Here is a 55449-nt window from a genome sequence, read left to right as displayed (position 1 = left end):
TGCGGAAGCACAAGCGCGACGAGCCGAGCGGCGAAGGCTACGCCAAGCCGATCCCCGACATCCTGTCGCAGATCAAAGACTCCTACAGCGAGTTGCGACCAGCCGAGCGCCGCGTCGCCGACGTGGTGCTGGCCGATGTCACCTTCTCGGTCGACGCCTCGAACGCCGAGATTGCGAGGCGCGCCGAGGTGAGCGAGCCGACGGTCACCCGCTTCTGCCGGGCCATCGGCTGCGACGGCGTGCGCGACTTCAAGTTGAAGCTGGCGCAGAGCGTCGTGGTTGGGCGGCTCTATCTCTCGCCCGCCCCGCCGACTGAGCCGAGCGCCAATGCCTCACCGCTCTGGACCGAAGTGTTTGGCGAAGCGCGGAACGCGCTCAACATCGTCGAGCGGCAGATCGACCCGGTCGATATCATCGCGGCGGCCGAACTGGTGGCAAGTGCGCATCAGGTACTGGTTTTCGGGCTGGGCGGCAGCTCGACCGCGCTGGCGCAGGAAACGCAGAACCGGCTGTTCCGCTACGGCGTGGTGGTCACCGCCCATTCCGACCCGTACGTGATGAAGATGACGGCCTCGACGCTGAAGCCGAACGACCTGGTCATCGCAATCTCCGGCACCGGGCGCACCCGCGAAGTGGTGGAGGCGGTGCAGCTCGCCAAGCACTACCGTGCCAAGGCGCTCTGCATCACCGCGCCGGATACCGATCTCGCCGCCACCGCCGATGTGGCGCTCACCGTCGATATCCCGGAATTCCCCGACCCGCTGAAGCCCACCGCTTCACGCTACGCCTTCCTCGCCATCATCGACCTCGTTTCGAGCGCAGTCGGCACAAGGCTCGATCCCGATGCGCGCGAGACACTGCGCCGGATCAAGTACACCGTGCTGAACCACAGGAAAGGCAAGGTGCTGGAGCCGCTGGGCGACTGAGCGGGAGTGATGCCAGTACACGGTCCCCACTGTAAGAGGCCTGTTAACCGGCCCGGGCAAGCGACGGGAATATTGACCGCACGCGTGTTACTTTTGGCTGCCGCCAACGTTTGTGTGTCGGATGCCATGGAGATCGGAAATGAAACACCTGCTCCTCCTTGTGACCACCACTCTTACAATCCTGTCCGCCGTCCCGGTTGCAGCGCAGCCGATCAACATCATCGTGCGCGGCGGCACGCCCACCATCCTGCCTACGCTGCTGCCCAGTGGCGGCGACTACGTCTACGGCTTCCCGGCCAATACCAACTACCCGAACTTCGACCCGGCAGCGGCGGCCATCAACGCCGAACTGGCGATCCATCCGAGGTCGCGCCTGCGGCCGCCTAATCTGTGGCTGGCAACGCGGCTGGCGGTAACGTCCGGCTCCTGGGCCGAGCACCAGGAAGCCTGCCAGGCCGGTTTCGCCACCTACGACCCTGTCAGCGACACCTATCTGGCGGGCGGCCTGCCCCAGCGTTGCCCGCTCTAGGGTAGAGTGGAGCGGGGTCGCGACGGCGATCCCGCTGTCCTTAACCGGGTTATGCACAGCGAACTGGCCCCAGAGAGCTGCAGCGCTGCACCGCCATACAGTCGACTGCGCCTGATCCGCCAATGGCTTGGCTGTGCTGACACCAGATCGTCATCGAGGTGTCACGGCTCGTTCATCGCGCTGAAATCCAACCGTCGTGGTCTCCGACTAGGAGTGCGCCGCTCGAGAAATCGACCGGCATTCCCTTTCTTCGGAGACATTTGAGATGAAATCCAACTGGCTGCTCAGCGCGGCTCTGGCCGCGACCGCCCTGACCTTCGTAGCGTCGCCCGCCGCCGCTGCGACCAAGTTCGAGTTCTGGTATGGCCTGTCGGGCGACCTGTCCGAACGCATCCAGGACATGTGCAAGACGTTCAACGCGTCGCAGTCCGACTACGAGATCGTCTGCGTCAGCCAGGACAATTACGACAACAACCTGCAGAACACGATCGCCGCGTTCCGCGCCAACAAGCAGCCGACCGTCACCCAGATCTTCGACGCCGGCACGCTCGACCTGATGCTGTCGGACGCCTACGTCCCGGTGCGCCAGCTGATGGAAGAGAACGGCTACCAGATCGACTGGAAGAACTACTTCTCCGGCATTGCCTCGTACTATTCGACCTCGACGGGTGAGCTGCTGTCGATGCCGTTCAACTCCTCGACCGCGCAGATCTATTTCAACACCGATGCGCTGGCCAAGGTCGGCTTCACCGGCGTGCCGCAGACCTGGGAAGAAGTCGAAGACGTCGCCCGCAAGATGAAGACCGCCGGCTACGAGTGCCCGGTGGCGTTCGACCCGGCCGGTGCCTGGCAGTGGTTCGAGCAGTTCTCGGCCGTCCACAACCAGCCGATCGCCACCAAGGGCAACGGCTTCGAAGGCCTGGACGCCGAGATGGTCGTGTCGAAGGGCAAGTTCGTCGACCAGCTGACCTGGATCAAGAAGATGTATGACGAAGGTCTCTTCGTTCATAAGTCCAAGGACGCCGGCGAAACCGCCAACGACGCTTTCGTCAACGGCAAGTGCCAGATCACCTCGTCGTCGGTTGCCGATCACGGCACCTTCTCCAAGCAAGCCAAGGAAGGCGTGCACTGGACCAACGCGATGATCCCGGTCTGGGCCGGCACCGAGCGCACCAACAGCCTCGTGGGCGGCGCTTCGCTCTGGACCCTCAAGGGCAAGTCGCCCGAGGAGTACAAGGGCGCCGCGGCGTTCTTCGCCTTCCTCGCTACTCCCGAGCAGGCCGAATGGTGGTCGACGGTTACCGGCTACATCCCGGTCACCAACACCGGCTTTGAAGCCATGAAGGCCAAGGGCTTCTACGACGCCGCTCCGTACAAGGGCCGCGAGCTCGCCATCCAGTCGCTGACCTTCACCCCGCCGACCGAAAACACCCGCGGCATCCGCCTCGGCAACTACGCCTCGATCCGCGCCGAAATGGTCAAGACCATCCAGTCGGTGCTGTTCAACAACGTGCCGGCCAAGGAAGCCCTCGAGGCCTTCGATGCCAAGGGCAACGAAATCCTGCGCCGCTTCGAAGCGACCTACGCCGGCAAGAACCTGCTCTGATCTCTGCCTGACTTCAGCACGGGCGGCCCCGGCCGTCCGTGCATTCTATTTTGGTGGAAGGTCCCCATGGAACGCCGCGCCTATTACCGCAACGGATGGATGCCCTGGCTGCTGCTGTCGCCGCAGCTGATCCTCGTCCTCGTTTTCTTCTACTGGCCGACCACGCAGGCGCTCTACTGGGCGTTCTCGCTCGAGCAGCCTTGGGGCGGCGGTAACACCTGGGTCGGGTTCGACAACTTCCTCGCCATCTTCCGTGACCGCGAGTACTGGACCACGGTGCTACGCAGCGCGTTCTACGCCATCGTCTCCACCGGCCTCTCGATGGCCGTGGCGCTCACCCTCGCGGCGTTCGTCGATCGCTCGCTGAAGGGCACCCGCATCTTCCAGTCGATCTTCGTCTGGCCCTACGCCATCGCGGCCCCGGCGGCCGGCGTCGCCTTCCGCTTCATCTTCGCGCCAGAATCGGGGCTGATCGGCTCGATCAACCAGATCTGGCCGGGCATCTGGGATCCGGCGACCAATGGCTGGCATGCGCTGGCAATGGTCATCATCTGCCACGCCTGGCTCGGCATCGGCTACAACTTCATCTTCTTCCTTGCGGCGCTGCAGATGATCCCGCGCTCGATCTCGGAAGCCGGCGCCATGGATGGTGCGCGGCCGTTCCAGCGCCTCATCGACCTGCAGCTGCCGCTGATCGCCCCGACGGCATTCTTCCTGCTCATCATGAACCTGATCTCCAGCTTCACCGACAGCTTCGGGCTGATCGACGTGATGACCGAGGGCGGCCCGATCGGGCAGACCGAAGTCATGGTCTACAAGATCTATTTCGACGGGTTCAAAGGCCTCGACTACTCGGGTGCCGCGGCTCAGTCGATCGTCCTCATGCTGCTCGTCATCGGCCTCACGTTCGTCCAGTTCAAATGGGTCGAACGGCGCGTCCACTACAACTGAGGTGAAGCCGTGATCGAGCGTTCTCCCTTCTTCGATTTCATCACCTACGTCGCCATGGCGTTCGGTGCCCTCTTGGTGGTGATCCCGTTCTGGATCACCTTGGTGGCCGGCTCGCAGTCGCTGCAGGAAGTCAGCCAGGTGCCGATCAGCCTGCTGCCGTCGTCGCACCTGTTCGAGAACCTTGCGTCGGCGTGGACCCGTGGCGACCTCGGCCCCAAGCTGATCAACAGCCTGATCGTCGCCGTCGGCGTCACGGTGGGCAAGATCATCCTCGCCTCCCTCTCCGCCTTCGCCATCGTGTTCTTCAACTTCAAGGCGCGGATGCTCTGCTTCTGGCTGATCTTCATCACGCTGATGCTGCCGCTCGAAGTGCGCATCGTGCCGACCTACTCGATCGCCGCCAACGCGCTGCTGCCGTTCCAGGTGATCCTCGATACGCTCGGGATTACCGGGCTGGTGCAGGCGATGAGCGGGGTGCAGATCGCACTCAACTGGAACCTGCTCAACTCGTACACCGGCCTGATCCTGCCGCTGGTCGCCACCGCAACCGGCACCTTCCTCTATCGGCAGTTCTTCATGACCATCCCGGACGAGCTGGTGGAAGCCAGCAAGATGGACGGCGCGCATCCGCTCGAGTTCTTCTGGGATGTGCTCTTGCCGCTGAGCCGCACCAACATGCTGGCGCTTGCCACCATCATGTTCGTCTCGAGCTGGAACCAGTACCTCTGGCCGCTGCTGATCACCACCGACCGCGAGCATTTCGGCACTGTGGTGATGCAGCTCAAGGCGCTGATCCCGGCCCAGAACGGCACGCCCGACTGGAACGTCACCATGGCCGGCGCCCTCATCATCATGCTGCCGCCACTGCTGGTCGTTGCCTTCATGCAGCGCTGGTTCGTGCGTGGCCTCATTTCCCGCGACAAATGATTGGACAGAACATGGCTCAGATCACCATCAAGGGCGTGAAGAAGAACTACGCCAAGACCGCCGTGATCCACGGCGTCGACGTCAACATCGAAGCGGGCGAGTTCGTCGTTATCCTCGGGCCATCGGGCTGCGGCAAGTCCACGTTGCTGCGGATGATCGCGGGACTCGAGGAAATCACCGAGGGCGAGATCTCCATCGCCGGCACGGTCGTCAACAAGCTCGAGCCACGCGAGCGCGGCTGCGCCATGGTGTTCCAGAACTACGCGCTCTACCCGCACATGACGGTGCGCAAGAACATCGGCTACGCGCTGAAGGTGGCGAAGGTCCCCAAGGCCGAACGCGATGCACGGGTGATGAAGGTTGCCGAGTCCGTGTCGCTCGTGCCGTTCCTCGATCGCCGCCCGGGCGAACTCTCCGGTGGGCAGCGGCAGCGCGTCGCCATGGCGCGCGCCATGGTGCGAGAGCCCAAGGTGTTCCTGTTCGACGAGCCGTTCTCCAATCTCGATGCGAAGCTCCGCGTCGCCATGCGCTCGGAAGTGCGGCGCCTGCATCGCGATCTCGGCGTCACCTCGGTGTTCGTCACCCACGACCAGACCGAGGCCATGACGCTCGCTGACAAGCTGATCATCATGAATGCCGGCCGGGTCGAGCAGATCGGCAGGCCGACCGAGGTCTACAACAACCCCGCCAGCCGCTTCGTCGCCGACTTCATCGGTTCGCCCGCGATGAACCTGTTCGAAGGCGAGTTCGACGCCGAAGGGCATTTCGTGCATGGCAGCGGCGGGCGGCTCAACGTCAGCCAACTCAACGGCATCCGCGTGCCGGGCCGCAAGGTCGTGCTCGGCGTGCGCCCGGAAGGGGTGCGCCGCACCGGTGCTGAGACGCACGGCGCGATTTCGGCCGTCGTCGACTATGTTGAGGAACTCGGCGCGTCGCGCCTGATCCACGCCGATGCCAATGGCAGCCGCATCGTCGCGCTCGATACCGACAGCTCTGAGCTTCTGTCCGGCACGCCGGTGCATCTCAGCCTCGCCGACAGCGCCTTGCACCTGTTCTCGCTCGAGGACGGGCGCCGCATTCAGCACTGAACCATCCTGACCAACGGAGAAATTTATGAGCAACATCATTGCGACCGGCTTCAACGTCGGTTCGGACGACGGCGAGTTCGCCACCCTCGAAGCCGATATGCGCGCGCTGGCCGAGATGGGCGTCGATACCGTCGAGATCGGCGTCACCAGCCTCGACCTGGTCGCCGGTGGCCGGATCATTCGGGAGCGTCACGAGGCGCTGCTCGAACTCACCAAGCAGTTCGATTTCCGCTACACCGTGCACGGCCTCGTTTCGTCCAACTTCATGGACCCGGTGACGCAGCGCTACCAGATCGACGCCGCCAAGGCTTTGGTCGAGGTCTGCAATTCCATCGGCGCGGGCATCCTTGTGCAGCACGGCGGGAACCTCCGCGCTGAAGCCATTTCCGACTGGGCCGGTGCCGATGTGCGCGAGCGTGTAGCGCTGACCGAGCTCGCCGATTTCGCCCGCCCGCACGGCGTCCGCATCGCGCTCGAGAACATCTTCACCACCGAACTCGGTCAGTACCGCCAGACTCCGACAGAAGTCGCCGAGACGGTCAAAGCCGTTAACCACTCGAACGTCGTGGCGCTGATCGATTTCAGCCACGCCTATATCGAGTCGACGTTCAAGGGCCTCGATTTCCGCGCCGAGATCCGCGCCATGGCGCCTGTCGCCGGGCATCTCCACCTCCACGATTCCTTCGGCCGGCCGCAGGGCTTCTTCAAGCCGTTCCACCCGCAGGAAAACACCGCGATGGGCATTGGCGACCTGCACATGCCGCTCGGCTGGGGCGATATCGCCTGGGAAGAGATCTTCGCCGAACTCAGCTTCCTGCCCGATACCGTGGCAATGATGGAAATCGGCCGCCGTTATCGCCGCGAGCAGCCGGAGAGCCTCGCGCGCGCCAAGGCACTGTCGGGTCTGGACGACGCTCGAACTGCAGTCGCGGCGGAGTAATCCGTAAGCCGGTGCGTGGGGCCGCCCCCTCCACCGGCTCCGCCGGTCCCCCTCCCCGTTGCACGGGGGAGGATCCGCTGTGGCCCGATCTCTCCTTAATCCTCCCCCGCGTGGCGGGGGAGGGGGACCATGCGAAGCATGGTGGAGGGGACGGCCCAGCACACGGTCCTCGGCAACTTGCCTCGCCCTCGTCCGTTCGTGCACCATGACGCCAGCGGGCTGAGGAGCGACAGCATGGGTTTCGGCATTTCGGGCGTCTATTGCGCGGCGGTCACGCCCCTCAACGCCGACCTCAGTCCTGACCTGAAACGACTCGGCGCGCATTGCCTCAGCCTCCTCGCCGATGGCTGCCACGGCATCGCGCTGCTTGGCACCACGGGCGAGGCGAATTCGTTTTCGGTCAGTGAGCGCAAGGCCATCCTCGAAGCTGCGCTCAAGGCCGGCGTCACTCCTGACCAACTCGCACCCGGCGTCGGCGTCGCGGCCATCCCGGATACGGTGGACCTCACCCGCCACGCGCTGAGTCTCGGTATCACCCGCGTCGTGATGTTGCCTCCGTTCTACTACAAGGGCGTCAGCGACGACGGCATCTTCGCTGCCTATGCGCGGATCATCGAGGCGGTAGCCGATCCGCGGCTCAAGGTCATCCTCTACCACATCCCCCAGACCTCGGCGGTGCCGCTCAGCCGGCCGCTCGTCACGCGGCTGATCAAGGCGTTTCCGGGTACTGTCGTCGGTCTCAAAGACTCGTCGGGCGACTACGGCAACATGCAGGGGCTGGTCGAGGACAATCCCGGCTTCGCGGTGATGGTCGGCGCTGATCCGCTGCTACTGCCGTTCCTCAAGATCGGCGGCGCCGGCTGTATCACCGCCACCTGCAACCTCGTCGCCCCGGCACTGCGCACCATCTACGACCACCACGCCGACCCGGTCCGGGCAGTCGATGTCGATGCGGCGCAGGCGCGGATCGAGGCGGCGCGGGCGATGCTCAACAGCTACGGCCAGATTCCCACCATCAAGGCGATTCTCGCGGATCGTCCGGATGGTGAAGGCTGGAGCCGCGTCCGGCCGCCGCTCATGCCGTTCGCCGCGAATAAGCTCGGCGAGCTGCGCGAACGCGTGGCCGCCCTGCCCGGAGGCGCGTGACAACTGCCGAAACGGGCGAAAATCCCGTTCATCTGTTGCTCATCTTCGCCCAAACCGTCGGATTTCGAACGTCAGCCAGGCTGACGTATCAAGGCACAAAAGCAGGTCGCGGCCCGCTCGGACCGCGCTGAACTTTCCGGAAAACCAACCAGGTCGTCGCCCTTATCCCCGCCACTCGCCACCATGCGACACTGCCGGTCGTGCTCAGAAGCGAGGGGGAAAATAATGGTGCGCGCAGAACTGAACGAAACGCGTTCAAACCGTTCAAACGTGCACGGTTGCGCCGACGGTGGCGCCACCCTACCTCTGGGGCAATAACAGGACCCACCATGGACGCCGAAACCCTCGCCACTCCCAGCGCTCCGCCGACGGGCGTCGCCATCAAGACCGAGATCGTCGTCATCGGCGCGGGGCAGGCGGGGCTGTCATCGGCCTACAACCTCAAGCATCGGGGCCTCGACGTGGGCCGCGGCTTCGTCGTCCTCGACCAATCCCCGCAAGCCGGGGGTGCGTGGCAGTACCGCTGGCCGTCGCTGACGCTCAGCACCGTGAACCGGGTGCACGATTTGCCGGGCATGCAGTTCTCCGAGGCGGTCGATACCAGCAATGACTCGGTCGAGGCCGCCGTGGCGGTGCCGAGCTATTTCGCGGCCTACGAGCAGCGCTTCGGGCTCAACGTCTATCGTCCGGTCAAGGTGAAGGTGGTTTGCCAGCGCGGTGAGCGCTTCCGCATCGAGACGGATCGCGAGACCTTCTCGGCGCGCGGCATCATCAACGCCACAGGAACCTGGGAGACGCCGTTCATCCCGGACTATCCGGGGCGTGAGCGCTTCAAGGGGCGGCAGCTCCACACCCGCGATTATCGAACCGCTGCGGAATTCGCCGGCCAGCACGTGGTGATCGTCGGGGGTGGCATCTCCGCCATCCAGCTGCTCAACGAGATTTCGCTGGTCACCAGCACCACCTGGGTGACCCGGCGGCCGCTGCAGTTCCGCGAAGGCCCGTTCGATCAGGAAGCGGGCCGCGCCGCCGTGAAGCTGGTTGAAGACCGGGTGCGGCAGGGTCTGCCGCCCAACTCGGTGGTGTCGGTTACCGGCTTGCCGCGCACGCCGCTGATCGAGGCGATGGACGCCCGCGGCGCGCTGAACCGTCTGCCGATGTTCGCCGAGATCACCGAAACCGGGGTGCGCTGGGCCGACGGCACCGAGCAGCGGGCCGACGTGATCCTCTGGTGCACGGGCTTCCGCTCCTCGCTTGATCACCTCGCGCCGCTGATGCTGCGCGAGCCCTCCGGCGGCATCCTGATGGGCGGGCGGCTCGCCACCCAGGTGGTCAAGGAGCCGCGCATCCACCTCGTCGGCTACGGGCCGTCGGCCTCCACCATCGGCGCCAACCGCGCCGGCTCCGCAGCAGCCGCCGAGTTGTTGGCGACGCTGGATTTGTAGCGCGCCCGACCAAAGCAAAAGGGGCACGCCGAAGCGTGCCCCAATCGTCCGCCGTCTTTTGGCGTCACCTTACTTTGCGCAGATACCCGGATCTTCGAGCGTGCAGAGGTCGAGACCGGTGAACTTCGGATCCTCGACGGTCTCGCCCTTGATCAGGCTGATCAGGATATCGGGCGCCTCGTTGCCCATCTGGTACGGCCGCTGGCCGATCTGGAAGTGGCTGCGGCCCTCACGGAACGCCTGGGTCTGCGGCGGCAGCGTGTCGCCGGCGATGATCACCAGGTCCTTGGACTTCAGCCGATCCATGACCTGGTCGGTGTTCTGGGCGTAGGCCTGCGGCCCGAACTGAGCCCAGCCGCCGACGAGCACGAAGGCATCGAGATCCGGCTGTGCGGTGAACACGTCGGCCATCTGCTGGTTGGCCGTCGGGATGTCGTCGTTGGTATAGGTCGGGCAGCCCTCGGCCTCGGTCCAGCCGTTGGTGTTGTTGAGCTTTTCGGTGCCCTTGGCGCCGGCAATGGTGTCGCGGAAACCAGCGGCACGCTCGTTGATGTTGGCCGCGGCGACGTTGCCGAGCTGCAGGCACACGGTGCCGCCTTCCGGCTTGAGCTTCATCAGCTCCTTGGCCATGCCGACACCCATGTCGTAGTTGTTGGTGCCGAAATAGGTCTTGCGCAGGGCAGCGTCAGCCGGAAGCAGGTCGGCGTCCACGGTGATGATCGGCATGGTCGGCGCAGCGGCCTTCAGCATGTTGGCCATGGCCGGAGCGTTGGACGGCGAGATCGCGATGCCGGCGACGCCCTTGCTGATCAGATCCTGCACGATCTGCACTTCGCCGGCTTCGTCCGAGCTGAGCGCCGGGCCGGTGTAGAGGCAGGTGTATTCGCTGTCGGCATGCGCAGTGTTCCAATCGGCGCAGCCCTGGCCCATCACCGTGAAGAACGGATTGTCGAGGCCTTTGACGACCACGGCCAGGATCTTCTTATCCTGCGCCACGGCGCCGCCCGCGAGCGCAACGGCAATAGCCGCGCCGGCGAGCACAAACATAGTCTTACGCATAGTTCTCCTCCCTAGGGTTCAGTCCCGGCCCGCTTTATCGGGCCTCCCGATCAAGTGCGGTTGGAGCGTGAAGGTGCGGGTGGTCCCTAGCCGCCCGCTGCCGCTCCGAATCGCCTCGATGAGCTCCTCAGTCCCTCCACAGGCGTGCGGCCTGAGCCTCTGTCGGGCTCTGATGGGCCGCGGCGCACCGCATATCGGGGCGGATACTGGGGCGGCGTCGAACAATAGTCAATCGCGCTGATGCACGTGCACATTCAAGCCGTCCAAGTTGTCAGACATCTTGCAGAAGACGCCGGAAAGACTGGCCAAATAGCAAATCGAGGGGTGTCTTTGCCGTCGTCTGCGGCGATGCTCGAAGTCGATTGACGGTGGGCGCGCCATCGCTCATAGATTTGCCAACGACATCTGCGGGAGGGCAAAGCCTTCCAGCCTTGGGAGGGGCAACGATGGCGGTTCTCGAGCTGGCGAACATCGCCAAGCACTACGGTGCTATCACTGCGCTGACCGATATCTCGCTGACACTAAACGCCGGCGAAGTGGTTGGGCTGGTGGGCGATAACGGCGCCGGCAAGACCACTTTGGTCAAGATCATCGCCGGCAATTTCCATCCATCGGAAGGCAGCATCAGCCTCGATGGACACGTGGTGCAGTTGCACGGCCCGAAGGACGCGCGCTCCAAGGGCATCGAGATCGTCTACCAGGACCTGGCGCTCGCAGATAACCTCACCGCCGCCGCCAACATCTTCCTCGGCCGCGAGCTGACGACCATCTCGCGGACTCCGGCGGAGGCCGAACTGCCGTTCTGGCAGCGCCGCCGCGGCTGGCGGTTGTTCATGCCGGAAATCCTGGACTACCGCGGCATGTACAAGAAGGCCGGCGAGTTGTTCGCCGAGCTGAAGTCGGAAACCCGGCCGCGCGACCTGGTGCGCCGAATGTCGGGCGGCCAGCGGCAGGCGGTGGCCATCGCCCGCACGCGGCTCTCCAACCCCAAGATTGTCTTGATGGACGAGCCGACAGCAGCGATCAGCGTGCGGCAGGTGGCCGAGGTGCTGAACCTCATCCGCCGGCTCAAGGAGCAGGGCATCGCGGTGGTCCTGATCAGCCACCGTATTCCCGACGTCTTCGCCGTCTGCGATCGCTTGGTGGTGCTGCGGCGCGGCCGCAAGGTCGCCGACAAGCGGGTTGCCGATTCCTCGCCCGAGGAAGTGACCGGGTTGATCACCGGCGCGCTGCAGAGCGCTTGAGGAGCTTGCCGACATGACGACCGACACTTCCCTCAGGGACGCCATCGACCAGCAAACGCACCAGGGCTTCCTGCCCTGGCTCATCAGCCGGCAAATCTTCTGGATTCTGCTCGCGGTGGTCATCGCCATCATCGCCATGATGCTGCTGACCAAGACCTTCGCGACGCCGCAGAACCTGTTCAACGTCACCCGCAATTTTGCCTTCGTCGGCATTGTCGGGCTCGGCATGACCGCGGTGATCGTCACCGGAGGCATCGATTTGTCCGTCGGCGCCACGGTGCTGATCTCGGCCATGGTGACGACGCTGATCATGCACGCGGGCCTGCCGATCACTCTGGCATTGCCAGCGGCAATCGGGGCTTCGCTGCTGGTTGGCCTCATCAACGGCATGCTCATCGCGGTCGCCGGCATGCCAGCGTTCGTGGTGACGCTTGGCATGATGTCGGTCGCCCGCTCGATCGGCATGGTGATGTCGAACAATGCACTGATTTACGAGTTCGGCCCGGATCAACCGATTCTCTTCGCCATCGGCGGCGGCTCGGTGATCGTCGGTGGCTTGCCGATCCCGAACCCGCTCATCGTCATGGTCATCCTGGCCTTGATCACCGGCTTCGCGCTGCGCTGGACCCGCTGGGGCCGGCACCTCTACGCCATCGGCGGCAACGAGAAAGCCGCAGTCCTCACCGGTGTGCCGGTGAAGGCGGTGAAGGTCTCGGTCTACATGTTCGTCGCCTTCTGCGCCGGCATTACCGGCTTCCTCGAAACTGGCTGGCTGGGTTCGGTGACCACCGGGCTCGGCACCGGGCTCGAACTCACGGTCATTGCTGCGGCGGTCATCGGCGGCGCCAATCTCGCCGGCGGCTCCGGTACGGCGCTTGGCGCCGTGGTCGGCGCGGCGCTCATTGAAATCATCCGCAATTCGCTGACGCTGCTCGGCATCAGCACGTTCTGGCAGGGGACGTTCGTAGGGGCGTTCATTGTGCTCGCCGTCGCCTTCGACCGGCTGCGCAACAAGGAAATCGGGGAGTAACCCCGCGACACGGAATTCCCGCCGCCGGTCGCGGCGGCGGGATGGCACCGTCTCTCTTGGTGCCGGGTTGAGATACGTACCTCAGCTTCGACGGAAGCGGACACGACCCGGAACAGGGCCGGGGAGAGAGGGGTGCGAGACGAAGCCAATGGTGCCGCCGTCACGGCGGCCAGGGAGGAATGATGAAGAGCCTAGTCAGTATCGCGGCCATCGTTGCCGCTGGTTTCATGCTCGTCGGCGGCGCTGTCGCCCAAGAGAAGCAGCAGCTCGCCTTCGTCGTGAATGCCTCGTCGGACTTCTGGAAGCTGGCGGAAGCCGGCGTGAAGAAGGCGCAGGCGGAACTACCCAACTACGAACTGCAGTTCCGCTATCCCGCCCAGGGCACGGCGGCGTTGCAGAACGCGCTGATGGATGACCTCGTGGCCGCCGGCACCGATGCCATCATGATCTCGTCGGCCGATCCGAAGAACTCGATCGACGCGTTCAACCGCATCGCGGCGCAGGTGCCGCTGTTCACCACCGACTCCGATGCTCCGGCATCGAACCGCATCGCTTATCTCGGGTCGTCCAACACCCTGGCTGGCGTCCAGGCTGGCGAGGAAATGGTCAAGGCTATGGCCGGCAAGGAAGGCAAGTGCATGGGCTTTGTCGGCTTCCTCGGGGCCGATAATGCCGTCGAGCGCATCGCCGGTTTCCGCCAGGCGATCGAAGGCAAGGGCATCGAGCTGGTCGACGTACGCGGCGACGACGTGGACTTCACCAAGGCCCGCACCAATGTCGACGACGTGCTGGTGGCCAACCCCGAGATCAACTGCATGGTCGGGTTCTATTCGTATAACCCGCCCAAGATCTACGAGGCGCTGCAGGCCGCCGGCAAGCTCGGCGCGATCACCGTGGTGGCGTTTGACGAAGACCCGGTGACGCTGGGCGCAGTGAAGGAAGGCTCGTTCGCCGCCACCGTGGTGCAGCAGCCGTTCGAGTGGGGCTACCAGGGCATGAAGCTGATGGCCAAGTACCTCGAGGGCGACAAGTCGGGCATCCCGGCTGACGGCCTGATCATCGTGCCGACGGCCGTGATCAACAAGGACAATGTCGACGCGTTCTCGGCCGACCTGAAGGCCAAGATCGCCGGCTGATAGTAGACGGCACGGCGCGGGCGGCAGGGGGCTGTCGTCCGCGCCGCGCTATTGGTAGCGTTCGGGCGGGAACGCGCGGGGAGGTGCGATGCTCGATAGCCGCGATCATGAAGCGCCGGTGCGGCCCTTCCTGAAGCTCTCAGCCGTTCGCAAGACTTATCCGGGTGTCGTGGCGCTCAGCGGTTTCGACATGGTGGTCGCGCCGGGTGAAGTCATCGGCCTCGTCGGCGAGAACGGCGCCGGCAAATCGACGCTGATGAAGATCCTCGGCGGCGTCACCGCGCCGGATAGCGGTACCATCGAAATCGATGGCGCGCCCTATGCGGGCCTCAGCGTCGGCGGCTCGATGAAGGCGGGGATCGCCTTCGTCCACCAGGAACTCAACCTGTTCGACAATCTCGACGTCGCCGCCAACGTCTATATCGGGCGCGAACCGCGTCGCGGCGGGGTGCTGAACCTCGTCGACGAAAAGCAGATGCGCGCCGATGTGCTGCCCTATCTCAAGCGGCTCGGCGCGAACTTCTTGCCCAATACGCCGGTGGCAAAGCTGTCGTTGGCGCAGCAGCAAATGGTGGAGATCGCCAAGGCGCTGTCGGTCAACGCGCGCCTCGTCATCCTCGACGAGCCGACCTCGTCGCTGCCGCTGGCCGAAACCGACAAGCTGCTCGAGGTGATCGCCGGGCTCAAGGCCGAAGGCATCGCGGTGATCTTCATCTCGCACCGGCTGCACGAGATCGAACGCGCCTGCGATCGAGTGCTGGTGCTGCGCGATGGCGTGCTGGTGGGCGAGCTGCCGAAGGCCGAGATCGACCACGACCGCTTGGTCAAGCTGATGATCGGCCGCGACCTCAAGGTCGCCTACGCCGCTCCGAAGCTGGGCAAAGGCGATGTCGTGCTTGCCGCCCGCGGCATTCGCACCGCAACCTACCCAACCCACGAGATCAACATCGAACTGCATGCGGGGGAAATCCTCGGCCTCGCCGGTCTCGTCGGCTCCGGCCGCACCGAACTGGCGCGCGCGTTGTTCGGGGTGGATCATCGCTATGGCGGTGCCATCACCCTCAATGGCCAGCCGATCACGTTGCGGAACGCCTCGGACGCAGTGGCGCGCGGCATCTTCCTCATCCCCGAGGATCGCAAGGGCGAGGGCATCCTGCTCGACATGTCGATCGCCGAGAATATCAGCCTGCCCAACCTCACGGTCTATGCGCCCAGTGGACTGGTGTCTCCGGCGCTGGAGCGGGCGCAGGCTGAACTCAGCCGCACCGAACTCGGAATCAAGGCGCCGACGGTCACTACCCGCACAGGCAGCCTCTCCGGCGGCAACCAGCAGAAGGTGGTGCTGGCCAAGTGGCTGGCGATGCAGCCCAAGGTGCTGATCTTCGACGAGCCGACGCGCGGCATCGATGTCGGCGCCAAGGCGGAGATTTACCGGCTGATGCGCGGGCTCGCTGACGCCGGCGTCGCGGTGCTGATGATCTCGTCAGACATGGAAGAAGTGATCGGGGTGTCGGACCGGATCGCGGTGATGCATGAGGGCCGGATTTCCGGCCTCATCGACCGTGCCGATTTCAGCGAAGAGAACGTGTTGCGGCTCGCCGTCGGCAAGCCGTTGGCCAGGGCCGGGTGAGGACAAGCGCATGAACAAGAAGGATCTCGGTCTCCTGGTCCTCATCGTCGTCGTTGGACTCGGGGTCTATCTCAAGAACCCGCTGTTCCTGTCGCCGAACAACCTCGCCAACACCGCCAATCTGATCGGCCTCTTCGGCCTGTTCGCCATCGGGCAGGGCTTCGTCATCATCACCGGGGGCATCGAGCTGTCGGCCGGCTCGATGATCGCGCTGCTCGGCGTGCTGTTCGTCGATCTGGTCGGCGCCAAGGGCGTGCCCTGGCCCATCGCCGCGGCTATCGTGATCGTCCTCGGCCTGGCGCTGGGGCTGGCGCACGGGCTCCTCATCACCAAGCTGAAGATGCAGCCATTCGTGGTGACGCTCTGCGGCCTCCTGATCTACCGCGGCGTGGCGCGCGGCTATACCGCCGACGCCACTGCCGGCTTCCCGTTCGGCAGCGAGTATCCGGGCCTCGATTTCTTCGTCGCGCGCATCGGCGGCATTCCGGTTTCGGTCTACGTCCTCGCCGTCGTCGCGGTGATCGCCTGGTTCACGCTGCACCGCTCGGTGTTCGGACGCTACCTCTTCGCTATCGGAAAGAACGAGGAAGCGGCGCGCTTCTCGGGCATCCGCACCGATGTGGTGGTCACCTCGGCTTATGTGATCTGCGCCGGGCTGACGGCGCTCGCGGCGATCTTTTTCGCCATGTACACCCGCTCGGTGCAGCCCTCGTCGCAGGGCAATTTCTACGAGCTCTACGCCATCGCGGCGGCGGTGCTGGGCGGCTTCTCGCTGCGCGGCGGCGAGGGTTCGATCGTCGGGGTGATCCTCGGCACGATCCTGCTGCAGGAGTTGCAGAACCTCGTGAACCTCCTCGGAATTCCCTCGTCGCTCAACTTCGCGGTGATGGGCGGGGTGATCCTAATCGGCGTCCTGGTCGACCAGCAATGGGGCGCCTTCCGGGCGCGCCGGCGCATCGCCGAGGCGGCACGCAGCAGCGAGGAGTTGGCGGTCAAGCCCGGCGAGTGATCAGCCCTCGACCCGGGCCAGCAGGCCTTCCTGGCGGATATCGACATACTGCCCGGCGAGGTCGTCCGCCGCGCCGCTCGCCAGCCAGGCGATGACCTTGGCCGGCCGCTCCGGCGGCTGCAGGTTCTCGCGCGGCACGTCGGAGATCTGGTTGATCTTGGCCGCACGGATCGAGGCCTGCATGTCGGTGTCGACGAGGCCCGGTGCGAAGGCGAAACCACGGAGCCCGATATCGGCACCCTCGAGTTCGATCGACCGGGTCAGCATCAGCAGTGCCGACTTGCCTGCGCAGTACGCGGCCCAACCGGTCATGGCGTGGTTCGCCGCGCCGCTCACCACATTGATGACGCGAGCCCCCTTGAGCGATGGCCACAGTGCGGCGACCAGTGCTGCGGGGCCGCTGACGTTGATCGTAAGGGACTGGTCGAAGGCCAGCGGGTCGAGTTCGCTGAGCTTCGCCATTGGGGCGATAGTCGCGGCATTGTTGACGAGGATATCGATGCGGCCGTGCAGCGCGAGGGCTGCCGCGGCACGCGCGGGGATGGTGGCGAGGTCGGAAACGTCGAGCGCGAAGTCTGTCGCCGTGCCACCCTTGGCGATGACCGCTGCGACGACGTCGCCACAGTCGCCGGCCTTACGACCGGTGGCGATGATGGTTGCGCCGAGTTCTGCCAGCGCCAGCACCGAAGCAGCACCGAGCCCGGCGCGGGCACCGGTCACCAGCGCGACCTTGCCCTGCAGCGATCCGCTCATTTGGCTGGGCCTCGCTGTGCTGCATCGCGGACCGAGTCGGCGCTTGGCGTCGAGGCATAGGCCTGGAAACCGCCGGTGATGTTGATCAGTTCGCCGGTGACGAAGCTGGTGTCCGGCCCCATAAGCCAGGCGACGCCGCCGGCCACATCCTCGGGGGTGCACCAGCGATGCAGCGGGATGGTGGCGACTACGTCGGCCTCGAAATCGCCCCAGCTCTTGCCGAGCTTTTTGGCCTTGGCGCGGAACGCCTTCTCCATCCCGGTGCCGGGTCCGACATGGCCGGGCGCAATGGCGTTCACCCGCACGCCGCTCGAGGCCATCTCGATGGCGAGGCACTGGGTCAGGCCCCAGATGGCGTTCTTCGAGGCGAGATAGGCTGACGAGAACGGGTTGCCGAAGCCGAGCTTGGTGATGATGTTGACGATCTGGCCGCTCTGCTGCGCCGCCATGATCCGGGCCGCCTCGCGGCACATCAGGAAGGTGCCGCGGCTGTTGACCGAGAAGATCCGGTCCCAGTCCTCGACCGCGGTCTCCACCACCAGCGCCTGCATGTGGATGCCGGCATTGTTGACGACCCCGAACAGCCCGCCGTGGCGCTCGGCCACCGCCTTCACCCCGGCAACGACTGAAGCCTCGTCGCCGATATCGATGATCTCGATGTCGCAGCCGATCGCCCTGGCAGCGCTCTCGGCGATGGTGCCATCGCGGTCGGCGATGACCACCCGGTGGTGGTCTGCGACCAGTCGTTTGGCGATGGCCCGGCCGATGCCGCCGCCTCCGCCGGTGACGATAATGGCTCCAGCGCTCATCGGGCACTCCACGCGCGGAACAGGTCGCGCAGCTTCACGGTCTCGGTCAGCACGTCATCGTGCAGCGTATCGAAATAGCCCTGGTGCACGACCTCGGCGGCGATCCAACCATCGTAGCCGGCATCACGTAGTGTCGCGAACATGGCGGGGAAGTTGAGCGTACCCTGGTCGAGCTTCGCCTGCAGCGCACCCGGCCTCGCCTGTCGCAGATGGACGTGGCCGGCCCAGCGGGCGAGCGCATCGATCTCGTCCTGCCGGTAGCCGGCGACGGCGAAATGCGCGTAGTCGAGCGCCAGCTTCACCCCGACCGCGCGCTCGCACAGCTCGGCGGTGATGGCGGGGCTTTCGAGGTACGAGTGGACGTGCGGTTCGACGCAGACGGTCACGCCCGTCTTCGCCGCGAGATCGAGCAGCGGCTTCAGTGACTCGACGGTCTCGGTCAGTGCATGTGCCCGGCTCTGCGCACCATTGATCACGCCGGGCAGGATGAACACCGTGGGCGATCCAGCCGCTGCGCAGAACTTCAGCACGGCAGCAAAATCGGCAGTGTTCGCAGCGCGGTTCGCCGGGTCGGCGAGGTTGCGGTCGGCGACCGAGTTGCCGAACAGGTGGTAGAGGTTCGACACCGGTAGCGGCAGGCGCCTTCGCACCTCGTCGGCATAGGCCTCGGGCGCTGCTAGCAATCGCGTCCGGTCGAGCGCCGAGCGATAGAAGTAGCCGACATCGACGCCTTCGAGGCCGAGCACCCTCGCCAGCCCGCCGACCTCGTCCAGTGTCAGCTCGGGGAACGACCAGCTCGTGACGCTCAGCTTCACAGCACATCCTCCATGCGCCCCGATTTGGCCGAGCGGTACATGGCGTCGAGCAGCACGCTGGAGCGCATGCCGACGACACCGTCGGCCGGGTTCGGCACCTTCTCGCCGCGTGCCAGGTCGACCAGGAGGGTGATCGGCGCGACCTGCTCGTAGGCGCCGGCATCGGGGCCGAGGTCGGCGATGTGGGTCTTGCCGTCGTGGCGGATCACCTCGACACGGGCCCGTTCGATGTCGAACAGCATCATGCCTTCGGTGCCGAAGATGCGGATGTCGATCTGGTAGCCGCGCGACTTCGGCACCGTCGCCGACCCCGACAGCGCCATGGTCGCGCCGTTGGCGAATTCGACCACCGCTGCGTCGTAGAAATCGACGCCGGCCGGCGACAGCCCGGTCTTCGCGAACACCCGCGCCGGATCGAGATCGACGATGCGGAACAGCGCGCCGAGGCCGTGGGTCAGCTGGCCCCAGCCATAGCCGCCGGATTTCTTCGGGTCGGCCCAGGTGGAAACCGGCGGACGGAACAGGTGCTCCTTGGTCTCGATCATCGGCTCGCCGCCGAACAGGTCGGCAAGCGCCGAGGCCATCTGCGCCACCATGTGGCGGACCTCGCCGACCCAGCCGTCGGCGACCAGCTGGTGCGCAGTCTCGACGATCGGGCGGAAGTTCCAGCCGTAGGGCAGGATGATCTGGGTGTTGTTGGCGTTGGCCGTCGCCAGCAGCGCGCGGGCGTCGGCGGCGCTGGTCGCCATCGGCTTTTCGATCAGCGTCGGCAAGCCGCGCGACAGCGCCAGCTGCGCGTGCTCGGCGTGGAGGACGTGCGGCGAGGCCACCACGACGCCGTGGAGCGTCTCCTTCGCCAGCATCTCCGCGGCGTCGTGATAGGGCTTCACGCCGGGGAAGCTCGCGACCACCTTCTCCATGCCCTCGGCATCGGGGCGGTTCACCGCGACGATCCCGACATGCGGGTTGTCGCGCAACGCGGGGATGTGGCTGAGGGTCGCCCACCAGCCGGCGCCGATGACGCCGATATTGACCTTGTCGTTCAAGCTACCCTCCCATGGCCGGCGCTTCAGGCGCTCTTCGCCAAATAGTCATGGATGATCTCGCCGGTGACGAGCGTGAAATCGGCGCGCCAGTAGAAGGCCTCGAGCGGCTCGACCACCGGCAGGCGGAACACCGGCGCCTGGGCGTTGGGCCGCAGCTCCACCGTCGCCGGGCCGCGCCAGCATTCGTGCACCTTCACATCCGTGAGCTTGCGCGAGGTGATCTGCCGGATCGCCGGGGTGCCGTCGATGTGGTTGATCGCCTTGAGGTTCAGGTTGGTGCCGAAGTCGAAATGCGCCCGCATCAGCGCCGGATCGACCGCCTGCTGCTTGTAGGGCGTCGTCACGGTGATGACGTCGATGCCGTTGCGTTCGACCCCGCCGACCATCAGGTCGCCGCGGAACTCGAGGAACGGGTTGGCGAGCTTCTTGGGCTGGCCATGCACCTCGCGGCCGTGCGCGACGCCGCCATCCGAGGCGAGGAACAGATAGGGCGAATAGGCGCCGGAACGGCCGTTCGGCAGCCTGGCGCCGAACATCACGTTGGCCTCGTGGTAGGGGCCGATCCAGCTGGTGTCGTTCATCTTGTAGATATGGACGCAGACCACGTCGCCTGTAGCCTCCACCGGCGGCGGAGCGAGGAACTGCATCGCCTTGGGGTCGGTGCGCCAGAACACCGTCAGCACTTCGGCATTGCGGAAGGTGAAGGGGAAGGGCGGGATGAATGGCGCGTCCCACGGGGTGGAGAAGCCGCCCGCGAGGATGTCGGCCTCGGTGACCTTGTCGAGGCCCCAGCGTCTTTCGGTCATTGGTTCTTTGCCTTCATCGACGCCTCGGTGGATTGCAGCACGTGGTCCATGTGGGTGATCATCGCCTGCCGCGCCGCCGCAGCATCGCGCCGCCGGATCGCCGCGACAATGATGCGATGGTCGGCAATGGAGGTAGAAATGACGTTGGGTGTTTCCGACGCGGTCTTGCGAAACTCCTGGCCGAGCACGTTGAGGCTCTGCGCCGCCCGCGACAGGAACTCGTTGCCGGAGAGGTCGCCCAGCCGGAGGTGGAACGCCGCGTCGACATCGCGATAGCGCGCCGGCTCGAGCTTCGCCTCCTCCTGCGCCGCGATCAGGGCATCGAGTTCATCGAAGGCCGCCTCGTCGCCGCGCGCTGCGGCCAGCGCCGCAATCTCACCCTCGATCAGCCGGCGCGCTTCGTAGAGCTTTTCGACCTCGGAAGCGCGCAGCGTCAGGAAAAAGGTCAGCGGCGCCAATAGGTCCGAGGCTTCGAGCTGCGAGACAAAGACGCCGCCGCCATGCCGCACTTCGATTACACCGAGCACCGCCAGGGCGCGCAGCGCCTCACGCAGCGTCGGCCGCGACACATCGAAGGTTTCGGCGAGCTTCCGCTCGGGGGGCAGCTGGTCGCCGGGCTTCAGATTACCGGTGGTGACGAGGCCGAGCAGGCGCGCCACCAACATCTCGGTCAGCCCCGAGCGCCGCAAGGGCACTTCGCCGCTGAGATCGCTGACTGGCACTGGTTTCGCTCCCGTTTTGCGCACGCGGCTTCTAGGTAGTCTTGTCGAAAGTGGCCAAGTGGTCTGACCATTTCTTGACCTAGCAGCGGTGCCGGTGCTAGTCAACGCCACGCAATGCCGAGGCCGGCCAACGGGTCGTCGAGGGAGGATGCCGCCATGCGCGTGGGCCAGATCCAGAGCCACGTGATCCGCTATGCCGACACCAACGACCACGGAAACCTGCGCCAGACGGTGCTGGTGCGGGTCGAGACGGTGGACGGCGTGGTCGGCTGGGGCGAGGGCATCGCCATGTGGCCCGAGGCCTGTTGGGCCACCAAGACCCTGATCGACACCGGCTTCGGCCCGCTGCTCAAGGATGCCGGTGAGATTACCGTGGCCGAGGCCTGGGACAAGATGCGCGCCCATGCCTGGTGGTACGGCGAGGGCGGCATCGCGTGCTTCGCCTACTCGGCGCTCGACATGGCGCTGTGGGACATCGAGGGGAAGCTGCAGGGCAAGCCGCTCTACGAACTGCTCGGCGGCAAGGTGCACGACAGCCTCCCCGCCTATTCCTCCAGCCACGTCAACAAGGCGACCCGGGCGCTCTGCGTCGAGGAAATCGTCGGCTTCAAGGCCGAGGGCTATCGCGGGGCCAAGCTCGGCTTCGGCAAGCGGGGCCTCTCCAATATCGGACAGGACCCGGACAACGACGTCGCCTTCGTCCGCGAGTTGCGTGAGGCGCTGGGCGACGATTTCGAGATCATCGTCGATATCGGCAACGGGGTGAAATGGGACCGCGACACCGGCATCGCAACGACACGCCGGATGGCCGAGTGCGATATCGGGTGGATCGAGGAGCCGTTCTACCCGACCCGCATCGATGACTACCGGGCGCTGAAGCAGGCGCTGCCCAATATGCCGATCGGCACCGGCGAGCGCGAGTTCACCGTCACCGGCTACCGGCGGCTGATCGAGACCGGCACCGTCGACGTGCTCGGCGTCGATCCGTCGCGCGCCGAGGGGGTTACGGGGTTTTCGAAGATCGACAAGCTCTGCGGCACGGCTGGCATCACTATCAACGCCCACGCCTGGAGCACGGCAATCCTCAGCGCGGCGAGCCTCCATCTGTCGATCGCCTCCCCCAATGCGCGGCTATTTGAGTTCAAGCCCATCCCGGTGGTGGTGCAGACCGACCTCGTCGACCAGCCGATCCGCCAGCAGGATGGGCTCGCCTTTGCTCCGATCCGCCCCGGCCTCGGCATCGAGGTGGACGAGCAGGTGGTGAAGGCCCTTAGCCTTGGCTAGGCGCGAACTCCAGGATGCGGCGAACCTCCCCGGCCAGCGCCAGGCCGAGCGTCTGGTGCGCGCTCGCATCGAGATGGATGCCGTCATCATCGCTCGAAGAGATGACGCTGCCCGCATCGAAGAAGTGCACGTCGTAAGCTCGGGCGACGCGGGCGTACTCGGCGGCGAAGTTCTGCGACTTGGGGCTGCCGCCTTCGAACATCTCGGTGAGCCAGGTGAGCTTTGCCAACGGCGCGGGCGACACCAGCAGCACTTCTGGCGGCAGGCCTTCCGGCCCGGCGGTCGAGCGGCGCACCATGTCAGCGAGTTTGCCCGCGCCGTCGGCGATGTCGCCGGTAGTCATCGACAGCCGCGCCTTCAGGTCGTTGGTGCCCAGCATGATGATCACCAGGTCGAGCGGCATGTGGGTGATCAGCGAAACGGGCAGATAGCGCTCACCGTTGCGGATCTTGCCCTCGATCGGGTCATCGACGCAGGTGGTGCGGCCGTTGAGCCCTTCCTCGAACACATTCACGCCCACCCCGAGCGCCGCCTGCATGATGCGGGTCCAGCGCTGAGTGACGCCGAAGCGTCCACCGGCGCCGCGGTAGGGCTGGGGCACGGCGCCCCAGGTGTTGGAATCGCCATAAGCCAGCACCGACAGCGGTGCGGACGCCTGATCTGCCATTCGAACCTCCCGTTTTCAGCAGGGGTACGGTCGGGAGCAGCGATCGGTCAACGAGCAATTGGTCTGACCAAATAGCCATTGCGCCCCAAAATCGGACGCGATATGAGTCCGGATAATTGGACTGACCAATTGTCCAAGAATGGGAGAGAGAACATGCGACTGAAGAGCTTGCGCCTGGCGGCGATCGCCGGGCTGACGGCGGCGCTTATGTCGGGCGCCGCTTACGCCGAGGATTTCCACGGCTTCGACCCCGCCAATTTCGACGGCAACGCGCTCAGCGCCGACCAGTTGGCCGCCATGGTGGTCGACGCTATCGCCGCCCACGCGCCCCGCAACGGCCAGAAGCTGACCATCGGCTTTGCCAACCTGCAGCGCGACATCTCGTTCTGCCTCAAGGTGGAGCAGGGCATCGTCGCCAATGCCGAAGCCGCCGGCATCGACCTGCAGATCACCGACAACCGGCTCGATGGCGCCACGGCGCTCGCCAACGCCGAGAGCTACCTGCAGCGCAACGTCGACTTCGTGATCGAATTCCAGACCGATGCGAATTTCGGCGCGACGATCATGCAGAAGATGAACGACGCGCAGACCAAGGTCATCGCCATCGACATCCCGATGCCGGGCGCCACCTTCTTCGGCGCCAACAACCCGAAGTCGGGCTTCATGGGCGGCGCCTACCTCGGCCAGGCGGCAATCCAGAAGTTCGGCGCAGACAAGGTCAAGACTGGCTATCTGGTGGTCGGCGAGTTGCCGCAGTCGGGCGCGGTACCGGCCATGCGTACCAACGGCCAGGTGGCCGGCTTCAAGGGCGCGGTCGGTGAGTTCCCTGATGCGCAGATTATCAAGATCGATACCAAGAACACGCTCGAAGAAAGCTTCACCCAGATGAACAACGTCATCGGGCGCATCCCCGAAGGCGTGCCGATCATGGTGACGGCGATCAACGACCAGGCGTCGAGCGGCATGCTGCGTGCCGTCAAGCAGGCGGGCCGCGAGGCCGACCTCATCGTCGTGGGCATGGGCGCCGACGAAATCCAGACGATGATCGACGAGCCGGCCTTCGTCGCCTCGGTGGGCTATTTCCCCGAGCGCTACGGCAACTTCCTCGTGCCGCTGACGCTGATGGAACTCGCCGGCAAGGAAGTCCCGGACACCGTGCTGATGACCCACTACATGGTCACCGACGGCAATGTCTGTGAGTACTACAAGGACTTCGCCTGTGCGACGCCCGATGCGATCACCTTCGAGCTGCCCGAGGCCGCCTACAAGGCGCACCTCGAAGAGATCCGCAAGCTCCCCGAGCTGCAGGACTCGCTCAACCTGATCCCGACCAACTGACCCTGATCCGGGGCGGTGGCAGCGGCCATCGTCCCGGTCCTTTCTGGTAGGTTACTAGGCATGTCCAGCACTCCCCGGCTTTCGATGCGCGGCATCGACAAGTCCTTCGGCGGCGTCCCGGTGCTCACGAACGTCGACCTGGCGCTCGACGTCGGCGAGGTCGTCGCGCTGCTCGGCTCGAACGGCGCCGGCAAGTCGACGCTGGTGAAGATCCTGACCGGGCTCTACACGCGCGACGCCGGCATCGTCGAAGTCGACGGGCAGGCGGTGGTGTTCCACCAGCCGGCCGACGCCATCCATGCCGGCGTGAAACTCCTGCCGCAGGAAATCTCGGTCATGCCCGATCTCAGCGTCGGCGAGAACATCCTCCTCGGCGATATCCCGATGAAGCCGGGCCTCATCTTCAAGCAGGTCGACTACAAGACCATCCACGTCCGCGCCACCGAGCTGCTCGCCCAACTGGGCTTCGAGAAGCTCGACACGCGGCAGGACGTGAAGCGCCTTTCCGTCGCCGAGCAGCGCATCGTCGAGATCGCCCGCGCCATTGCCGGGCAGGCGCGCATCCTGATCATGGACGAGCCGACCGCCGCGCTCACCGAGCAAGAAGCCGAATTGCTGTTCGCCATCATCCGCCGGCTCAAGGAGCAGCGCGTCTCGGTGGTCTACATCTCCCATTACATGAGCGAGGTGTTCGAGATTTCCGACCGCATCGTGGTGCTGCGCGACGGGCGCAACGCCGGCGATTTCATCACGGCGAACACCAGCAAGGCCGAAGTGCTGGCCGCCATGCTTGGCGCCACAGCCGGCGATCTCTATCCGGTCGACGCGCCGCCCCCGCCGGGCACCGACGTGCTGAAGGTCGATGGCTTCAACGTGCGCGGCAAGATCGCCGACGTGAGCTTCGCCGTCCGCTCGGGCGAGATCCTCGGCATCTTCGGCCTCGTCGGGTCCGGCGTCGAGGTGCTGGGCCGCGCGCTCTATGGCGCGGTCCATAGTGAGCGCGGCGCCAGCGTCACCCTCGATGGCCGCCCCTATCGGCCGTCGACGCCACAGAACGGCAAGGAGGCCGGCATCGGCTTCGTCGCTGCCGAGCGCAAGAAGGAAGGCATCATCGCCGACCTCACGGTGCGCGAGAATATCGCGCTGCCGTTCCAGAACCGCTTCACCCGCGGCCTGTTCGTCTCGACCGAAGCCGAATCCGGCCACGCCCAGAACTGGATCCGCGATCTCGGCATCCGCACCCGCGGGCCGGAGCAGAAGCTCCGTACGCTCTCGGGCGGCAACCAGCAGAAGGTCTGCCTCGCCCGCTGGCTGGTCGATGGCGTGAAGCTCTTGATCCTCGAGGAGCCGACGCGCGGCGTCGATATCGGCGCCCGCCGTGAGATTTACGGCAAGCTCCGCGAGCTGACCGCCAAGGGCTATGCGGTGATCATCCTCTCGTCCGACGTCGAGGAAGTCGCAGGCATCTCCGACCGCTCGCTGGTGCTCGATCGCGGCCGCATCGTCCAGGAATTCCCGCGCGGGGTCACCCCCGCTGCGCTAATGGCCGCCACGGCCGAAACCCAAACTGCCTGAAGGATCGTCATGGCCACCACCGTCGAGACCGCTAGCCCATCCCTCAAGCGCCGCTTCATGGAGCTCTTGGCGAAGCCGTGGTCGGGCGTCGCCATGCTGCTGGTGTTCTACCTGATCCTGATCGCGGTGTTTTCGATCCTGTCGCCGTTCTTCTTCAACGCGCGCAACATGCTGCAGATCGGGCTGAACGTCGCCTATATCGGGCTGATGGCGGCTGCCGGCACGCCTCTGATCATCGCCGGCGGGCTCGACCTCTCGGTCGCGGCCATCGCCGGCCTCACTGGGGTGATGATCTCGCTGCTGGTCGGCCTTGGCGTGCCGGTCTGGGTGGCGGTCGGCCTGGCGCTGGCGCTGGCTGCGGCTATCGGCGTAGTCAATGGGCTGTTCACCACCCGGCTGAAGCTCAATCCGCTGATCACCACGCTGGGCATGATGAGCATCGTTTCGGGCATCGCGCTGGTGCTGACCGGTGGCCTCACCCGGCCGCTGATGATCCCCGGTTTCAACTGGATCGGCAGCGACCGCCTGTTCGCCATCCCGATCCCACTGATCATCATGGTGATCACGTTCTTCGCCCTCTGGCTGGTGATGACCAGGACCAAGTTCGGCCGCTTCATCTACGCGGCTGGCGGCAACGCCGAGGCCTCGCGGCTGATCGGCATCCCGGTCGAGCGCACGGTGATCGTGCTTTACGTCATCTCGGCGCTGGCCGGCGCCGTCGCCGGCACCATCCTCGGCGCCATGCTCGGCGCCGCCGGTCCGAATGCCGCGGGCTCGCAGCTGCTCACCGTGATCGCCGCCATCATTCTCGGCGGCACCAGCCTCAATGGTGGGCGTGGCAGCGTCTGGGGTACGCTCCTGGCGGTGCTGATTTTGGGCACACTCAACAATGGCTTGACCCTGCTCAACGTATCGAGCTTCTGGCAGGATGTGACGCGCGGCGTCGTCCTGATGCTCGCGGTGAGTCTGGATCAGTTGCGCAATCGCGCCCTGGGTGAATGATGATCGCAGTCGAGGCCTACGCCCCGATAGAACGGAGCAGCTCCGTCGCCGAGCAGGTGGCCAAGCGCCTGCTCGAGATGGTGCGGACCAAGAGCCTGAAGCCGGGCGACCAGTTGCCACCGGAGCGCGAGCTCGCGACCTATATGCAGGTCAGCCGGCCGAGCCTCCGCGAAGCGCTGCGGGGGCTGCAGATCCTCGGCGTCCTGAAGATGCGGCAGGGCGGCGGCATCTATGTCACCGGGCTCGAGGCGTCCGACCTGCTGGGCCCGCTGCAGTTCCTCATCACCCTCGATAGCAAGAACCTCGGCTCGCTCTACGAGAGCCGGCACATGATCGACGGTTCGATCGCCCGGATGGCCACCGGGCTCATCACCGACGCGCAGATCGCCAAGCTTCACAAGCTGGTCGAGGCGCAGACGCACCTGACCAACGATTCCCTCGGCTTCCGGCTCGCCGACACCGAGTTCCACGAGACCATCGCGGCCGCCACCGGCAACACCTTCCTCGTCACCATCTCGCACTCACTCTACGTGCTGGGGATGGAATACCGGCGCATCGCCGCGGAGACGCCGAACGTGCTTGAACGCTCGCTGGCGGAGCACAAGGTGATCGTTGCGGCGCTCGAAGCCCGCGATGCCGACGCGGCGGAAGCAGCGATGCAGGCGCACCTGCTCAGCGTGCACCGCTCGACCCTCGAAGTGATGCAGGCGAAAGGCGCGGACTGATGCTGCTCGAAGGCAAGCGCGCCATCGTCACCGGCGGCTCCCGCGGCATCGGCCGGGGCATTTCGGTCGAGCTTGCCCGGCAGGGCGCCGATGTGGTGATCAACTATTTCGCCGGCGCCGACCACGGCTTCGCTCGCGATTCCGCACATGACGAGACGGTCGCCGAGATCGAGGCACTGGGCCGTCGCGCCATCGCCGTCGAAGGCGATATCGCCGATCCGCAGGTCAGCACCGACCTGGTGCAGGCGGCGGTCGATGCGTTTGGCGGGGTCGACATCCTTGCCTCCAACGCCGGCATCTGCCCGTTCCACTCCTTTCTCGACATGCCGCCGGCGCTGTTGCAGCAGGTGGTCGGGGTCAACCTCAGCGGCGCGTTCTTCGCCGTGCAGGCGGCGGCCAACCGGATGAAGGACCAGGGCACGGGCGGCGCGATCGTCGCCACCTCGTCCATTTCTGCTTTGGTCGGCGGCGCCATGCAGACGCACTACACGCCCACCAAGGCGGGCGTTCATTCGCTGATGCAGTCGGTCGCCATTGCGCTCGGGCCCTACGGCATCCGCTGCAATTCGGTGATGCCGGGCGCCATCGCCACCGACATCAACAAGGACGACTGGTCCGACCCCAAGAAGCGCGAGTACCTCAACAACCGCATCCCGCTCGGCCGTTTCGGCGAGCCCGAGGATGTGGCCAAGGTCGTCGCCTTCCTCGCCTCCGACATGGCCTCCTACGTCACCGGCGCGGCGCTGCTGGTCGATGGCGGGCTCTACGTCAACCTGCAATAGGAGAACCCGATGTCCGAGCGCATCGCCTTCCGCATGAAGGTGCATCCCGGCAAGATTGCTGAGTACAAGAAACGGCACGACGAGATCTGGCCCGAGCTCAGCCAGGCGCTGCGTGACGCCGGCGTCTCCGACTATTCGATCTGGCATGACCCCGAGACCAACGAGCTGTTCGCGACGCTGGTCCGCACCGCCGATCACACCATGGCCGATCTCCCCAAAACCGAGATCAACAAGCGCTGGTGGAAGTTCATGGACGACATCATGGACTACAACGACGACGGCACGCCGCACGTCGTGAACCTAAACCAGGTCTTCCATCTCCCCTGACTCCGACTGATCGGCCCGTCCCCATGTCCGACTTCACCATCAAGGCCTTGCGCGTTTCGCTCGTCGAGAGCGAGGGGGATGGCGGCGACTATTTCCAGCAGGGCCGCGGCCACTGGCTGATCGATACGCTGATCGCCAACCCGATGTCGGGCTACGCGCAGTACAAGGCATCGCGTCAGTCGTGGGGCATCGGCGTGATGGGCTCGATCGTCGTCGAGATCGAGAGCGAAAGCGGTGTCACCGGCGTCGCCACCGGCTTTGGCGGCTATCCGGCGGCTTGGCTGGTCACCAACCACTTCAGCCGCTTCCTCGTCGGCGAAGACGCGCGCAACACCTCGAAGATCTGGGACCAGATGTTCCGCGCCTCGATGCCCTATGGCCGCAAGGGCATGCCGATCGCCACCATCTCAGTGGTCGACTTGGCGCTATGGGACCTCATCGGCAAGCTCCGCGGCGAGCCGGTCTACAACCTGATCGGCGGCAAATGCCACGACGAGATCAGCTTTTACTGCACCGGCCCCGCGCCCGATGCGGTGAAGGCGCTCGGCTTCTGGGGCGCCAAGGTGCCGCTGCCCTACAGCCATTTCGACGGCGAAGATGGGCTGATCAAAAACATCGAGTTCCTCACCGCGCATCGCGAAGCGGTGGGGCCGGACTACCCGCTGATGGTCGATTGCTACATGGCGCTGACCGTCCCCTACGCCATCCGCCTCGCCGAAAGGACCAAGCACCTCAACATCTACTGGTGGGAAGAGGTGCTGCACCCCGATGACATCGAGGGGTTCCGGCTGCTGAAGCAGGCGCACCCGACGATCAAGTGGACCACCGGCGAGCACGAATACACCCGCTACGGTTTCCGCCGCCTGATCGAGGAGCGCACCATCGACGTGCTGCAGCCCGATGTGATGTGGGTGGGCGGGCTCACGGCGCTCTTACAGATCGCGGCACAAGCGGCCGCCTACGACATCCCGGTGATTCCGCACGGCTCGGGGCCGTACTCGTACCAGTTCATTGCCAGCCAGCCGTCGCAGTCGCTGTGCGAGTATGTGGCGGCCAGTCCGGATGGGCGGTCGATCCGTCCGATCTTCGGCAAGCTGTTCACCGGTGAAGACCTGCCGCAGAACGGTCGACTAAAGGTCAGTAGCGCGCCGGGCTTCGGCATGGAAATAGCTGATCGTAGCCTGCTTAAGCCATTCGCCTGACCCAGGAAGAAAATTTCATGAACCAGATTGATCTCAACGGCCAGGTGGCCGTCATCACCGGCGGTGCGCAGGGCATCGGCTTCGCCATCGCCAAGCGCCTGGTCGCCTCGGGCGCCAAGGTCAGCCTTTGGGACATGAACGCCGAACTGCTCGCGAGCGCCAAGGCCGAGCTCGGCGCCGCTGCGTCGACCATTGCTGTGGACATCACCTCCTACGAGGCGATCGCCGCCGCCGTCGCGGAAGTCGAAAAGAGCCTCGGCAAGCTAGACATCCTCGTCAATTCCGCAGGGATCGCCGGCAAGAACGCCCCGCTCGACGAGTACGATCTCGACGAATGGCACCGCGTCATCGACATCGATCTCAACGGCGCGTTCTATGTCAACCGTGCCGTGCTGCCGGGCATGAAGGCTCGCAATTACGGCCGCATCGTCAACATCGCCTCGATCGCTGGCAAGGAAGGCAACCCGAACGCCTCCGCCTACGCCGCGGCCAAGGCCGGCGTCATCGGCATGACCAAGGCGGTCGGCAAGGAAGTGGCGAAATACGACATCGCCATCAACGCCATCACCCCGGCCACCGCCAAAACCCGCATCCTCGACGAACTGAAGCCCGAGTTCATCGACTACATGCTGAGCCGCATCCCCCGCGGCCGATTCCTCGAAGTCGAGGAAGCCGCCAACATGGTCGCCTGGCTGGTGAGCAAGGAAAACAGCTTCACGACGGCCTCGGTGTTCGACCTGAGCGGCGGGCGCGCCACCTACTGATTGCTCGTTACAGCCGATCCAGCGCTCCATAGAGCGGCGTCATCGCCGCTTCGATCTGCCCGAACAGCGGCATCATCCGCGCGTAGGTCTCGGCCCACTCGGGCACCGGCGCCACCTCGCGCTCGATCGACACCATCTGCGCTATCGCCTCTGCGATACTCACCCCCGCCGTCGCGTGCTGCGCCAGTATCGCGCCGCCGATCACGCCGCATTCCAGCACCCGCGGTACCAGGATCGGCGTCCCGTAGACGCTCGCCTTGATCTTCAGCCACAGGTCCGACCGTCCACCACCACCGGCCGCAATGAAGCGCTCCGGCCGCCCGCCATGCGCGGTAATCCGCTCGAACTGCCGGCCCAGCGCCATCGCCACACCCTCCAGGACCGCGCGGTTCAGCTCCGCCTTGCCATGCGTCGCCGTCAGCCCGAAGAACTGGGCCCGCGAATTGCGAGCCGGCCCCAGCCGCGCACCCGATAGGAACGGCAGGAAGAACAGCCCGTCCGAGCCGGCCACCGCCGCTTCCGCCGAGGTCTCCGTCGTGCCGTTGCCGATAGCGTTCGTCGCCCAGCGGATGGCATCGCCGCCGGCGTCGACCAGCGTGAACGCCCCCCACAGCCCACCCGGGACTGCCATATTGGCCACCTGCGGATCGTGAAGCGGGTCCGTCCGCAGCAGCGTGGCGATCGACGAAGTGCCGGCAATGTCCGACGCCATGCCGGCCTTGGCGGCACCGGAACCCAGCAGCGCCAGCGGCATGTCACCGCCGCCGGCCAGCACCGGCGTCCCCTCTCGCAGCCCGGTCTCCCGCGCCGCACCGCCGGTGACGGCGCCGATGATGTCCGCAGCGGCATGGATCGATGGCAGAAGGTCGCGGTTCAATCCCAGCGCCGAAACCAGCTCATCCGACCAGGTGCCCGAACGTGCATCGGTCAGAAAGCTGGTCGAGGCCTCGCTCCAGTCGGTGGCCCGCACGCCGGTCAGCCGCAGGTTGATGAAATCCTTCGGCGTCAGCGCCGTCTCGGCCGCGTCATAGGCCTCGGGCGCATGGTCGCGAAGCCATTGTAGCTTGAACGCGGGCCAGGCCGGGGTCGCCGGGTTGGCGGTGAGGTAGGCGTAGGACTCGTACGGCCGCGCCTGCTCCCAGGCCTCAACTTCCGCAGTCGAGCGCTTGTCGTTCCACAGCAGCACGCTGTCGCTCGCGAGCCCGTCGCCCGCGCCGATCAGCACCGTGCCGTGCATCTGCCCGCACACGCAAATCGCTCCGATCCGCCGGTCCGATTTGCCGGCCACCTCGCGGATCGCCTCGGCCGTCGCCGCCCACCAGGCGGTGGCGCTCTGCTCTGCCCAGGCGAAGCGCGGGATGGTCTGCGCGAAGCCGCGGCTGGCGAATGCGGTGATGGTGCCGCGCCGGTCGACCAGTGCGGCGCGGACGCTCGAAGTGCCGAGGTCGACGCTGAGAGTGAGATCGTCCGTCATCGCGCGGGGTGTTGTCCGTTCTAATCGCGGCCCGTTGTCCGGCCGGGAGTAGAGACCATCCGCCCCCAGCTAAGCAAGCACCCGGAACCGACGAAGGGCCGACTTGACTAAGTAACCAGACGGTGAATTATGCATGGGCGGCCTGCGGGAGGAATCCGGGTCGTATCCATCCGGACGAGGACTACCCAATTGAAATACGCGATAGTTGGCGTCGGTGGGCGCCATGCCATGTTCCGCAAAGCGATCACCCAGACGCACGCGGAGGGCAACGACCTGGTCGCGCTCTGCGACGTGAATGAGACGCGGCTCGCCCTCTCCGCCGGCAAGATCCCGAAGCAGGGCAACGGCATCGCCACCTACGAGGCAGCCGATTTCGACCGGATGATCGCCGAGCAGCAGCCCGACACGGTGATCGTCACCACGCCGGATTACCTGCATCACGAGTACATCGTCGCGGCGCTGAAGGCCGGCCGCAACGTGATGACCGAAAAGCCGATGACGGTCGATTTGCAGAAGCTCCGCGCAGTGCTCGAAGCGCAGCAGCAGAGCGGCAAGAAGCTCACCGTCACCTTCAACTATCGCTACACGCCGGCCCGCACGCAGCTCAAGGACCTGCTGATGTCGGGCGTCATCGGCGACATCACCGCGGTGGATTTCCGCTGGTACCTCGACCGCGTGCACGGCGCCGACTATTTCCGCCGTTGGCACCGCTACAAGGAGAAATCCGGCGGGCTGCTGGTGCACAAATCCACCCACCATTTCGACCTGATGAACTGGTGGGTCGCCTCGACCCCCAAGACCGTCAGCGCCAACGGCAAGCGGGTGTTCTACACACCTGAGATGGCCGAGGAGCTCGGGCTCGGTGGCCATGGCGAGCGCTGCCACGGCTGCCCCGTGTTCGACAAATGCGACTACCGGCTCGATCTCGCCGGTGACCCAGCGCTGCGCGAGCTGTACCTCGATGCCGAAGGTGACGACGGGTACCTGCGCGACAAGTGCGTGTTCGCCGACGACATCACCATCGAAGACACCATGCAGGTGCAGGTGAAATACGCCAACGACGTGTTCCTCAACTATACGCTCTGCGCCTACAGCCCCTGGGAAGGGCTGGAGATCAAGTTCCACGGCACCAAGGGCGAGCTGACACACCGGCATGTCGAAGTGCACGGCGTCTTCGGCGGCGTGCGCGACAAGGTGCAGGAAGACGCCATGAGCACGACGCTGCACCTCGCCGGCGGCTTGCCGGAGGCTGTCGACGTGTGGGCCGGCCACGGCGACCACGGCGGTGCCGACCCGGTCATGCTGGGCTACCTGTTCGAGCCCGAGAGCATGGAACCGGATCGCTACAACCGCGCCTCGACGCACAAGGAAGGCGCCTGGTCGATCCTCACCGGCATCGCGGCGAACGCGTCGATTGCGTCGGGGCAGACCGTGGATGTGGACAAGATGCTGGCGGAGGCGGGGATCAATCTGGCGCGGTAGTGCGTGGGGCCACCCCCACCCTTGATCCCTCCCCACAAGGGGGAGGGAGACCTAAGGCCAGAGCACCAGGCTTCGCCCAACCTCCAGCAGCATGATCCCTACAGCCGATAGCGTCGTCAGGACGGCCAGCGTTCGTTCAAACCAGTGCAGGCGGTGCCGGTGGGTTACGCGGTGACCGTCGTGATCGGCATTGGCTTCCATTTTCCCCTCCATTTGTCCGTAAGAGCTAAACCACCAGTTCCATCCGGTCCGCCGGAAACCGCGTCAACATCGCGTGGATCGGCACCCCGTCCGCATCCAGATCCACTGCGTCCGACACCAGCACTACCGACCCCGGCGCCAGCTTCAGCGCCTGCGCCTCATCGGTTGTGGCGTGCCGCGCCGAAATCCGCGTCGAGCCGCGTGAATAGTCCTCGATGCCGTAGCGCTTCAGCGCCGCCGTAACCGACCCGGCCTCCACGTAAGCCGCATCGAACCCGGCGAACCGCGCTTCCGGCAGCCAGCCCGTCGCGCGTGCCAGCGGCCGGCCATCGGCGAATGATACGGTCTCCTGCCGGATCAGCCGCGTCCCCAGCTTCACCGCCAACGCCTCCGCCAGCCGCGCCGTCGCCCGCTCGATCTTCGATGACAGCAACTGGCTGCTGCGCTGCCGCACCTGTCCCGCCAAGCCCTCGGAAAACCGCGTGCGCCGCCCGATCGGATAGCTCAGCCGTCGTGCCTCAGCGACGAAGGTGCCGCGCCCATGCTCGGCGCGCAGCACGCCTTCCTCCTCCAGCACCGCGAGGGCCCGGCGCACCGTATGCCGGTTGACGCCGAAGCGTTCGGCCAGCGTCAGCTCGCCATCCAGCTTGTCGCCGCTCTCCAGCTTGCCGCCGATGATCTCGAGGCGGATGGCGTCGGCGATCTGGCGCCACAGCGCCACCCCTCCGGCAGGGGCGATTTCGGTTCGGCTCAAGATTGTCATTGCATCTTCACACGGTCGGCCTATAGCGGGGCGAAACGACAGTACTTGTCTATTTTACTATACAAGTTGGAGCAAGAGCCAATGTTTGAGGCGCCTGCGAATAACCCCCGCCAGGAGGCGATGGCGGTGTTGAGCCACGCCACGCCGAAGCGGCTCGGCGAGCTCTGGGCCGCCTGGTCCGACAAGCCCGCCTATCACAAGGTGCGGGGTCCGGAGACCGGGCTGGTGATGGTGCGCGGCCGCGCCGGTGGCGGCGGCAATGCTTTCAATCTCGGCGAAGCGACGGTGACCCGCGCCACGGTGCGGCTCGAAACCGGCGAGGTCGGCCATGCCTATTGCCTCGGACGCGACGGCGACAAGGCGGTGCAGTCGGCGCTGTTCGACGCGCTGCTGCAGCGCGATGCCGAAGCCGTCGAAACGCTGGTGCTGAAACCGCTGCGCGAAGAGCAGGCGGCGGCCGATGCCAAGCTCCGTGACGAGACCGCGGCCACCAAGGTCGACTTCTTCACCATGGTCCGGGGAGACAATTGATGGAGACGACAATCGAGGGCGGTTTCGCCGACCTAGTGCTCGGCGCGCAGAACGTCTTCCGCGCCGTCATGAACGCGCTGGCCCGTCCGGGCACGGTGCAATCGATCGCCTCGGACGCTGCACCGCCGGCACCGCTCACCCCGGAACTCGGCGCCGTGGCGCTGACCCTCTGCGATCACGACACGCTGGTCTGGCTGGACCCCGTCCTCGCCGCTAACGAGGCCGTGGTGAAGTGGCTGGCCTTCCACTGCGGCGCGCCGCTGACATCAGATATCGGCGAGGCGGCGTTCGCGCTGGCCACCGATGCAAGCCAGTTGCCGCGCCTCGAAGCCTTCGGGCAGGGGACCGACGAGTACCCGGATCGCTCGACCACCGTCGTGCTGGCTGTCGACACGGCCAAGCAGGCCGTGACCCTCAAAGGCCCCGGTATCAGGGATCAGCTTACCACCGAGCTGCCGCTCCCCGGCGGCGACTTCCTCGACCAGTGGGCCGAGAATCGCACTCGTTTTCCGCGTGGCGTCGACCTGCTGCTCGTTCGCGACGGCACGGTTGTCGGCCTGCCGCGCACCACCCGCATTTCGGAGGCCTGAGCCATGTATGTTGCCGTCAAGGGCGGCGAGGCCGCCATTGCCAATGCCCACCGGTTGCTCGCCGATCGCCGCCGCGGCGATCGCTCGGTGCCGGCCTTGCGCCTCGACCAGATCATCGAACAGCTCGGCCTCGCAGTCGATCGCGCCATGGGCGAGGGCTCGCTCTATGACCGCGAGCTCGCGGCGCTCGCCATCGTCCAGTCGCGCGGCGACCTGATCGAGGCGATCTTCCTCGTTCGCGCCTATCGCACCACGCTGCCGCGCTTCGGCTACTCGAAGCCGATCAATACGGCGGCGATGAAGATCGAGCGGCGCGTCTCGGCGACGTTCAAGGATCTGCCGGGCGGCCAACTGCTCGGCCCCACATTCGACTACACGCACCGGCTGCTTGATCCCTCGATCGCCGAAGGCGCTGAGGTCGATGACCCGGCGGCCCGGCTTAGCGACGACGAGCATGCGCCGCGCGTCACCGACCTGCTCGACCATCAGGGACTGATCGAGCCCGACGTGTCTGAGCCGCAGGACGAGATCGGCGATCTCACCCGCGAGCCGCTGGAGTTTCCGCTCAACCGCGATCGGCGCCTGCAGGCACTGGCCCGTGGCGACGAGGGGTTTCTCCTCGCGCTCGGCTATTCGACGCAGCGCGGCTATGGCCGCTCGCACCCGTTCGTCGGTGAAATCCGCATCGGCGAAGTCGAGGTCGAACTTGACATCCCGGAACTCGGCTTTGCCGTGAACCTCGGGCGCATCCGGGTCACCGAGTGCCAGATGGTCAACAAGTTCAAGGGCAACGCCAAGGTGCCGCCGCAGTTCACCCGCGGTTACGGCCTCGTCTTCGGCCAGGCCGAGCGCAAGGCCATGGCGATGTCGCTGGTCGATCGCTCGCTGCGCGCCGGCGAACTCGGCGAGGACGTGAACCACCCAGCACAGGACGAGGAGTTCGTCATCTCCCACTCCGACAACGTGCAGTCGACCGGCTTCGTCGAGCACCTGAAGCTGCCGCACTACGTCGATTTCCAGGGCGAACTCGGGCTGCTGCGCGAAATGCGCGCCGAGCACGACATCGCCGACGAAGCGGAAGCCTACCCGGAGGCGGCAGAATGACCTCACTCTCCGCCGCCATCACCACCACCGTCGCCACCCCCATCGGCGTCCGCCCCAGAGGCGCTCGCTCCGCCAGCGTCACCGTTGTCGCTACCGCGCGGACGCCGGCCACTGCTGCGCGCGGCAAAGAACAAAATCACGAGCGCGACAGCAAATACCGGGATCCAGCGCCAGTCGAATTCCACAGCCATCAGGTCTTCCTTGAGCCTATGCGTCCCGCGATAAGAGGCTAGCCGATAATGAATATCGCCAAGTACAACTTCGCCTATCTCGACGAGCAGACCAAGCGGATGATCCGCCGGGCCATCCTCAAGGGCATCGCCATCCCCGGCTACCAGGTGCCGTTCGCTTCCCGCGAAATGCCGATGCCCTATGGCTGGGGCACCGGCGGCGTGCAGGTCACCGCCTCGATTATCGGGCCGGACGACGTGCTCAAGGTCATCGACCAGGGCGCCGACGACACCACTAATGCCGTCTCGATCCGGGCCTTCTTCGCCAAGGTCGCCAATGTCGCGGTGACGACGCATACAGAAGAAGCGACGATCATCCAGACGCGGCACCGCATTCCGGAGGCCAAGCTCACCGAGGGTCAGGTGCTGGTCTACCAGGTGCCGATCCCCGAGCCGCTACGCTTCCTCGAGCCGCGCGAAACCGAGACGCGCAAGATGCACGCGCTCGAGGAGTACGGGCTGATGCACGTCAAGCTCTACGAGGACATCGCAAAGCAGGGCCGCATCGCCACGACCTATGCCTACCCGGTGAAGGTCGAGGGCCGCTACGTCATGGATCCCTCCCCGACGCCGAAGTTCGACAACCCCAAGATGCACATGTCGGAGGCGCTGCAGCTGTTCGGCGCCGGCCGCGAAAAGCGCATCTACGCTGTGCCGCCCTACACCGAAGTGGTGAGCCTCGATTTCGAGGATCACCCGTTCGAGATCCAGCATTTCGACGAGCCGTGCGCGCTCTGCGGCGCCACTGGAGTCTACCTCGACGAGGTCATCCTCGATGACAAGGGCGGGCACATGTTCGTCTGCTCGGACACCGACAACTGCGAGGACCGCGGCGAGCATGGCCATCGCGGCAAGCTCGCCGGCCATGCCCTGGAGGCAGCGGAATGACCACCAAAGTTTCAGCTACCGAACCGTTGCTTCGGGTCACCGAACTCTCGAAGTTCTATGGCAGCCGCATGGGTTGCGCCGACGTGTCGTTCGAACTCTGGCCCGGCGAGGTGCTGGCGGTGGTCGGCGAATCCGGCTCGGGCAAGACGACGCTGCTCAACTGCCTCTCGACCCGGCTGGAGCCGACCTCCGGCGTCGCTGAGTATCGGATGCGCGATGAAGTCTGGCGCAATCTCTACGATCTCAGCGAAGCCGAGCGCCGCTTCCTGATGCGGACCGACTGGGGGTTCGTCCACCAGAACCCGGCCGATGGCCTCCGTATGACCGTCTCCGCCGGCGCCAATGTCGGCGAGCGGATGATGGCGGTGGGCGACCGGCACTATGGCAAGATCCGCTCCACCGCCATCGAGTGGCTCGGCCGCGTCGAGATCGCCGAGGATCGCGTCGACGACGAGCCGCGCGCCTTCTCCGGCGGCATGAGGCAGCGGCTGCAGATCGCCCGCAACCTCGTCACCCATCCTCGACTCGTCTTCATGGATGAGCCGACCGGCGGGCTCGACGTGTCGGTGCAGGCGCGCCTGCTCGACCTGATCCGCGGGCTCGTCTCTGATCTCGGGCTCTCGGCCATCATCGTCACCCACGATCTGGCGGTGGCGCGGCTGCTGTCGCACCGGATGATGGTGATGAAGGACGGCTACGTGATCGAGCAGGGGCTCACCGACCGGGTGCTCGACGATCCGCGCGAGCCCTACACCCAACTTCTCGTTTCCTCGATCCTGCAGGTGTGACGATGACCGCACTTATGACTGTTCGCGACGTCGCCAAGAGTTTCACGATGCACCTGCGGGATGGTATTGTATTGCCGGTGGTCAACGGCGTCGATTTTGAGGTCCGTGCAGGCGAATGCGTGGTGCTCGGCGGCCCCTCCGGCGCCGGCAAGTCGTCGCTGCTCAAGATGGTCTACGGCAATTACGGCGTCGATGCCGGCTCGATTTCGCTGATCCACCACGGCCAACCGGTGGACCTCGCGACCGCCAGCCCGCGTACCGTGCTCGACCTCCGCCGCGACACCATCGGCTACGTCAGCCAGTTCCTCCGCACCGTGCCGCGCGTTTCGACGCTCGATGTGGTGGCCGAGCCCCTGGTCAGCCGCGGCACCTCGCGCGACGAAGCCACCGCGAAGGCCCGCGAACTCCTCGCCCGGCTCAATCTGCCGGGGCGGCTGTGGTCGCTGCCACCCGCCACCTTCTCCGGCGGCGAGCAGCAGCGCGTGAACATCGCCCGCGGCTTCATCACCCCGCATCCGGTGTTGCTGCTGGACGAGCCGACGGCATCGCTCGACGCCACCAACCGCGCCGTAGTCGTCGAGATGATCGCCGAAAAGAAGCGCGCCGGCGTCGCGCTCCTTGGCATCTTCCACGACGAGGAGGTCCGTGGTCAGGTCGCGGACCGGATCGTCGATGTCACCCAGTTCGCCCCAAGGAAAGCCGCGTGAAACTCTCGGAGACGCCTGTCATCCACCCGACCGCCAGCGTCAAGGATTCCGTACTCGGCAAATACACCGAGATCGGCGCCAACTGCGACGTTCACCGCTCAACGCTGGGGGACTATTCGTACCTCGTCGACGGTACCCAGGTCGCCTATGCCGAGATCGGCAAGTTCGCCAACATTGCGGCGAACGTCCGGATCTATGCATCCAAGCACCCGATGCAGCGCGCCTCGCTGCACCACTTCACCTATCGATCGAGCTGGTATTTTGAAGGCGAGGCCGATGACGCAGCGTTCTTCGACTGGCGCGCCGACAACGGCATCAGCATCGGCCACGACACCTGGATCGGCCACGGCGCGGTGATCATGCCCGGGGTGAGGGTCGGCCACGGTGCCATCATCGGCTCCAACGCGGTGGTCACCAAGGACGTTGCGGACTTCGCCATCGCCGTCGGCGTTCCCGCCAAGCCGATCCGCCAACGCTTCCCCAGCCCCATCGCCGATCGCCTGCTGGCGCTCAGCTGGTGGGACTGGGAGCACGAGAAACTGCATCAGGCGCTGCCGGATTTCCGCGCGCTGGAGATCGAAGCATTCCTCGAGACGTACGAAAACTAGCGCCGAAGCGGCGTTGTGACGACTATCGATCAGTTGATGGCGTGGCGAAAATGCTGCGCCCTCAATGCTTTAGCGGACGTGACTCTGCCCTTTTCCACTGTCATGAACACGTCACCGAACCTTCATCCGTGCTTCGCGTTGCGGCCTTAGGTGTCAGTCCCGTTGCTAGCGGGGTGCACGCGCATGCTGAAGATTTCCAAGGTGTCGCGACGGTTCGGCGCAAAGACGGCGGTCGACAACGTCAATCTGGAAATCCCCCAAGGCCAGATGGTCGGGATCATTGGCCGCTCAGGTGCCGGCAAGTCGACGCTGCTGCGGATGATCAACCGGCTCACCGATACCTCGGAAGGCACCATTGCCTTCGGCGGCCGCGACGTCACCACACTGGGCGGCGCGGCGCTGCGCGAATGGCGCTCCGACTGCGCCATGATCTTCCAGCAGTTCAACCTGGTGCCGCGCATCGACGTGCTCACCAATGTGCTGCTCGGCCGGCTCAACGGCCGCTCGACGCTGATGAGCCTGTTCAACGTCTTCACCCACCAGGAGCGCGTCGATGCCATCAAGGCGCTCGACCGGCTCGACATCGCCCAGGTAGCTCTGCAGCGGGCCGGCACCCTTTCGGGCGGCCAGCAGCAGCGCGTCGCCATCGCCCGGGCGCTGATGCAGACGCCAAAGATGATCCTCGCCGACGAGCCGATCGCGTCGCTCGATCCGCGCAATGCGCAGGTGGTCATGGACTCGCTGAAGGCCATCAACGAGCAGCAGAAGATCACCGTCATCACCAACCTCCACACCCTCGATACCGCCCGCAACTACTGCGAGCGGATCATCGGCATGGCGCAGGGCCGCGTCGTCTTCGACGGCACGGCGGACGAACTGACCGAGGCCGCGGCGCGCGAGATCTACGGTGCCGATGGCCTGAAGGAGGCCTTCTCGGAGGCCATTACCTCGACTTCGATCCGGGGCTTCACGCCGCCGCCGGTCACTCAAATCCGCGCCGAACCCGTACTCGTCAACTGACGGCGGCGCGTAGCGACTTTCCCAATCCCGCACATGCAAGGCGGGGCGGAAACCTTCAACAGGAGAGATTTATGCTGAAGAACATTCTTCTGAGCACCGTGGCGCTCGTCGCCATGGGCGCCTCTGCGACCACCACCTTCGCCCAGGAAATCAAGGAATTCCGCATCGGCATTCTTGGCGGCGAAAACGAAGCCGACCGGCTGCGCAACTACCAGTGCCTCGCCGACCACCTCAAGGAAACCTTTGGCTTCGAGAAGGTCTCGCTGTTCCCGGCCGCCGACTATGATGGCGTGATCCAGGGCCTGCTCGGCGGTACCCTCGACGTCGCCGGCCTCGGCGCCTCGGGCTATGCCAAGATCTTCCTCGCCGACCCCAAGGCCGTGGTGCCGATGTTCACCACCCAGCAGACCGACGGCTCGACCGGCTATCACTCGATCGCGCTGGCTCGCAAGGACTCGGGCATCACCGACATCATGTCCGCCAAGGGCAAGAAGCTCGGTTACGCCGATCCGGACTCGACCTCGGGCTATCTGATCCCGCTGACCCAGATCCCGACCACCACGGGCGAGGCCAACGACAAGTTCTTCGCCGCGACCTCGTTCAATGGCGGTCATGAGAACAACGTGCTTGCCATGCTCGACGGCAAGGTCGACGTGGCTGTTGACGACGCCTCGGGCGTTGGCGAGTTCACCGACGGCTGGACCTCGGGCACCGCGCACAAGATGGTCGCCAAGGGCATGCTCGACATGAACGACGTCGTGGAAGTGTGGCGCTCGCCGCTGATCCCGAACGGCCCGACCGTCGCCCGCACCGCGCTCGGCGATGAGTGGATCAAGAAGATCAACGACTTCTACATGGAACTGCCGAAGACCGACGTGGCCTGCTTCAACGCCATCGAAGGCGGCGACTTCACTGGCTATGTCCCGGTGAAGCCGGAGTTCTACCAGCCGATCATCGACGCCCGCAAAGCGTCGATCGGCGGCTGATCCAAGGATCGTTTGGGGCGGGTGCGACGAGCACCCGCCCCAAGTCTATCCAGCGACAGGCCAGACCCAGCCCATGACCCTCACCGCACCCGACGCCGGCTCGGACGTCGTTCATCACGTCGACAGTGCCTGGCGCAAGCTCAGCGCCCAGCGCCGGCTCTACAGCTTCATCGGGCTGGGGCTGCTCGCCGTCGTGCTGTTCTTCTCGTTGAAGTTCGCCGACGAGAGCAATGCGGGCCATTTCGTCGAGCGCCTGCCGCATCTGTTTGATTTCACCTCGTGGCTGATCCCGCAGGACTGGAACGACGTCTGGCGCGCTCTGCTCGACCTGCCAACGCCGAACGACACCGGGACCTTCGAGACCAACTTCCCCGACGGACGGCTGCAGGTTACCCCCGACTTCTACATCCCCGAGTACTTGCACCTGATGGTCATCACCATCAACGTGGCGCTGGTCTCGACGATGATCGGCTTTATCGGCGCCTTGGGCCTGGCGTTTCTCGCCGCCCGCAACATGATGCCGATCGCGCCGGTGCGCTTCTTTGTGCGCCGCTTCATGGAAATTCTCCGCGCCTTCCCCGAAATCGTCGTCGCCGGGTTCTTTGCCGCGGTCCTTTCCCTTGGCCCGATCGCAGCGATCTTTGCGGTGGGCATGCATACGATCGGCGCGCTCGGCAAGCTGTTCTACGAGGTGATCGAGAACATCGACATGAAGCCCGACGAGGGGCTGAAGGCGGCCGGCGGCAATTGGCTGGAGCGGGTGCGCTTCGGGGCCATGCCGCAGGTCACGCCGAACTTCACCTCCTATGCGCTGCTGCGTTTCGAGATCAATGTGCGCGCCTCGACCATCATCGGTGCGGTAGGCGGCGGCGGTATCGGCGAAGAGCTGAAGCTCTCGATCTCGCGCGGCTTCGGCGCCAAGACTTTGGCGCTGATCGCACTGCTGTTCATCACCATCTTCGTCATCGACCAGTTCTCCGGCTGGCTTCGCAAGAAGCTCGTCGGCGACCATGCGTTCCTCGTTTCGGCCTGAGGTGAACTTGAAATGACCGACCTCAGCATCGAACAACGCTTTCCTGCGGTATTCCGGCAATCGCTGGCCAAGCGCTTCCTGCCGCTGGTCCTGCTCATTGGAGTGGTGCTCTACTTCGCCTATGCGGTGTGGTTCTTCGCGCTGTCGAGCGTCCTGGCTGACGCCAAGTGGGATCGTGCCGGCAACATGCTGGCGCAGTGGATCAGCTATGACATCTCCACCGAGTTCCGGCTCGACGGCGCCACCATCGAGCCGAAATGGCCGCGCTTCGGACCGCTGGGCAACGACCCCAATCCGGACTGGATCATCGCCGAGGGCAATGGCGCGACGACGGTCGAGATTGCCGGGCCGGGTACGGCGACGACGTTCTCCAAGGCCAATGTGAGCGTAACCTACGAAGGCCAGACGGTGGTGATCCATCGCGGCGAGGTGCCGCGCATCGAGGGCCCGCAACCCGACTGGCTCGCCATCAAGGGGAGCGACGTCGTGGCCGATTTCGGCTTTGCCGGTAACGTTCGCGTGTCGCCGGAGCGGGTCAAGATCAACAAGCGCGTGCTCGGCTGGGCCAACTTTGTCTTCGATACGAACTCGCCCTATTTCGGCAAATCGGCTGGCGAGGTGTGGGCGCTGTTGTGGAACCCAGAGCGGCTCGACCCCAATCACAGCAACCTCGAACTGGCCTTCGACAACATCTGGAACAACGGCTCCTGGCAGCATGGCGACGTGTGGGTCAAGCTGCTGCAGACCATCGTCATGGCGCTGGTCGGCACGCTGTTCGCGTCGTTGATCGCTTTCCCACTGGCGTTCTTCGCCGCGCGCAACATCACACCGTCCGGCTTTGCCAATCACGGGGTGAAGCGGTTCTTCGACTTCCTGCGCTCGGTCGACATGCTGATCTGGGCGCTGTTCTTCACCCGCGCCTTCGGGCCGGGACCGCTCGCCGGCATCGGCGCGATCTTCCTCACCGAGGTCGGGACGCTCGGCAAGCTCTACTCCGAGGGACTCGAGAACATCGACGACAAGGAGCGCGAGGGCATCAAGTCGGTGGGCGCCAGCCCGACCCAGGTGCAGCGCTATGGTGTCGTGCCGCAGGTGCTGCCGGTAATGATCTCGCAGACGCTGTACCAGTGGGAGTCGAACACCCGTTCGGCGACCATCATCGGTGCGGTGGGCGCCGGTGGTATCGGGCTGAAGCTCTGGGAGGCGATGCGCACCAATTCGAACTGGGCCAACGTCTTCTACATGGTGATCCTGATCCTCATCGTGGTGTTCGTGTTCGACAACATCTCGAATGCGCTGCGCTCGCGACTGATCGGCCGGCAGCAGTAGCTTTCGCCTCGCCTTCTTTCGGCTGTCACAATTGTTCGCTAGGCGCGGGGCCTAACGGGAGCGACCTCCAATGACCGACGAACTGATCCTCACCAATGCCCGCATCGTGCTTGCCGACGAGGTGATCCTCGGCTCGGTGAAGGTCACCGATGGTCGCATCACCGATGTCGGCGCGCCGTTCGCCGGTGGCATCGATCTCGACGGCGACTACCTGATGCCGGGCTTCGTCGAGCTCCATACCGACCACATGGAAGGTCACTACGCGCCGCGCCCCGGCGTGCGCTGGAACCCGATCGCATCGGTGCAGGCGCATGACGCGCAGGTCGCGGCTTCCGGCATCACCACGGTGTTCGACGCACTGCGTGTCGGGCTCAATGATGACAGCGGCATGCTGGCGGAGGATTTCCTGAAGCTCGGCGCGGCGATTCATGCCGGCGTCGATGCCGGGTGGCTGCGTGCCGACCACTACATCCACCTGCGCTGCGAAGTGGCGGCGCCCGATTGCCTTGAGTCTTTCGCCGCCTTCGAGGGCGACCGGCTCGTGAAGCTCGCTTCGCTGATGGACCATTCGCCAGGGCAGCGCCAGTTCGCTTCGGTCGAGGCCTATCGCAACTACTACCAGAAGAAAAAGCGCATGTCGGACGCCGAGTTCGAAGCCTTCGCCGAGCGGCGGACGCGTGAGTCGGCCGAGTTCGCATTGCCGCATCGCGACGCGATTTCCGGCAAAGCACGAGAGATGGGCATCGTCCTTGCCAGCCACGACGACGCGACGGTCGAGCAGGTGGCGGACGCCACCGCGCGCGGCATCAGGATCGCCGAGTTCCCCACCAGCCTCGAAGCGGCGCAGGCGTCGCGCGATGGCGGCATGTCGATCCTGATGGGAGCGCCCAACGTCGTGCGTGGCGGCTCGCATTCGGGGAACGTCTCGGCCCGCCAGCTGGCCGAGGCCGGGCTGCTCGACATCCTGTCGTCGGATTATGTGCCGTTCAGCCTGATGCAGGCGGTATTCTCGCTGGAAGATACCATCACCCTGCCCGAGGCAGTGGCGATGGTGACGCGCCATCCGGCCGGTGCCGCCGGGTTCGAGGATCGCGGCGAGATCGCCGTCGGCAAGCGCGCCGATCTGGTGCAGGTCGCCAGCCTCGAGGGCGTGCCCGTGGTGCGCACAGTGTGGCGCGAAGGGCGGCGGGTGCTCTAGAAACAGTGAGACCGCCGCAATTCCCTGCGGCGGTCTCACTCAATTCTACGCTGAACCTCAGTTCACGCGCTTGCCGTCCTTGTTGAACAAGTGGACGACCGAGAGGTCCGGGGCCACCTTGATCTTCGAGCCCGGCTGCGCGGTGATGCGCTCGCGGAAGATGCCGTTGATCGACTGCGTGCCGATGCGGCCGATGACCTGGGTTTCCGAACCGGTCGGCTCCAGCACGATGACCTCGATCTCGATGCCGTTCGGATCGAGGTGCAGGTGCTCGGGGCGGATGCCGTAGATGGCGGCGTCGGTGGCGCCCGGAATGGTCGGGAGCAGGATGCCGTCGGTGGTCTTGAAGCCCTCGGGTGTGGTCTGGCCGTTGATGAAGTTCATCGACGGGGAGCCGATGAAGCCGGCGACGAAGGTGTTGAGCGGACGATCATACAGGTCGAGCGGGGTGCCCATCTGCTCGATGACGCCGTCGCGCATGACCACGATCTTGTCGGCCATGGTCATGGCTTCGACCTGGTCGTGGGTCACGTAGATGGTGGTGGTCTTCAGCCGCTGGTGCAGTTCCTTGATCTCGGAGCGCATCTGCACGCGGAGCTTCGCGTCGAGGTTGGACAGCGGCTCGTCGAACAGGAAGACCTGCGGATCGCGCACGATGGCGCGGCCCATGGCGACACGCTGGCGCTGGCCGCCCGAGAGCTGGCGCGGCTGGCGGTCGAGAAGCTTTTCGAGGCCGAGGATCTGCGCGGCGCGATCGACCTTGGCCTTGATCTCGGTCTTGGGCACGCCCTTGAGCTTCAACGAGAAGCCCATGTTCTGCGCCACCGTCATGTGCGGGTAGAGCGCGTAGTTCTGGAACACCATGGCGATGTCGCGTTCCTTGGGCGGCAGGTCGTTGACCACGCGATTGCCGATGCCGATCTCGCCCGAGGTGATTTCCTCGAGGCCGGCGATCATGCGCAGCAGGGTAGACTTGCCGCAGCCCGACGGGCCGACCAGCACGACGAATTCGCCGTCGGAAATGTCGACCGACACGCCCTTCAGCGCTTCAAAGCCGCCGTAGTGCTTGCCGGCCTTGTTGATGGTTACAGGTGCCATGAGGTTCCTCGTCCCTAGCGCGGGGAGTGTGCCCGCTTTCCCCCGCACCTTCGGCGACAGGTTCGGCCAGCGTCAAGGCGGGTTCGTGCGGCATAATACCAAAGTCTAAGAAAACTCTAATACTAAAGTAGCATACCGTGTGGCGAAGAGACCTGTTGGCGGGCTGGCTTGCCCTTCCCGTTCGAGCCGCTATTGATCAAGGCATGACCGACATCACCGCTCTCGACGCCGCAGACCCGTTCGCCCGCACCCGGACGCTGTTCGACCTCCCGGATGGCATCATCTACCTCGATGGCAACTCGCTGGGAGCGCTTCCGCGGGCGGTGAAGGCGCGAGTCAACGACGTCGTCGCCACGCAATGGGGCGAGGGGTTGATCCGGAGCTGGAACACCCACGACTGGATCGACCTGCCGAGCCGGGTCGGCGAGCGCATCGCCAAGCTGATCGGAGCGGCGCCGGGGACGGTGATGGTAGCCGACTCCACCTCGGTGAACCTGTTCAAGGCGCTGGTGACGGCGCTGCGGCTGCGGCCGGGGCGCAAGGTGATCCTCTCCGAGCGGCACAACTTTCCAACCGACGCCTACATCGCGGCGGGTGTGGCCGAACTCTTGGGGCAGGGGCACGAACTGCGGTTGGTGGAAGCCGGAGAGATTCCCGGAGCGCTGAGCGACGACGTGGCCGTACTGATGTTGACCGAGGTCGACTACCGCACCGGGGCGCGGCTCGATATGGCTAGGCTGACTGCCGCGGCGCACGCTGCCGGGGCGCTAACAGTGTGGGACCTGGCGCATTCCGCAGGAGCGTTCCCCGTCGATCTCGGCCGGGCCGATGCGGATTTCGCAGTTGGGTGCGGTTACAAATATCTCAACGGCGGGCCGGGGGCGCCTGCATTCATCTACGCGGCGCCACGGCATCTCGACGGACTGCAGCAGCCGCTGACCGGGTGGTTGGGCCATGCAGCGCCGTTCAGCTTTGCCGAGACATATCGGCCCGCCGAGGGCATCGGCGCGATGCGCGTGGGCACGCCGTCAGTGTTGTCGATGTCGGCACTGGATGCCGCGCTCGATGTGTTCGATGGCGTCGATCTCACGGCACTGCGCGTCAAGGCAGATGCACTGTTCGAGCTGTTCACCAGCGAGGTGGCGCGGCTTGCGCCGGAACTGCAACTTGCGACGCCGACCGATTGGGCTCGGCGCGGCACACAGGTATCACTGCGGCATCCCGAGGCTTATGCGGTGATGCAGGCACTGATCGCCGCCGGGGTGATCGGCGATTTCCGCGAGCCGGATATTCTGCGCTTCGGGCTGACGCCGCTCTATCTCAGCTTCGCCGATGTGCAGAGGGCGGCGGGCATTCTGGGGGAGGTGATGAGAACCGGAGCGTGGGACCGGCCGCAGTACAAACTGCGAGCCAAGGTCGTCTGACGCCAAGGGCGTTCATTGCTGTTCATCGTTGCGGCGATCGGGCGGCGCTGGCGCGGCAATCTCAGAACAGTTCGGCTTCGCCGTGCACACCATGAGCGGCGCTACCCGAGAGGGTAGGCACGCGCAACTCGTCGAGCACCAGGCTCGACCAGATTTCTTCATAGACCGAATCCGGCGCGGTCGGCGGCAGCAGGGCGAACTGGCGCACGGCCAGTGCCATGTTCTGGCAGCGCTGCTCGATCCGGTCCTGGCCCTGGAGCGCGTTGACGATGATCCGGGCCGCCTCGCGTCGCGCTTCGTCAGCCGACATCGACCTGTCGGCGAGGAGTTCGAGGGCCTGCGTGACGCCTTCCACCATGCCGGCGGTCTGACGTGCGGTTTCATCGAGCTCGCGGGCGAGCCTTTGGAGAGACATGTAGAGCTAAACCCCCGTAGTACGTTTCGACCATAGCGCGGATTTCTGAATGGCTCCTTGCGAATGCGGCGGGTCAGGGTCAACGCGAGCGGTTTGGTTAGCGCTTCACTAACGAATTGACGGTAACGATGACATACTAGGTTTTCTCGGGTCGAACGTTACTATGGTCTTGTCGAGTTCACTGCCTCCCGAGTTCGATCGTGGTGTGGTGACGACCGTACATCAGGGTGATTGCCTGGTGTCGAACGAGCCCGACCTCACCTTCTCCACCGTGCTGGGCAGTTGCATTTCGGCCTGCGTCCGCGACCGCGTCGCGAACGTCGGCGGGATGAACCACTTCCTACTCGCCGAACAGTCGGCGTCGGCGGCCGATCGCTACGGCGCCTCGGCGCGCTATGGCGCGTTCGCCATGGAACAACTGATCAACAAGGTGCTGACGCGCGGCTCGGGCCGCAAGGCCAACCTCGAGATCAAGGTTTTCGGGGGCGGCAAGATCAACGGTGCGCTCGACGATATCGGGCTCAAGAACATCGAGTTCGTGCGCGAGTTCCTCGCCAATGAAGGCTACGAGATGGCCAAGGAAGATCTCGGCGGCACCTACGCGCGCCGCGTGATGTTCAAGCCTTACTCGGGCAGGGCGTTCATCAAGCGGCTCGACAACACCGCCAACGCCTCGATCGCCAAGGAAGAATTGGCGGTTGCCGCCAGCCGCCGCAGCATCATCACCAAGCCGGTGGTCGACGACATCGAACTGTTCTGAGTGGGCAGCCTTACCAAGTCGTTACGCGTAGGCCGCGCAGTATAGGTTTGATTAACCATTCCGGTTTTAGGGTCGCGGCGAGGGCCTGGGGAGGCCCGTCGGGGCTCGGTGATTCGTGCGGCGCTTCAGCGTAGCGCTCATCGCTAATCTTTGCTGGCTTGCCGCCGCGCTGATCGCGCTCGGCGGCGTGTTGCTGTACGGCGTCGGTCTAGCCAGCGCGGCGCTGGCGGTTCTGGCGACACTTGGCGCGATGGCCGGGTCGATGATCGTGGCGTTGCGCGCTGACCATGCATTTGCCGGGCGACTTGCGGCAATCGGGCAAGCAGTAGGCGTGCGGGCCGGCGAGGCGACCAGCCTCGAGGCGATCGTCCAAAGCCTCTGCACCCGGCTGGATCGGGCCTACAACTTCAAGTCAGCGTTCTCCAGCATGCGGCAACCAGCGGCGCTGGTCGATGCCGATGGCGAGGTGCTCGGGGTCAGCAATGGCCTGGCGCTGGTGGAGCCGAGGGCCGAGGAGGGCGGGCTGATTTCGGATGTGCTGGGCGGCGGCGTGCTGCTCGAGGACATGGCCGAGGAGAGTATCGCCGTGGTGGGCGACCGGCGTTACGTGGCTGAGCGGCGGGAACTGGGAGGCGGCCGCTCGATCATCGAGTTTACCCCGGCGGGCCATCACATTGCCGACGATGACTTCGACGCATTCGTCACGGCGCTCGGCAACGGCCGAACCGGTTTCAGGTTCGACGACTGGGGCATGCAGCATTCGCCCGCGCTGAAGGCGCTGGGCGGGGCGCTGGAACAGCTCGATCGCGGCGTGAAGGCGATCGGGCAGTTGCTGGCAGGCGAAGAGGTCGACGCGCTGTTGCTGATGGGCTCGGGTGGCCTAGCGCCGGAGGTGCGGCGCTTCGGTGCGATGCTCGAAGCCATCCTCGACGAGCGCGACGAGGCGGTGGCGGCCAAGGAACAGCTCGAAGCCAAGATGGAGGCGATCCTCCGAGCCATCGACCGCTACCGGGCCAGTGTCAGCAGTCTTGCGGAACTGGCGGACCAGAGCAGGGTAGGGCTCACTGTCGCGTCGAGCGCCATCGAGAAAGGCCGGGTCAAGGCACAATCGGTGCGCACTCTGGAGCGGCAGGCGGTGGCCCTGGCGGCAGATGCCGCGCTGGCGGTGCAGCGCACCAGTGTGTCGGTGGGTGGCGTCGAGAGCACGACGGCCGAGATCGACCGTATGGTCAACAATATCGAGGACGTGAGTTTCCGCACCAATCTGCTGGCGCTCAACGCCGCGGTCGAAGCGGCGCGGGCCGGAGAGAAGGGAGCGGGCTTCGCCGTGGTGGCCGCCGAAGTCCGGACGCTGGCTCAGGCGACGCAGAAGGCGGCACGGGAGATCAAGTCGCTGGTCGGCGCGTCGCGGCGCGAGGCGAGTGCGTCGGTGGCGGAGACCGCATCGCTCAAAAAAATACTGTCCGGGCTCGGCGGGCATTTAGAGAATCTAAGCAATGAGACGGACATGATCGCCGGTGCACTGGATGAGGGCAGCGGCGCCATCGCCCGGCTGGACGGCAGCGTAGCTGCGGTCGGGTCGGAGGCGGCAAGAGCCCTGCAACTCCCGGCGCGCAGACGACAGGCCTAGAACGGGCCGCAGGGGGCAGTATGGAACAGGGCGAATTTGCCCTCAGTGACCGCGAGTTCAATCGGGTCAAGGCACGCGTCTATCAGGAAGCCGGGATATCGCTGTCGGAGGCCAAGCGCACGCTCGTCGTGTCGCGGCTCGGCAAGCTGGTGCGCACGCTGCGGCTCAACTCGTTCGATGCCTATCTCGACTATCTCGAGCAGCGGGGAACACCGGCCGAAGCGCAGGATTTCGTCAACGCGTTGACAACTAACCTGACGCGGTTCTGGCGTGAGGATCACCATTTCGAGCATCTCGAAAATTACGTGCGCCAGTTGATGGCGCAGCGGCCACGGATGGGGGCGAATGGGCGCCCGAAGCTCCGGATCTGGTCGGCAGGTTGCTCCACGGGGCAGGAGCCCTACACCATCGCGCTGGGCCTGCTCGCTGCCCTTCCCGAGCTCAAGCGCTGGGACTTCCGCATCCTCGCGACCGACATCGACACCAATGTCGTGGCGAAGGCGGCCGGCGGGGTCTACCCCGAGGCAGAGCTCAACGGGCTATCGCGGGAACGAAGTGCCCTGTTCGAGCGAGCGGGTGCCGGACAGGTGCAGATCCCTGCGGCGGTGCGCGAGCTGATCTCGTTCAAGCCGCTCAACCTGATGAACAACCCGTGGCCGATGCGGGGCCCGTTCGATGCGGTGTTCTGCCGGAACGTGGCGATCTATTTCGACAAGAAGACACAGGGCGAACTGTTCTCGCGGCTCGGGGCGATCCTGGTGCCGGAAGGGTTCCTCTATATCGGGCACTCGGAGAACCTGGGTGCCGGCGGCAGCAACTTCCGGCTGGTGGGCAAGACCATTTACCAGGCCCGGACACAGCAGAAGGCTAGGGACGCAGCATGAGCATCAAGGTGCTGGTCGTCGACGATTCCGCACTCATTCGCGAGGTGCTGAGCCGCACCTTGGGCAAGGACGGCGACATCGTAGTGGTGGGCACGGCCGAAGACCCGATCGAGGCGCGCAGCAAGGTCAAGGATCTCAACCCGGACGTGGTGACGCTCGATATCGAGATGCCCAACATGAACGGGCTACAGTTCCTCGACAAGTTGATGCGGCTCCATCCCCTGCCGGTGGTGATGGTTTCGACCCTGACCACCAAGGGTGCGAGCGAGACGCTGCTGGCGCTGGAACTGGGCGCGGTGGATTTCGTCGCCAAGCCCAATGCCACGCTGTCGGGTGGGCTCGATGCGTTTGGCGAGAACCTGCGCCAGAAGGTGCGGGCGGCAGCCAATTCCGACGTGAAGGGCCGCGCCTTGAAGGCACCGCCGGCCAAGGTGCCGGTGCGCACTGCTGCCGCGCCGAACGGTGCGCTGATCGCCATCGGCGCGTCAACCGGCGGGGTCGAAGCGATCCGCGTGGTGCTGAGCCAGATGCCGCCGGACTGTCCGCCGATCGTCATAGCGCAGCATATGCCGGCGGGGTTCACGACGCGCTTTGCCGGCAGGCTGGACGAACTGACCGAGCTGACGGTCGTCGAAGCCGAGGACCGGCTGCCACTGCTGCCGGGGCATGCCTACGTAGCACGGGGCGATTTCCATCTCCGGGTCGAGCGCAGCTCGGGCCAGTTGAAGTGCCGGGTCACACAGGACGAACTGGCGTCGGGACACCGGCCGAGCGTCGATGTGCTGTTCGAATCCGTGGCCAAGACCGTCGGGTCGATGGCGGTGGGCGCGATCCTCACAGGTATGGGTCGCGATGGCGCGCGCGGGCTGAAGCTGATGCGCGATGCCGGCGCCTACACGGTGGGGCAGAGCCAGGCCTCGGCGCTGGTCTACGGCATGCCGCGCGTGGCGTTCGAAGAGGGCGCGGTGATCGAGCAGGCGCCCGTCGAGAGTATCGCGGCCCGGCTGGCGGCGGCACTGACGCGGCTCAAATCCGCAGCATAACGCGGCTATCGATTGAAGGTTTGGTAACGGAAAGTGCCTAGGGTTTTTCGATACGCGACCCGTGCGTTTCCCGGGCAGCTAGAAGGCGCAGCGTAACAATGCCGAAGGCAAGTGCAGTTAGCGTGATGATCGTGGATGACCAGCAGTCGATGCGGGGCATCTGCAAATACATCCTCACCCAGCTGGGTTTCACCAACATCGTCGAAGCCAAATCGGGGCGCGATGCCCTCGGCAAGCTCGAAAAGAGCAGTGTCGACCTGATCATTTCCGATTGGAACATGGACGATATCGACGGGCTGACGCTGCTGCGCGTCATCCGCAAACACCCCAAGACGCAGGCGATGCCCTTTATCATGGCCACCGGCCGCTCCGACAAGGAGCAGGTCAAGGAAGCGATCTCCTCGGGCGTGAACAACTACATCATCAAGCCGTTCGACGCCTCGACGATGAAGAAGCGCATCGAGGCGGTGATCGGGGTGTTGTCCTAGGGCGTTCCGCCTAGCGCCGAAACCGCCAAGGCCGCCTTCCGGGCGGCCTTTGTTTTTGCGCCCGATGTAATCGACTACACGCCCGGAAACGCTGGGGCGGCTACGCATCGTTCCGTAACACGAAATTAATCCGCCATGCCTAGTCTTTGCGCAGTCGTGCATGGGCCTTGGGGGATGAGGTCGACGTAGTGGCGGGCGGACGATTCCGGCCTGCCTTCAACGTTTCCACCCCTCAGCAGGCCGCCACTCTGGGGGAGGATGGCATGGGTTGGCTTCCGAAGTTCAAGATCGCGCAAAAGTTGCCGCTGGCGCTGGTCGGGTCAGCTCTGCTGGTCAGCGCGGGGGTCGGTATCGCCAGCTATCTCATCGGCTCGAGCACGGTCGACCGGATGAGCATCCGGCAGATGCAGATGGTGGCCGATGACCGGGCGAAATCGTTCGAGACCTACCTCGAGACCATCCAGTCCGACCTGGTGAACCAGGCGGCGGCGGAGAGCGTGCAGACGACGCTACGCGACTTCGCCATCGGCTGGGGCCAGTTCGCGACCTCGAAGCCGGCGGTTGATCCGATCGCCACGTTGCGCGGCAACTATATCGACAACAACCCGAACGCCGCCGGGGCTCGGCAGGCGCTCGATACGCCGGTGCAGGCGCCGGGCGCCAAGAAGTGGAACTATGATTTCCTCCACTCCAAGGTGCACCCGAATTTCCGCCGCCAGCTCGAAGCGCGCGGCTATTCGGACCTGTTCCTCCTCGATCCCAAGGGGAACCTCGTCTACTCGGTGATGAAGAACGACGATTTCGCCCGAAACTTCGGTGAAGGTGGTGATCTCGCCGATAGCGGTCTCGGCCGGGCATTCCGCGCCGCGGCGGCATTCACCGAGCCGGGCAAGGTCGCCTTCGAGGATCTGAGCCTTTACGCAGTGGCCGGCATGCCTGCGAGCTTTCTCGCGACGCCCGTGTTCGATCCGCGCAACAAACTGGTCGGGGTGATGGCGATCGAGATGCCGATCGCGTCGATCAATGCCATGATGCAGGACAATGCCAACCTCGGGCAGACCGGCGAGAGCTTCCTCGTCGGCGCCGACAAGCTGTTGCGCTCGGACTCGGTATTTTCGGAGGGCGACGACACGCTCACCGCGAGCTATGACGGCCCGGTGGTGGACGCGGCGCTCGCCGGCGCCGATGGCAACGGCGTTACCACCAACTACCGCGGCATGCGGATGCTGGCAACGGCCACGCCGGTGACGTTCAACGGCACCAGTTGGGCCATGGTGACCACGATGGGCGAGGACGAAGTGTTCACGCCGGTGGTCGAGATGCGCAACACGATGCTGCTGGTGGGTGCCGGGCTGCTCGCAGCGGCGGCGCTGCTGGGGTTCCTGTTCTCGCGCAGCATTTCGAAGCCGATCAGCCGGCTGACCGATACGATGGGCGCGCTGGCCCAGGGTAACCTCGAGGTCGAGGTGAAGGGCGCTGAACGCAGCGACGA

Annotated in this window: 57 protein-coding genes (1 of these 57 only partly in view); 43 read left to right on the top strand and 14 right to left on the bottom strand. The window is 65.3% G+C overall.

Annotation, left to right across the window (positions count from 1 at the left end; genetic code table 11):
* From AC1DYL_RS08725 to AC1DYL_RS08685, 9 genes are all read left to right on the top strand, one after another.
* Positions 1-926, top strand: the 3' portion of a protein-coding gene (locus AC1DYL_RS08725) for a MurR/RpiR family transcriptional regulator (protein ID WP_477148087.1). 1 nt of this gene lie to the left of the window's left edge; 926 of the gene's 927 nt are visible here — the last part of the coding sequence; its start codon straddles the left edge of the window (only 2 of its three bases are visible, at positions 1-2); it ends in the stop codon at positions 924-926.
* A gap of 139 nt (positions 927-1065) precedes the next feature.
* The gene (locus tag AC1DYL_RS08720) at positions 1066-1455 is read left to right on the top strand and encodes a hypothetical protein (RefSeq protein WP_477172838.1); all 390 of its coding nucleotides are present in this window, start codon (positions 1066-1068) and stop codon (positions 1453-1455) included.
* A 265-nt stretch (positions 1456-1720) separates the two neighbouring features.
* Positions 1721-3061: an extracellular solute-binding protein gene (locus AC1DYL_RS08715; protein WP_477172837.1), complete on the top strand. Its 1341-nt coding sequence runs from the start codon at positions 1721-1723 to the stop codon at positions 3059-3061.
* A 66-nt stretch (positions 3062-3127) separates the two neighbouring features.
* The gene (locus AC1DYL_RS08710; protein WP_477148084.1) at positions 3128-4012 is read left to right on the top strand and encodes an ABC transporter permease subunit; all 885 of its coding nucleotides are present in this window, start codon (positions 3128-3130) and stop codon (positions 4010-4012) included.
* Positions 4013-4021: 9 nt separating this feature from the next.
* A complete protein-coding gene (locus tag AC1DYL_RS08705) occupies positions 4022-4939 on the top strand; it encodes an ABC transporter permease subunit (protein WP_477172836.1) in 918 nt (305 codons plus the stop codon).
* 11 nt (positions 4940-4950) lie between these two features.
* Entirely contained in the window at positions 4951-6027 is a 1077-nt protein-coding gene (locus AC1DYL_RS08700) for an ABC transporter ATP-binding protein (RefSeq protein WP_477156342.1), read from the top strand.
* A gap of 25 nt (positions 6028-6052) precedes the next feature.
* The gene (locus AC1DYL_RS08695) at positions 6053-6967 is read left to right on the top strand and encodes a TIM barrel protein (RefSeq protein WP_477172835.1); all 915 of its coding nucleotides are present in this window, start codon (positions 6053-6055) and stop codon (positions 6965-6967) included.
* Between the two features lie 234 nt (positions 6968-7201).
* Positions 7202-8113 (top strand): dihydrodipicolinate synthase family protein, encoded by a 912-nt coding sequence (locus AC1DYL_RS08690; RefSeq protein ID WP_477172834.1) that lies wholly within the window; start codon positions 7202-7204, stop codon positions 8111-8113.
* Positions 8114-8442: 329 nt separating this feature from the next.
* Complete coding sequence (locus AC1DYL_RS08685) at positions 8443-9558, top strand: NAD(P)-binding domain-containing protein (protein WP_477172833.1); 1116 nt, start codon at positions 8443-8445, stop codon at positions 9556-9558.
* Positions 9559-9627: 69 nt separating this feature from the next.
* Here AC1DYL_RS08685 and AC1DYL_RS08680 read toward each other — a convergent pair whose 3' ends face one another.
* On the bottom strand, positions 9628-10617 hold the full coding sequence (locus AC1DYL_RS08680; RefSeq protein ID WP_477148078.1) for a substrate-binding domain-containing protein: 990 nt from the start codon (positions 10615-10617) through the stop codon (positions 9628-9630).
* A 446-nt stretch (positions 10618-11063) separates the two neighbouring features.
* On the opposite strand from AC1DYL_RS08680, the gene AC1DYL_RS08675 reads away from it, so the two are divergent.
* From AC1DYL_RS08675 to AC1DYL_RS08655, 5 genes are all read left to right on the top strand, one after another.
* Positions 11064-11861, top strand: a complete 798-nt coding sequence (locus AC1DYL_RS08675) for an ATP-binding cassette domain-containing protein (RefSeq protein WP_477148077.1) — start codon at positions 11064-11066, stop codon at positions 11859-11861.
* A 13-nt stretch (positions 11862-11874) separates the two neighbouring features.
* Complete coding sequence (locus AC1DYL_RS08670; RefSeq protein WP_477148076.1) at positions 11875-12891, top strand: ABC transporter permease; 1017 nt, start codon at positions 11875-11877, stop codon at positions 12889-12891.
* A gap of 182 nt (positions 12892-13073) precedes the next feature.
* On the top strand, positions 13074-14027 hold the full coding sequence (locus AC1DYL_RS08665; RefSeq protein ID WP_477148075.1) for a sugar-binding protein: 954 nt from the start codon (positions 13074-13076) through the stop codon (positions 14025-14027).
* An 88-nt stretch (positions 14028-14115) separates the two neighbouring features.
* Complete coding sequence (locus AC1DYL_RS08660; RefSeq protein WP_477172832.1) at positions 14116-15657, top strand: sugar ABC transporter ATP-binding protein; 1542 nt, start codon at positions 14116-14118, stop codon at positions 15655-15657.
* Between the two features lie 10 nt (positions 15658-15667).
* Positions 15668-16666 (top strand): ABC transporter permease, encoded by a 999-nt coding sequence (locus AC1DYL_RS08655; RefSeq protein ID WP_477172831.1) that lies wholly within the window; start codon positions 15668-15670, stop codon positions 16664-16666.
* Here AC1DYL_RS08655 and AC1DYL_RS08650 read toward each other — a convergent pair whose 3' ends face one another.
* From AC1DYL_RS08650 to AC1DYL_RS08625, 6 genes are read right to left on the bottom strand one after another with little or no spacing between them, the layout of a single operon-like run.
* Positions 16667-17419, bottom strand: a complete 753-nt coding sequence (locus AC1DYL_RS08650; protein WP_477172830.1) for an SDR family NAD(P)-dependent oxidoreductase — start codon at positions 17417-17419, stop codon at positions 16667-16669.
* On the bottom strand, positions 17416-18228 hold the full coding sequence (locus tag AC1DYL_RS08645; RefSeq protein ID WP_477172829.1) for an SDR family NAD(P)-dependent oxidoreductase: 813 nt from the start codon (positions 18226-18228) through the stop codon (positions 17416-17418). The genes AC1DYL_RS08650 and AC1DYL_RS08645 overlap by 4 nt, the downstream gene beginning before the upstream one ends.
* The gene (locus AC1DYL_RS08640; RefSeq protein ID WP_477172828.1) at positions 18225-19043 is read right to left on the bottom strand and encodes a sugar phosphate isomerase/epimerase family protein; all 819 of its coding nucleotides are present in this window, start codon (positions 19041-19043) and stop codon (positions 18225-18227) included. The genes AC1DYL_RS08645 and AC1DYL_RS08640 overlap by 4 nt, the downstream gene beginning before the upstream one ends.
* Positions 19040-20089 (bottom strand): Gfo/Idh/MocA family protein, encoded by a 1050-nt coding sequence (locus tag AC1DYL_RS08635; protein WP_477172827.1) that lies wholly within the window; start codon positions 20087-20089, stop codon positions 19040-19042. The genes AC1DYL_RS08640 and AC1DYL_RS08635 overlap by 4 nt, the downstream gene beginning before the upstream one ends.
* 23 nt (positions 20090-20112) lie before the next feature.
* Entirely contained in the window at positions 20113-20895 is a 783-nt protein-coding gene (locus tag AC1DYL_RS08630) for an acetoacetate decarboxylase family protein (protein ID WP_477172826.1), read from the bottom strand.
* Positions 20892-21617, bottom strand: a complete 726-nt coding sequence (locus AC1DYL_RS08625) for a FadR/GntR family transcriptional regulator (RefSeq protein WP_477172825.1) — start codon at positions 21615-21617, stop codon at positions 20892-20894. Before AC1DYL_RS08625 ends, AC1DYL_RS08630 begins: the two co-directional genes overlap by 4 nt.
* A 156-nt stretch (positions 21618-21773) precedes the next feature.
* Between AC1DYL_RS08625 and AC1DYL_RS08620 the strand changes: the two genes are divergently transcribed.
* Positions 21774-22901, top strand: coding sequence for a mandelate racemase/muconate lactonizing enzyme family protein (locus AC1DYL_RS08620; protein ID WP_477172824.1), 1128 nt, complete (start codon positions 21774-21776; stop codon positions 22899-22901).
* Here AC1DYL_RS08620 and AC1DYL_RS08615 read toward each other — a convergent pair.
* On the bottom strand, positions 22888-23568 hold the full coding sequence (locus AC1DYL_RS08615) for an SGNH/GDSL hydrolase family protein (protein ID WP_477172823.1): 681 nt from the start codon (positions 23566-23568) through the stop codon (positions 22888-22890). The genes AC1DYL_RS08620 and AC1DYL_RS08615 overlap by 14 nt on opposite strands.
* Before the next feature lie 153 nt (positions 23569-23721).
* Between AC1DYL_RS08615 and AC1DYL_RS08610 the strand changes: the two genes are divergently transcribed.
* From AC1DYL_RS08610 to AC1DYL_RS08575, 8 genes are read left to right on the top strand one after another with little or no spacing between them, the layout of a single operon-like run.
* Entirely contained in the window at positions 23722-24906 is a 1185-nt protein-coding gene (locus tag AC1DYL_RS08610; RefSeq protein WP_477172822.1) for a sugar ABC transporter substrate-binding protein, read from the top strand.
* Positions 24907-24966: 60 nt separating this feature from the next.
* On the top strand, positions 24967-26481 hold the full coding sequence (locus AC1DYL_RS08605) for a sugar ABC transporter ATP-binding protein (RefSeq protein WP_477172821.1): 1515 nt from the start codon (positions 24967-24969) through the stop codon (positions 26479-26481).
* A gap of 9 nt (positions 26482-26490) precedes the next feature.
* Complete coding sequence (locus AC1DYL_RS08600) at positions 26491-27483, top strand: ABC transporter permease (RefSeq protein ID WP_477172820.1); 993 nt, start codon at positions 26491-26493, stop codon at positions 27481-27483.
* Positions 27483-28208, top strand: a complete 726-nt coding sequence (locus AC1DYL_RS08595) for a FadR/GntR family transcriptional regulator (protein WP_477172819.1) — start codon at positions 27483-27485, stop codon at positions 28206-28208. Before AC1DYL_RS08600 ends, AC1DYL_RS08595 begins: the two co-directional genes overlap by 1 nt.
* Complete coding sequence (locus AC1DYL_RS08590; RefSeq protein ID WP_477172818.1) at positions 28208-28990, top strand: SDR family NAD(P)-dependent oxidoreductase; 783 nt, start codon at positions 28208-28210, stop codon at positions 28988-28990. The genes AC1DYL_RS08595 and AC1DYL_RS08590 overlap by 1 nt, the downstream gene beginning before the upstream one ends.
* A 9-nt stretch (positions 28991-28999) precedes the next feature.
* Entirely contained in the window at positions 29000-29317 is a 318-nt protein-coding gene (rhaM, locus tag AC1DYL_RS08585; protein WP_477172817.1) for an L-rhamnose mutarotase, read from the top strand.
* 23 nt (positions 29318-29340) lie between these two features.
* Entirely contained in the window at positions 29341-30519 is a 1179-nt protein-coding gene (gene rhmD / locus AC1DYL_RS08580; RefSeq protein ID WP_477172816.1) for an L-rhamnonate dehydratase, read from the top strand.
* A 17-nt stretch (positions 30520-30536) separates the two neighbouring features.
* Positions 30537-31283: an SDR family NAD(P)-dependent oxidoreductase gene (locus tag AC1DYL_RS08575; protein WP_477172815.1), complete on the top strand. Its 747-nt coding sequence runs from the start codon at positions 30537-30539 to the stop codon at positions 31281-31283.
* Between the two features lie 7 nt (positions 31284-31290).
* Here AC1DYL_RS08575 and AC1DYL_RS08570 read toward each other — a convergent pair whose 3' ends face one another.
* On the bottom strand, positions 31291-32757 hold the full coding sequence (locus tag AC1DYL_RS08570) for a xylulokinase (protein WP_477172814.1): 1467 nt from the start codon (positions 32755-32757) through the stop codon (positions 31291-31293).
* Between the two features lie 129 nt (positions 32758-32886).
* Here AC1DYL_RS08570 and AC1DYL_RS08565 point away from each other — a divergent pair, with 129 nt between their 5' ends.
* Positions 32887-34239, top strand: a complete 1353-nt coding sequence (locus AC1DYL_RS08565) for a Gfo/Idh/MocA family protein (protein ID WP_477172813.1) — start codon at positions 32887-32889, stop codon at positions 34237-34239.
* A 51-nt stretch (positions 34240-34290) separates the two neighbouring features.
* Here AC1DYL_RS08565 and AC1DYL_RS08560 read toward each other — a convergent pair whose 3' ends face one another.
* Entirely contained in the window at positions 34291-34440 is a 150-nt protein-coding gene (locus AC1DYL_RS08560; protein WP_477172812.1) for a hypothetical protein, read from the bottom strand.
* 25 nt (positions 34441-34465) lie between these two features.
* The gene (gene phnF / locus AC1DYL_RS08555; RefSeq protein WP_477172811.1) at positions 34466-35203 is read right to left on the bottom strand and encodes a phosphonate metabolism transcriptional regulator PhnF; all 738 of its coding nucleotides are present in this window, start codon (positions 35201-35203) and stop codon (positions 34466-34468) included.
* Between the two features lie 81 nt (positions 35204-35284).
* Between phnF and phnG the strand changes: the two genes are divergently transcribed.
* Genes phnG through AC1DYL_RS08540 form a run of 3 tightly spaced genes read left to right on the top strand, consistent with a single transcriptional unit; the run spans position 35285 to position 37428 of the window.
* Positions 35285-35734: a phosphonate C-P lyase system protein PhnG gene (phnG, locus tag AC1DYL_RS08550; RefSeq protein WP_477172810.1), complete on the top strand. Its 450-nt coding sequence runs from the start codon at positions 35285-35287 to the stop codon at positions 35732-35734.
* Complete coding sequence (gene phnH / locus AC1DYL_RS08545; RefSeq protein ID WP_477172809.1) at positions 35734-36324, top strand: phosphonate C-P lyase system protein PhnH; 591 nt, start codon at positions 35734-35736, stop codon at positions 36322-36324. The genes phnG and phnH overlap by 1 nt, the downstream gene beginning before the upstream one ends.
* A 3-nt stretch (positions 36325-36327) precedes the next feature.
* On the top strand, positions 36328-37428 hold the full coding sequence (locus AC1DYL_RS08540) for a carbon-phosphorus lyase complex subunit (RefSeq protein ID WP_477172808.1): 1101 nt from the start codon (positions 36328-36330) through the stop codon (positions 37426-37428).
* Positions 37429-37430: 2 nt separating this feature from the next.
* Here the strand turns inward: AC1DYL_RS08540 and AC1DYL_RS08535 are convergent, their stop codons facing one another.
* Positions 37431-37619, bottom strand: coding sequence for a hypothetical protein (locus AC1DYL_RS08535; RefSeq protein WP_477172807.1), 189 nt, complete (start codon positions 37617-37619; stop codon positions 37431-37433).
* Between the two features lie 45 nt (positions 37620-37664).
* Here AC1DYL_RS08535 and AC1DYL_RS08530 point away from each other — a divergent pair, with 45 nt between their 5' ends.
* From AC1DYL_RS08530 to AC1DYL_RS08490, 9 genes are all read left to right on the top strand, one after another.
* Positions 37665-38546 (top strand): alpha-D-ribose 1-methylphosphonate 5-phosphate C-P-lyase PhnJ, encoded by an 882-nt coding sequence (locus AC1DYL_RS08530; protein WP_477173116.1) that lies wholly within the window; start codon positions 37665-37667, stop codon positions 38544-38546.
* Positions 38543-39334, top strand: a complete 792-nt coding sequence (phnK, locus tag AC1DYL_RS08525) for a phosphonate C-P lyase system protein PhnK (RefSeq protein ID WP_477172806.1) — start codon at positions 38543-38545, stop codon at positions 39332-39334. Before AC1DYL_RS08530 ends, phnK begins: the two co-directional genes overlap by 4 nt.
* A 2-nt stretch (positions 39335-39336) precedes the next feature.
* Complete coding sequence (gene phnL, locus AC1DYL_RS08520; protein WP_477172805.1) at positions 39337-40041, top strand: phosphonate C-P lyase system protein PhnL; 705 nt, start codon at positions 39337-39339, stop codon at positions 40039-40041.
* Positions 40038-40649, top strand: a complete 612-nt coding sequence (locus AC1DYL_RS08515) for a DapH/DapD/GlmU-related protein (protein ID WP_477172804.1) — start codon at positions 40038-40040, stop codon at positions 40647-40649. The genes phnL and AC1DYL_RS08515 overlap by 4 nt, the downstream gene beginning before the upstream one ends.
* Before the next feature lie 183 nt (positions 40650-40832).
* The gene (gene phnC, locus AC1DYL_RS08510) at positions 40833-41669 is read left to right on the top strand and encodes a phosphonate ABC transporter ATP-binding protein (RefSeq protein WP_477172803.1); all 837 of its coding nucleotides are present in this window, start codon (positions 40833-40835) and stop codon (positions 41667-41669) included.
* A 71-nt stretch (positions 41670-41740) separates the two neighbouring features.
* Positions 41741-42655, top strand: coding sequence for a phosphonate ABC transporter substrate-binding protein (gene phnD / locus AC1DYL_RS08505; protein ID WP_477172802.1), 915 nt, complete (start codon positions 41741-41743; stop codon positions 42653-42655).
* Between the two features lie 73 nt (positions 42656-42728).
* A complete protein-coding gene (gene phnE, locus AC1DYL_RS08500; RefSeq protein ID WP_477172801.1) occupies positions 42729-43688 on the top strand; it encodes a phosphonate ABC transporter, permease protein PhnE in 960 nt (319 codons plus the stop codon).
* Between the two features lie 12 nt (positions 43689-43700).
* Positions 43701-45017 (top strand): phosphonate ABC transporter, permease protein PhnE, encoded by a 1317-nt coding sequence (gene phnE, locus AC1DYL_RS08495; protein ID WP_477172800.1) that lies wholly within the window; start codon positions 43701-43703, stop codon positions 45015-45017.
* A gap of 70 nt (positions 45018-45087) precedes the next feature.
* A complete protein-coding gene (locus AC1DYL_RS08490) occupies positions 45088-46215 on the top strand; it encodes an alpha-D-ribose 1-methylphosphonate 5-triphosphate diphosphatase (RefSeq protein ID WP_477156369.1) in 1128 nt (375 codons plus the stop codon).
* A 57-nt stretch (positions 46216-46272) separates the two neighbouring features.
* Here the strand turns inward: AC1DYL_RS08490 and AC1DYL_RS08485 are convergent, their stop codons facing one another.
* Positions 46273-47313: an ABC transporter ATP-binding protein gene (locus tag AC1DYL_RS08485; RefSeq protein ID WP_477148040.1), complete on the bottom strand. Its 1041-nt coding sequence runs from the start codon at positions 47311-47313 to the stop codon at positions 46273-46275.
* Between the two features lie 203 nt (positions 47314-47516).
* On the opposite strand from AC1DYL_RS08485, the gene kynU reads away from it, so the two are divergent.
* Positions 47517-48737 (top strand): kynureninase, encoded by a 1221-nt coding sequence (kynU, locus tag AC1DYL_RS08480; protein ID WP_477172799.1) that lies wholly within the window; start codon positions 47517-47519, stop codon positions 48735-48737.
* Between the two features lie 61 nt (positions 48738-48798).
* Here kynU and AC1DYL_RS08475 read toward each other — a convergent pair whose 3' ends face one another.
* Complete coding sequence (locus AC1DYL_RS08475) at positions 48799-49152, bottom strand: hypothetical protein (protein WP_477148038.1); 354 nt, start codon at positions 49150-49152, stop codon at positions 48799-48801.
* Between the two features lie 238 nt (positions 49153-49390).
* Here AC1DYL_RS08475 and AC1DYL_RS08470 point away from each other — a divergent pair, with 238 nt between their 5' ends.
* The 6 genes from AC1DYL_RS08470 to AC1DYL_RS08445 all read left to right on the top strand — a co-directional run.
* Positions 49391-49912 carry a chemotaxis protein CheD gene (locus tag AC1DYL_RS08470; RefSeq protein WP_477148037.1) on the top strand — a complete coding sequence of 174 codons (522 nt, stop codon included), beginning with the start codon at positions 49391-49393 and terminating at the stop codon, positions 49910-49912.
* A gap of 115 nt (positions 49913-50027) precedes the next feature.
* On the top strand, positions 50028-51542 hold the full coding sequence (locus AC1DYL_RS08465) for a methyl-accepting chemotaxis protein (protein WP_477172798.1): 1515 nt from the start codon (positions 50028-50030) through the stop codon (positions 51540-51542).
* Between the two features lie 20 nt (positions 51543-51562).
* Positions 51563-52426, top strand: coding sequence for a CheR family methyltransferase (locus tag AC1DYL_RS08460; RefSeq protein ID WP_477172797.1), 864 nt, complete (start codon positions 51563-51565; stop codon positions 52424-52426).
* The gene (locus tag AC1DYL_RS08455) at positions 52423-53469 is read left to right on the top strand and encodes a protein-glutamate methylesterase/protein-glutamine glutaminase (protein WP_477172796.1); all 1047 of its coding nucleotides are present in this window, start codon (positions 52423-52425) and stop codon (positions 53467-53469) included. Before AC1DYL_RS08460 ends, AC1DYL_RS08455 begins: the two co-directional genes overlap by 4 nt.
* Positions 53470-53594: 125 nt before the next feature.
* Complete coding sequence (locus AC1DYL_RS08450) at positions 53595-53957, top strand: response regulator (RefSeq protein ID WP_236884224.1); 363 nt, start codon at positions 53595-53597, stop codon at positions 53955-53957.
* Positions 53958-54220: 263 nt separating this feature from the next.
* Positions 54221-55449: cache domain-containing protein (locus tag AC1DYL_RS08445; protein WP_477172795.1), on the top strand; the 1229-nt coding region annotated here is incomplete at its 3' end.

The organism is Devosia sp. P1_H9 (assembly GCF_056405135.1).
The sequence above is the reverse complement of the archived record's forward strand: the minus strand, read 5'-3'. Positions and strand labels throughout refer to the sequence as shown.

Excerpts from the sequence above, each read along its gene's own strand:
- AC1DYL_RS08670 (WP_477148076.1), top strand. The coding sequence starts at position 11,875 with ATGACGACCGACACTTCCCTCAGGGACGCCATCGACCAGCAAACGCAC.
- rhmD (WP_477172816.1), top strand. The coding sequence starts at position 29,341 with ATGTCCGACTTCACCATCAAGGCCTTGCGCGTTTCGCTCGTCGAGAGC.
- phnE (WP_477172800.1), top strand. The coding sequence starts at position 43,701 with ATGACCGACCTCAGCATCGAACAACGCTTTCCTGCGGTATTCCGGCAA.
- AC1DYL_RS08645 (WP_477172829.1), bottom strand. The coding sequence starts at position 18,228 with ATGAGCGCTGGAGCCATTATCGTCACCGGCGGAGGCGGCGGCATCGGC.
- AC1DYL_RS08575 (WP_477172815.1), top strand. The coding sequence starts at position 30,537 with ATGAACCAGATTGATCTCAACGGCCAGGTGGCCGTCATCACCGGCGGT.
- phnF (WP_477172811.1), bottom strand. The coding sequence starts at position 35,203 with ATGACAATCTTGAGCCGAACCGAAATCGCCCCTGCCGGAGGGGTGGCG.
- AC1DYL_RS08460 (WP_477172797.1), top strand. The coding sequence starts at position 51,563 with ATGGAACAGGGCGAATTTGCCCTCAGTGACCGCGAGTTCAATCGGGTC.
- AC1DYL_RS08600 (WP_477172820.1), top strand. The coding sequence starts at position 26,491 with ATGGCCACCACCGTCGAGACCGCTAGCCCATCCCTCAAGCGCCGCTTC.
- AC1DYL_RS08485 (WP_477148040.1), bottom strand. The coding sequence starts at position 47,313 with ATGGCACCTGTAACCATCAACAAGGCCGGCAAGCACTACGGCGGCTTT.
- AC1DYL_RS08565 (WP_477172813.1), top strand. The coding sequence starts at position 32,887 with ATGCATGGGCGGCCTGCGGGAGGAATCCGGGTCGTATCCATCCGGACG.
- AC1DYL_RS08710 (WP_477148084.1), top strand. The coding sequence starts at position 3,128 with ATGGAACGCCGCGCCTATTACCGCAACGGATGGATGCCCTGGCTGCTG.
- AC1DYL_RS08455 (WP_477172796.1), top strand. The coding sequence starts at position 52,423 with ATGAGCATCAAGGTGCTGGTCGTCGACGATTCCGCACTCATTCGCGAG.
- phnC (WP_477172803.1), top strand. The coding sequence starts at position 40,833 with ATGCTGAAGATTTCCAAGGTGTCGCGACGGTTCGGCGCAAAGACGGCG.
- rhaM (WP_477172817.1), top strand. The coding sequence starts at position 29,000 with ATGTCCGAGCGCATCGCCTTCCGCATGAAGGTGCATCCCGGCAAGATT.
- AC1DYL_RS08660 (WP_477172832.1), top strand. The coding sequence starts at position 14,116 with ATGCTCGATAGCCGCGATCATGAAGCGCCGGTGCGGCCCTTCCTGAAG.
- phnK (WP_477172806.1), top strand. The coding sequence starts at position 38,543 with ATGACCACCAAAGTTTCAGCTACCGAACCGTTGCTTCGGGTCACCGAA.
- AC1DYL_RS08655 (WP_477172831.1), top strand. The coding sequence starts at position 15,668 with ATGAACAAGAAGGATCTCGGTCTCCTGGTCCTCATCGTCGTCGTTGGA.
- AC1DYL_RS08720 (WP_477172838.1), top strand. The coding sequence starts at position 1,066 with ATGAAACACCTGCTCCTCCTTGTGACCACCACTCTTACAATCCTGTCC.
- phnL (WP_477172805.1), top strand. The coding sequence starts at position 39,337 with ATGACCGCACTTATGACTGTTCGCGACGTCGCCAAGAGTTTCACGATG.
- AC1DYL_RS08605 (WP_477172821.1), top strand. The coding sequence starts at position 24,967 with ATGTCCAGCACTCCCCGGCTTTCGATGCGCGGCATCGACAAGTCCTTC.
- AC1DYL_RS08590 (WP_477172818.1), top strand. The coding sequence starts at position 28,208 with ATGCTGCTCGAAGGCAAGCGCGCCATCGTCACCGGCGGCTCCCGCGGC.
- AC1DYL_RS08615 (WP_477172823.1), bottom strand. The coding sequence starts at position 23,568 with ATGGCAGATCAGGCGTCCGCACCGCTGTCGGTGCTGGCTTATGGCGAT.
- phnE (WP_477172801.1), top strand. The coding sequence starts at position 42,729 with ATGACCCTCACCGCACCCGACGCCGGCTCGGACGTCGTTCATCACGTC.
- AC1DYL_RS08595 (WP_477172819.1), top strand. The coding sequence starts at position 27,483 with ATGATCGCAGTCGAGGCCTACGCCCCGATAGAACGGAGCAGCTCCGTC.
- AC1DYL_RS08490 (WP_477156369.1), top strand. The coding sequence starts at position 45,088 with ATGACCGACGAACTGATCCTCACCAATGCCCGCATCGTGCTTGCCGAC.
- AC1DYL_RS08700 (WP_477156342.1), top strand. The coding sequence starts at position 4,951 with ATGGCTCAGATCACCATCAAGGGCGTGAAGAAGAACTACGCCAAGACC.
- phnG (WP_477172810.1), top strand. The coding sequence starts at position 35,285 with ATGTTTGAGGCGCCTGCGAATAACCCCCGCCAGGAGGCGATGGCGGTG.
- AC1DYL_RS08570 (WP_477172814.1), bottom strand. The coding sequence starts at position 32,757 with ATGACGGACGATCTCACTCTCAGCGTCGACCTCGGCACTTCGAGCGTC.
- AC1DYL_RS08630 (WP_477172826.1), bottom strand. The coding sequence starts at position 20,895 with ATGACCGAAAGACGCTGGGGCCTCGACAAGGTCACCGAGGCCGACATC.
- AC1DYL_RS08650 (WP_477172830.1), bottom strand. The coding sequence starts at position 17,419 with ATGAGCGGATCGCTGCAGGGCAAGGTCGCGCTGGTGACCGGTGCCCGC.
- phnH (WP_477172809.1), top strand. The coding sequence starts at position 35,734 with ATGGAGACGACAATCGAGGGCGGTTTCGCCGACCTAGTGCTCGGCGCG.
- AC1DYL_RS08695 (WP_477172835.1), top strand. The coding sequence starts at position 6,053 with ATGAGCAACATCATTGCGACCGGCTTCAACGTCGGTTCGGACGACGGC.
- AC1DYL_RS08685 (WP_477172833.1), top strand. The coding sequence starts at position 8,443 with ATGGACGCCGAAACCCTCGCCACTCCCAGCGCTCCGCCGACGGGCGTC.
- kynU (WP_477172799.1), top strand. The coding sequence starts at position 47,517 with ATGACCGACATCACCGCTCTCGACGCCGCAGACCCGTTCGCCCGCACC.
- AC1DYL_RS08540 (WP_477172808.1), top strand. The coding sequence starts at position 36,328 with ATGTATGTTGCCGTCAAGGGCGGCGAGGCCGCCATTGCCAATGCCCAC.
- AC1DYL_RS08560 (WP_477172812.1), bottom strand. The coding sequence starts at position 34,440 with ATGGAAGCCAATGCCGATCACGACGGTCACCGCGTAACCCACCGGCAC.
- AC1DYL_RS08475 (WP_477148038.1), bottom strand. The coding sequence starts at position 49,152 with ATGTCTCTCCAAAGGCTCGCCCGCGAGCTCGATGAAACCGCACGTCAG.
- AC1DYL_RS08665 (WP_477148075.1), top strand. The coding sequence starts at position 13,074 with ATGAAGAGCCTAGTCAGTATCGCGGCCATCGTTGCCGCTGGTTTCATG.
- AC1DYL_RS08450 (WP_236884224.1), top strand. The coding sequence starts at position 53,595 with ATGATCGTGGATGACCAGCAGTCGATGCGGGGCATCTGCAAATACATC.
- phnD (WP_477172802.1), top strand. The coding sequence starts at position 41,741 with ATGCTGAAGAACATTCTTCTGAGCACCGTGGCGCTCGTCGCCATGGGC.
- AC1DYL_RS08675 (WP_477148077.1), top strand. The coding sequence starts at position 11,064 with ATGGCGGTTCTCGAGCTGGCGAACATCGCCAAGCACTACGGTGCTATC.
- AC1DYL_RS08680 (WP_477148078.1), bottom strand. The coding sequence starts at position 10,617 with ATGCGTAAGACTATGTTTGTGCTCGCCGGCGCGGCTATTGCCGTTGCG.
- AC1DYL_RS08610 (WP_477172822.1), top strand. The coding sequence starts at position 23,722 with ATGCGACTGAAGAGCTTGCGCCTGGCGGCGATCGCCGGGCTGACGGCG.
- AC1DYL_RS08690 (WP_477172834.1), top strand. The coding sequence starts at position 7,202 with ATGGGTTTCGGCATTTCGGGCGTCTATTGCGCGGCGGTCACGCCCCTC.
- AC1DYL_RS08620 (WP_477172824.1), top strand. The coding sequence starts at position 21,774 with ATGCGCGTGGGCCAGATCCAGAGCCACGTGATCCGCTATGCCGACACC.
- AC1DYL_RS08715 (WP_477172837.1), top strand. The coding sequence starts at position 1,721 with ATGAAATCCAACTGGCTGCTCAGCGCGGCTCTGGCCGCGACCGCCCTG.
- AC1DYL_RS08535 (WP_477172807.1), bottom strand. The coding sequence starts at position 37,619 with ATGGCTGTGGAATTCGACTGGCGCTGGATCCCGGTATTTGCTGTCGCG.